Below are 57,145 nucleotides of genomic sequence, written 5' to 3' on the forward strand. Positions count from 1 at the left end.
TCCGTTTCGCACTTGTTTCCACCGGAACGCTGAAGCGGGAGGCGAAGGCGCAGGCGGCTCAGTGGCTGGAACGGATTCAGCTTGGGCATGTGGCGAAGGAGTATCCGCATGTGCTGTCCGGTGGGATGCAGCAACGGGTCAGCTTCCTGCGCGCGCTGCTGATGCAGCGCGACGTCATGTGTCTGGACGAGCCGTTCGCTGCGCTGGACGCTTTGACGAGAGCTGATATGCAGCGCTGGTTGCTGGAGTTATGGGAGGCGGATCGGCGCTCCGTGCTGTTCGTCACGCACAGTATCGAGGAGGCGTTGGTGCTGTCGGACCGCATTTATGTTTTGTCGCCGGCTCCGGCGACCGTCTTGCGCGAGCTTGTCGTGCCTTTCGACCGGCCGCGCCGCGCGGACGTATGGACCTCGCCCGAGTTTGTCGAGCTGAAGCGGGAAGTGCTTCGGCTGCTGGAGGAAGGCCACTCGGGAACGGTCTGAGTCTGCATGACGATGCATAATTACAAACAACCCGTATGCCGTCAAGGTATGCGGGTTGTTTGTAATTGGACGAGGCGAAGCAAATCTTCTAACTCATCGACAAAAGGAGGCGGCATTTGTATAATAGGGATTAAAATGAGAATGATTATCAATTGCGGGGCGTTATGGAGCAGACAACAAGGAGAGAAGGTAGCATGAAGCTGGACGAACACACGACGATATGGAATCATACGGCTGTCAAAATTTCCGATATTCGTCATATCGCAATGAGCCCTGGGGAAACGATGGAGGGCTATCGACTGCCGGCAAGCTGCTTCATGTACAGTACGCGCGGCCGCGCGAGCGTAGCGCTTGACGGCGTGACGCACCAGGCGGAATCGTTCTATTTATTGCATGGTGCAAAGGGGATGCAACTTGAAGTCGCGGCTAAGGAGTCGTTCGACTTTTATTTGCTGTTTTATAGAACGACGCTCGTATTCTCGCGCTGGAAGGAAATTGGGCGATTGCTGACACGCAGCGATCCTTTCAGCATTCAATACGGCTTCCGGCCTAGCGAACCTCTTGGCTTATATAGTTGCCTGCGTTCGATGGAGCGGACATGGACGGAGGGAGGCAAGCTTGGCAGACTGCAGGCGACGGGGCTATTCTATCAATTCGTTCATGAGCTTCTGTGGCAGCTAAAGACGGACGAAGAGAAACTCGTCAAAACGGATTTCGTCACCAGCGCGACTCGTTATCTGCATAGTCATTATCAAGACAGCATTACGCTTCAATCTCTTGCGGAGCAGTTGAATTACAGCGTTCGACATTTTGCGGTCAGCTTCAAACAGCAGACCGGCGTCAGCCCAATCGAATATTTAATACGTATTCGAATCAGTCATGCCTGCAGGCTGATGGCGGAGACGGGCGCATCGCTGCGGGATATTGCGTCGCAGGTCGGATACCCGGACGTGTATTATTTTAATCGCATATTCAAAAAACAGACCGGATTGTCGCCCTCGCGTTATCAGGCGCAAGCGCGTCAGCTGCAACAAGCAAAGGATAGTCCATTTATTTTATCCGGATTGCACATTGGCACGAAGAAAGCTCAGCGTTATATTAGACATGGTAATGATAATCATTATCAATATAATGCTGGAGGCTCATCCTACATGAAAAGAAATTCCAAGTCGGCCATACTGTTCAGTATGCTGATCAGCCTGACGATGGTGCTTAGCGCCTGTACGACCGGAGGAGGGTCCGGGATCAATAACGCTGCGGGCTCGGCCGTAATCGCTCCGTCCGCTTCTTCCGCCGCAGCCGTAGAGACAGAGACGACAAACAAGGCCGCGACGAGAGTGATCTCTACCGAAAAAGGCGACGTTGAAGTCCCTCTTAATCCACAACGAGTCGTCGTGATGTATCTGATTGGCGATATTGCGGCTCTGGGGGTGAAGCCCGTCGGCATTTCGGAAATTTACGCCGGCGCCGCTTTTACCGACCGGCTAACCGATGCGGACTCGCTCGGCCCCGAATATGATGTCAATCCCGAATCGGTTATGGCGCTGAAGCCGGATCTGATTATCGTTGCAACCGAATTCACCTACGACAAGCTGAAGTCGATCGCTCCGACCGTATATGTCCCCTACGAAAAACTGACTACCGAGCAGCGAATCGAGATGTTGGGCAAAGTATTCGGCAAGGAACAAGAAGCGAAGGCGCTGCTCGAGGATTTCCGGAAGAATGTGGAGACAAGCAAGCAGAAGCTGCAAGCCGCTGGCGTGCTGGACAAAACCGTTACGATTATGGAGGGTGGAGCCAAAGAGATGTTTGTCGTCCAATCGACACATTTCGGGAGGGGCTCCCAGTTAATCTACGATTATCTCGGCATGGAAGCTCCGGATGTGATTCAGAACAATATGAACGCTTCGGAGTCGGAGGCGGGTAAATCCGTATCGATGGAGGTGCTTCCCGAATACGCCGGAGATTACATCGTCCGTTCTTCATGGGAAGGCATGGACGATCTGTCGAAAAATAAGATTTGGAATAGTATAGAGGCGGTCAAAGCGGGACGCATTATTGAGGCGGAATTTGGCTTATTCTTCTATACCGATCCGCTGTCCCTAAACAAGCAGCTTGATCTGCTCACCGGGAAGCTGCTGGAAACAGCAGGAAAGTAAAGATGGACACAGTGACGAAGATCAAATCTGCCTCGGTCAACCGAGGCAATTTTATTTATTGGCTGTTACTTATAGTCGGGGTTGTACTGCTGCTCGTGTTCGCTGCGGCATCGATCTCGTTTGGCGCCGCCCGAATTCCTATTGCGATAGCGTGGGAGGCCGTCTTCAATTTTGATTCGGCCTTGACTGAGCATCAGATTGTTCAGTTCGCGCGTATTCCTCGTACGATAGCCGATATTATGGTGGGGACCAGCCTTGCCGTAGCGGGAGCGATTATGCAAGGGGCAACCCGTAATGCTTTGGCGGATTCGGGCTTGATGGGAGTCAATTCCGGCGCTGCGTTCGCTGTTGCGCTAGCCTTTGCCTTCTTGCCGGGAAGCAGCCATACGCAGTTGCTGCTCATCTGTTTTACAGGAGCAGGACTTGGCGCCGGCATGACCTATTTGGCGGCGGCGCTGAATCGCCGGGGGATGACGCCGGAGAGGCTTGTACTAGCGGGAATATCGATTACGATGCTGTTCTCCGCTCTCGGTACGTTCGTCTCGATGAAATACAGCATCGGCAAAGCGCTCGTCTATTGGACTTCGGGAAGCGTAGCTGGGGCGTCTTGGGAGGATATTGCCTTCGTCGCGCCCTGGTTTGCTGCGGGTGTCGTACTGGCGATTGGTCTGTCCCCTTCGATAGCTATTCTAAGTCTCGGAGACGAGACGGCGGTCAGTGTCGGTCAACGTACTGCGCTGGTCAAGCTGCTTTCCCTGCTTGCCGTACTGGTATTGGCCGGCCTATCCACCTCGTTAGTCGGACCTGTTAGTTTCGTAGGACTCATTGTCCCGCATACGATGCGATTTGTTGTCGGCATCGACTACAGACGGATTATTCCGGCGTCGGCCGTTTACGGAGGAGTATTCATGCTCTTGGCGGATGTCGCGGGAAGGCTCCTTGCCAGGCCGAACGAACTGGCGCTCGGCATCGTATTTGCCATTATCGGAGTGCCGTTCTTTCTGTTCATTTCCCGTAGAGAGAAGAGGGCATTCTAATGAGGAAGTCATCTATAGTCATTGTAGCCGGGCTGCTTGTCTTTTTGTTGGTTGGCGCAGTGCTTAGTATGAATCTGGGCAAAATGGCGCTTAGTCCGTTCGAAGTATTCACAACGTTGTTCGGCAAGGGGACGGCGAATGACGAGCTGGTGCTATTCGAATTCCGATTGCCTCGCATTGTTTTGGCCGTACTGGTCGGAGTAGGAATGGCGGCCTCGGGAGCGGTTCTGCAAGGACTTCTCCGCAACGATCTTGCCGATCCGGGCATTCTGGGCATTAGCGCGGGTTCCGGTCTTGTCGTACTTGTTTTTATATCAATACTGGGGGCTGACGGTCTATCCTCGGCGATAATGCTCCCGTTGCTCGCGTTTATCGGAGGCCTGTTCGCTGCGCTGCTTATTTATTTGTTCTCCTATCGCAAAGGGGCGTTTCCCTCGCCTACCCGGCTTATTTTGACAGGCGTAGCTATTAATGTAGGTTTGGGCGCGGTTTCTCTATTTTTGACGCTTAAGCTGGATGAGAATCAATATGCGTTCGCTCAAAAGTGGCAGGCAGGCTATTTATGGGGGGATAAATGGGTTTACATAGCGATTCTCGCGCCATGGGTGCTGTTGCTGTTCGGCTATGTTTGGTACAAATCGCGCACGCTGAACACAATCGGCATGGGCTATGAGGTCGCGACCGGAGTCGGGGTATCGGTTAATAAAGCTTTTGTAAGTCTGACGCTTACCGCTGTGGCGATTGCTTCGGGAAGTGTAGCGCTTGGAGGCTCGATTTTTTTCATCGGTCTGATCAGCCCGCATATCGCCCGTAAGCTGGTTGGTTCCGATCATAAAGTGCTGCTGCCTGCAGCCGGGATCATCGGGGGAATGATCCTCCTTGCTTCGGATACGATTGTTCGCACAGCCAGCTTTGCGATGGGGATACCGGCTGGCGTAATCGTGACTATCGTAAGCGTTCCTTATTTTTTATATTTGTTGATAAAAGCTTCTTAGCGACGCATATTGGGACGAAGATGCGCGCGAAGGGATGGAAGGCCGTCCATATGGTGGTATAATTGAGGAAAAACGAAGGAGTCCGGCAAATGAACGAATGGTACTTCGATCGGTATGGACAAGCGTCCTTCATCGTAGTGGAGAACGAACGATTTGTCAGCAAATACGGCCGCAATCTGGGGTGGATTCACCAGAGCAAGCAAGTATTCAGTCTGACAGGACAGCCTCTCGGCTGGCTGGAAAAAGGCGTGCTGCGAGACAGGAAAGGCGGAATTATTGCGTTTGCCCGGGCAGCCAGCAGCTGGCTGCCTTCGATTCCCGGTATGAGCGGAGAGCCGGCCGCTCCGTCGATTCCGGGCCCTCCGGCAAGACCGGGCTTCGCGGGAACGATCGTGGATCCCGGCAGCGGGAGCTGGGCGAGTGTGTCGATCCGTGATTTTTTCGGAGCGGATTTGTAATCGGATTCCGAACCGGCCTGCAACATATTTTTTTCCGCTGCTGCGTATATTTTCATTTGGAAAGGCCACACTGGTATTACCGGCGCTGAGAGGCGTCGGGGACAACCGCGGAGAAGACTTACGTTTCCCCATAAGCTCTTCGTCCGGTTTCTCCTCTCCCATGAGACCCTCGTCGCGAGACGGGGGTCGATTTTTTGTGAGGTAAACCCATCTCAACTTAGCGGTACGACCGACAGCAATGCTTTTAAACGGACACCGCGCGTTACCGACTGGTCGATCTTGCGGCGATACTGGCCGGAGGCGTGATTGGGTTTACGGTCGAGGCCATTATGCAGGGTATCTTTATCGGAGCTGTGGCCGTAACTGGGCAATGAAAAGGACATTCCGACAAACATCATTCTCGGATTATGGTTTCGGCAACAACGTAAGAAGATAGCGGGACATTAGAAATAAAGCAGCGAACAAGTCAGTGGGCAATGAAAGCAAAGTCGGGGAGATTGTGCAGCAGATGGTCGATGCACCAGACAATGGCATTCATACAAAAGTTTATGTGCATAGAGACGAAGAAGGTTATTGGTATATCACATTAGACCTCAAGTGATGAACCAAACGAAGATTTATCGCCATAAAGCGAAGAAGAGATAGGACATGATCAATAAAGAAGCATACAAACAATTCGAAGATACGGAGGTCTACGTTACCGACACCGAAATCATCATTACCGGAACACTTTTCAGTATACGACGATTTGCACAACTGCGATTATATGGGCTGCTATTCTAACGATTACGTCTTTATGCAGAATCCCTCTATTTATGGGAGAGCAACCAGATGCAATCGCCAAGTAGGACTAGGACGCTAATCTATACCTCAAGGGAGAAGGGGGAGGGGCAATGAAACGGCCCCCACTTCGTTAAGCGGATTCGGTCGGAACGATGAGAAAGACGAAGGGGGTACAACAAGCATGAACGCACTAAGCCTATTCGCGGAATCGGCGGTGGTGACCTGGCGCCAAATGGGTGGTCACACACGGCTATAGACCCAAAGTGACACGGTATGGGGGTATCTCAAGGCAGCTGCCGAAGTGGAATCCAGTCTAAATTGCAAACAGACCAGCAGCCTTGGCGAAGTAAAGTGGGCGCTCTCATCGGGGGCGCTCGTTATTGCGTCTTTGGAGCCGGAGCATTTGACCGGAGGCGGATATTACGTTCTTTTGGTGAACATCAGCGGTAAATGAATTGAGGTCTACGACCCAACCCACGAGATCACCAAGTACGGATCCGAGGGTCTGATCAAACAGGGGAATTAAAGCGACGGGAAAATCGAAGCGGATGAATAAACGAGAGGCGCGGCAGTATTGGATATTTACCAATCCGGTTACGAATGAGAAGGAGGGAACCAAAGTGCCAGATCAACCAAAACAGGATCGGCCGAAGGGAACGATCTTCCCCGATATGCTCGATAACCATTGGGTAGCTAAAGACGTTAAACTCTGCAAGGCTGCCGGCATTTTCAAGGGCGGCACAAAGGGGATTTAACGGAGATAAGCCTCTGATGCGGTATGAAGCAGCTGTCATTATGGCTGTTCTGCTTAGAAAATAAAAACAAAGATAATAAATAAGAGAAAAGAGGGGTCCGTGTTTAGGACTCCTCTTTGAACTATTAATATACGTTTCCTAACAACAAGAAGTAATTCGCATCTTGGGTTGTGGGTCCGCCTATTTGACTTACCAAGAAGTAGTAAGTGGTATTGGCTTCAATTGGGACTCTATAGCTCGAGAACCCCGTTACTCCGCCACCATCTAGTTGATATTTAGTAACAGATGTTCCACCGTTTTTCGTGATAATAAGGGAATAAGGAAAACCGCTAGGGGAAACTAGGTGAACGTCGAAAAATTTACCAGGACCAACAGAACCGACTTGAAATTTGTAGTAATCCCGATCATTATCGTTTGACAGTATTGTAGCGATGGACGTGTTGGGAGCTAATGCGTATGCCGTGTCAAAAGTATTGTTAGGTTCATAGTAGTCAGGAAGGGCAGCAGACGCGGGAAGAACTGATAACGACAACAACAGAGCGGCAACTAGAGCCATAAGTGAGAACTTTTTCTTCAAACGACTTCATCCCTTCAATTCATATGATAAGCTGGCCAGCTTTCATATAATAAGACACCAATAAATCCCAAAAGGTTACAATAAAAGTTTAAAAATATCAAATTTACTACTTTAGTCCTCGATTTCCTTCTAACCTTCCAGTATATTGTAGATTCCTGTCGATTATCAGACTGCAAATTCCTGAATTTTCCTTGTATGATGGTGGCAATACATAAGAGGAGGAATATTCTTGAAGAAGTTTAGCTTGGTTTTTCTATCAATGATTGTACTCGTATTAACATTCTTTGCTTCTATTTCGTCTGCTGCAACGGTAGGTCAGCAACTAACTCAGCCTGAGTCAGGATGGCTGAGATACGATGATGGAAATAGCGCCATCGTTTACACTGGTACTTGGGTTAATAATACTATTAACGGAGCATACAACGGTAAATCGCACCACACTAAGTATAATGTTGAAGAAGCTATCGGATCGAAAATGAACTTTGACTTCTACGGCACAAAGGTTAGACTTATTGGACAATACTGGACAACCGACTCCAATAGTATAGATGTGTATATTGATGGAGTATTTGATAAGAACATATCGCAGATATCAGGTTCAACGCAAACAAGGCAGATTTTGAACTTCGAAAAGATCGGCCTAACTGAAGGCAGACACACAGTGGAAATGGTTAACAGGACCAAACTCTATTTTGTTGTGGATGCGATAGATATTGATAGCACAGGTTACTTAATCAATCCCAGCGTCAGCGCTCCAATTCTCACGGCAGAAGCTGGAGACGAACAAATTAGCCTAAATTGGTCAATAGTCTCAGGTGCGACAAAATATAATGTCAAGAGATCAACAACTGCAAGTGGATCGTATATGACAATTGCAACCGGTGTTACAGGTACTACGTATTCGGACACCGCTGTTATGGCCGGAACTACGTATTATTACACCGTTACAGCAGTCAATGCTAACGGTGAAAGTGGGCCGTCTAACGAGGTTTCGGTAACATTAATTGCTCCAACAAATCCAATCCTTGATATTATTATCGATAAAGAAGAAATTAAAGTTGGGGAGCAGTTCACGTCTAACGTTGAACTGAAAAATGTAAGCAATATTTATGCTGAGGACTTCAAAATCAATTATGACAGCAGCTTGTTGAATTACGTTGGATTCGAGGAAATTCCAGGCTACAAAATCTATAACCAACCAACTGATGAGAACGGAAAACTGCGCTTCATCATCGCCAGCCAAGGGGAGCAATACGGAATTACTGGCGATAAAGTGTTTTTGAAGTTGAAGTTCTCGGGCAAAGCAAAAGGGACGGCGAAGGTAGACGCACTGGAATGTAGAATCGCAGATACCGAATCTGAGTACGATTTAAATGAAGATTCCTGCTTAGAAGACAGTATTGAAGTAGTGGGACCTAAAGATGTCAACAGATCCGGAGAATACACACTTGTGGACTTGGCAATCGACGGATTCTATTTTGGAAAAACGATAGCTCAGACGGATTTATCCAAGCATGACGCCGATCAAGTGGAAGATGGAATCGTTGATGATAACGATCTCGTATTTATTGTTAATGAAATCTTGAACAACCCGAATTATACTTTAAATGCGTAAATAAAAGATCAACCCGGGTGCTTAGGCTCTCCGGGCTTTTTTTGTTTGTCGTACGATTGCCACTAATAGATGAAAGGACAATTAATGCAGACAAGGAGTTGAAGAGAATGCCTGAAATGACGCCGCATATCGGCCTGAAGAAACCCATAGCGACCGAAACTGCGGACATATCCGTTATTAACGACAATATGGATATGATCGATTCGGCTTTGGGCGATCTATCGACGGTTCCAACGACGGCAAAGGACGCAGCGGGAGCGATTGCAGAACTACACAGCGAGATTGAAGCGATTGACGTAAATATCCCCGATGCCACGTTGACAACGAAGGGAAAGGTTCAACTCAGCAGTGCGACCAACAGTACAGCAGAGGATCGGGCAGCGACGCCGAAGGCGGTCAAAACGACTATGGATGCGGCTGTCGCAGCCCAAACCACGGCGAACGCTGCTCAAGCCAAATCAAACGCAGCGCTTCCGGCATCGAGTTATACGGCGGCTGACATACTTGCCAAGCTTAAAACCGTTGACGGCGTTGGTAGTGGTTTAGATGCCGATTTGTTAGCGGGTCGAAATAGCTTGCAGTATGCACATGCAGGCACAGTGAATGCCGCTCAACTAAACAATTCGGTATTTCCTGCGGGACTTTACGTGACAAATGAAGCTCTTAGTTTAGGTCTGCCATGGCTCTGGGCTCACATTATTAACCTTAAACATGCGAGCCAAGACGGCTATAATGCTCAAATTGCAACTCCATTAGATGTAACATCAGGAGACATGTATGTGCGTTATTCTGTTGGTACTGCCTGGACAACGTGGAAACGCATATGGACGGATAACGCTTTGAGAGTTAATGCCGGACAGCTCGAATTTTACGATGGGGGGACGTGGAAACCGGTGGCAAATAACGGAATTTCGGTAGCTAGTAATACGGTGCAATTTGAAGATGCTACTGAGCGCACAACGACAAACAGCACCGGAATACTGGTTTGTAAGTATGCGCCGAAAGCGAGTGGGGAAATTGTAGTATCCGCTGAAGTAAGAACGTTGGATGGAGTTTCCAACCAAACAACGTTCTTACATGCTATGTCTGCATACAGGAGACAAGGTGCGAGTTCTGTTTCGGGTGAAATCGGTAATTTATCGTCACTCGGGGCGGCATCTCCGGATTGGCGCACACCACTAGGGACAAACATGTCCAGTAGGACTATTTTAGACGAAACCATTGGATCATGGACAACTTCCACGTACGCGGCGATTAGCCGGTCCATAGTTGTATTCGAGGGAGTGCCAGTTTACCTCGCGCTAAGCCGATCCAATACAGGTGGGGGCCAGGCGTTCATGCGCAACTTAAAAATTAGCTACGACATTGTGAGGTGACGAACATGATAGCGATAATTTACAACGGCAACGCAGTTTTGGGCTACCACTTAACTCCTGACCTCGAAGAAATGGCGGAGTTGGGGACGACGTACGACCTGTTGGACGAAGTACCAACCATCGTACTTGATACTCCACCCGACCACTACGTAGAGCGGACTGGCGAAGGTGAGTATAGGTTGATGGCGCTTCCGCGAGTCCCCCCAGACCGCATTGAGCAGCTCGAAACCGAAAACCTTGAATTGAAACTCGCACTTGCGGAACTGGCCGAAGCGCAACAGACAGACAGACAGGTCGACGTTAAGTTCGCACTTGCGGAGTTGGCTAAAATCTTAAACGGAGGTGCGTAACTGTGGTTAAAATCTACTATGACCTGATCAAAGCCAGATTGCGTACGATTGATGACGTTCCGATCCGCTAGCGAGACGATGTGCAGAAAATGATCGAGGCAGATATGTAAGGCTCCGCATCTTAAACAATCAGCCCGGGGCTCAGGTTCTCGGGCTACTTTTTTTTGATAAACCCAGACTTAGTAATTCATCAAAAGCCGACCTGTTGGCCGGCTCGATCGCTGAGGCGTTCACGCCTCAGCGGTATGCTCTGTGCGATTTCCTGATGAAATAATATACGATGTGATAAGTCCAATAACACACAAGACGTAAAAAAACAGAATTATTTCTTAATCGGGTTTGAAATAGTCGTAGTCGGAGTGCGTAATTTTATTGGTTCTTTTTGTTTAAAATTAGTTGAGATTAAGCCGCCTGTTATTTCACCTGAAAAGAAATCAGCATTTCCATTTACGAGATTGCTAATGTGGTTATAATTGTCCTGTATTTTCAATTTACCCTCAACACCGTCTAATCTATTATTCATCTGTTCAATACTATTTAGTATAAGTCTTGTTTCGTTTGATATCGTCGATTGAGCAGTCAATTGCGCCGGAGAAATGTTAAGCATTGAAACCAGAGAGTTAATCTGTCCATCGTCTTTTCCATGCGATTCATATGTATTAATCAATGATTTGGATATTCTCTCAACAGCAGACGTCACGTTATCTATTCTAAGTTTATGATCATATTCTTCGTCACGCACTGGAGAAATATCAAATACCCTTCCGGTTATATCATCCTTGATTAGTACTGCAGGCAAGTTAAAAGCTTGTCTGATACCTAACTCATAAAACACATTTGCATTCTTTGAACTCAAATCGCATATTACCATTTCGGATTCAATAATCTTTTTTAATATATCTATTACAATTACATTTGCTTGTTTAACCTCGTCTGCCCGTATTGGGATAAACCCAGCAGCAAGGCAAGCAGGTTTTATGATGTAATCATAAACTCGACTAAAATGACCATTTCCATATGCTTCAATTTCTGCGATAGGCATAATCACAAAACAAGTTTTACTGTTAAGCGATGTGTCCGAGGTCACAACATCCTCATCCCCGTTATTATTGTTCGACAACAAATTATACCCCCCCTTTGGAAATTGTACCAATTATCAACAAAATGAGCGTACTCCATAAGGAAAAACTCGTCAACTAGTCTCATTATTTATATTAAATCACAAACTCTGGTGACCTCAACATTCCCTTCCGCGTCCAATTACGGAACCGCACCCGCGCATTAATGCTCGGCTCCAAATACACGTAATTCCGATCCTCTCCCGTCTTGAGCCTATCCGCCAGCCCGTAAAATGCCCGCTTATGCTCGTTTGGCACCGCAAGCTCTATGACCCCAACCGGACGGCCATTGTGCTGCGCAATCCAACCAAATTGATTTTTGCGATATCCAGAAATCTGGATAGTGGCGTACGTATAGTTAATGATCTTGAGCCAATCGGCGCTCCGCTGGCCGACGTACTTACTTGCCATCTTCTTGGCAACGATACCCTCCATGCCGCGCTGCTTAATCACGTCAAATAGAGCATTGCCCGTACTAGGGACACTCATGACGACGCTGCAGTAGGGAGAGGGCCGCACAACCTCTGAAAGTATCATCTTGCGCTCTGTGAGCGGCAGCGCCCGCAGATCCCGTCCTCGATAATGTAAGATGTCAAATATATAGTAATGTACCGGATTGCTGATCATCGCTTGCTGGATTTCCAGTGGCTTTCGCTTTGAAAAACGGCTCTGTATTAACTCAAAGTCAATCGCTCCGGTCTCCGGATCCTGGCAAGCGACCTCTCCGTCCAAGACGACATCCGAGTGGTCTGCAATCAGCACGTCATGCAACTCGGGGTACCTGGCCGTCACATCGTTATTATTGCGTGTAAAAAGACGGACCTGCCCGGCCTCCACGGATAGGAGGTTGCGGTGTCCGTCGATCTTGGGCTCAAATAGGTATCTCTCGTCGTTAAAAGGGTCCTCGCGCTTTTCGAGGAGCATTGGGGGTATAAACATTGCGCACACCGTCCGTATATCTAAGCTGATATATCGATTGTATCATTCTGGCGCGAAGGTCGAAGCCGGTAAGTTATTGAATACATGGAAGTCGAGGGAAGCATAATATCATCAAATTCAGGAGGTGTAGTTACATATGGCAAGAAATAATCAATTAGTCGTGCAGCGGGCTCAGGCTGCTCTTGAACAAATGAAATACGAAGTTGCCCAAGAATTGGGTATCAGCTTTCAAGCGGATGGGTATAACGGTAATTTGCTATCCAGAGACGCTGGCCGTATCGGGGGCAACATTACCCGCAGATTGGTACAAATGGCTGAACAACAATTAAGCCAAGGTTTTAACGACTCATACAGTTTGGAGTATATGACCACTAAAGAGAGTGAAGGAGGCGGCGGAACTGGTGGTCGTGGAAGCGACATCGCTGAAGCTTACGGCCGCTTCACAAATGGGGGAAACAAGTACGGGGGACGTTAAAATAAGAAAGAGCAGAGGTTACCCCCCCTCTGCTCTTTTTAACAAATTACTAATTCACACCAGTCTTTTGAATAAAAATCTCCATCATCAAGCATAATAAAATCCTTCGTATGCTCCACGATCCGACCGGAACCGATCAGTTCACCTGCACGCCAAACCTCAACGGTCAGCCCGTTCAGGAAGGCGTTGTTTATCATTTTGACATCCATTATTCGTGCTGACTCCTACTGATCAAATCTGATCCAGGTATTTGGGGGCGGACTGCCGTTCTTTAACATACTTCATATCTTCACTTCTTTTTCTTTCGGCCAGCTCCGATTTAATTAATTGTGAAACCGCAGATTCTACCAATGTTTGGCTTTCGAAAATCCCAAACGTTTGCGATTTTAATGATCCCCGACAAATGCAGTGTGCTGGAGAAATTCCAAACGCCGCAATTTATCTTGGTAGCCATTTGGTGTCTAAATTATTCGACCAGCATCATTTTTAATCCTTTTTAATCGGACGAGAATAAGGAGGATTGTTGATTTATCAAGCATAAACAGTAATAATCAACAACTATCGCAATGCCAGTCTTTCCTCTCCCATGAGACCCTCGTCGCGAGACGGGGGTCGATTTTTTTGTGCTCACCAAAGCCGCAAAAGGCACGGCAAGAAAAAAAGCCGCCCTATGCGGCGGCATGCTTGGACTATTTAATCCTCTTTAGCTCGCGCAGATCGCTGTCATGTTCAAAGAAACGCATGGAGAGCGATTCAAGGATTTTGGCATGCTGTATTTGGTTGCGCTCAATTCGCTCCTGTGCGTCTTCTATGCGGGCGAGAGCTTGGCCTGCTTCCGATACGGCTTGTTGTATAGAAGGTAAGAGAGCAACGTCTTCTTTTGTGGCCATGTTTTGTTTGATATCCGCGATATCGTTCTTCATACTCTTTTGCTCGATTTCAAGTCTTTGCTGTCCGGCTTCGAGTTTCTGTTGCTCAGTTTCAAGTCTTAGCTGTCCGGCGTCAAGGTTCTGTTGACTGGCTTCAAGTCTTAGCTGCCCGGCTTCGAGTTTCTGTTGCTCGGTTTCAAGTCTTAGCTGCCCGGCCTCGAGTTTTTGTTGACTGGCTTCAAGTTTTTGCTGCCCGGCTTCAAGGTTCTGTTGGCTGGCTTCAAGTCTTAGCTGCCCAGCTTCGAGTTTCTGTTGACTGGTTTCGAGCTTTTGCTGACCGACTTCGAGGTTCTGCTGTCCGGTTTTTAAATCCTTTAGTTCGATCAAAATTTGTTGTAAAAGTTCCTCGCTCATTGTTACTGGCCCCCCCTTCAAGTTATAAGACTACTTAAAACGGGTACTACTTCAAAGAAGTACATTTCAGTGGTGCGCCGCAATCGACTTTTTTCGTCATCTGGTAGAGTTCGTATTTTCCTATTTTACACCTTGCGCTTCTGCCATCACAAGTCGTTCCTGACTTGATCGAGCCATAACCGCATTCCGAGTATAGAGAGCTTTTGCAACGAGGAAGTTTGTGGTAACATTACACCGTTAACTATCCTATAATCGCAAGACAGCAGGGGTTGAAGATATTGCGCGTCATTTCTGGACAAGCCAAAGGGCATCCGCTGAGAGCGGTGCCGGGTAACGGAACTCGTCCGACGACGGATAAAGTGAAAGAGGCGCTGTTCAGCATGATCGGGCCGTATTTTGACGAGGAGGAGCGTGTGCTCGACTTGTTCGCAGGCTCGGGAGGGCTTGGAATAGAGGCGCTGAGCCGAGGTGCGGGAAGCGCCGTATTTGTCGATTCCAGTCCGCAGAGCGTAGACGTCGTTCGCCGCAATTTGGAGTCGACCAAGCTGGCGGGCAAGGCGTCCGTATATCGAAACGATGCGAGAAGAGCGCTGAAGGTGTTGGAAAAGTCGGGGCTCCCGTTTGATTTGATTTTTTTGGACCCTCCTTATGCGATGAAGGATTGCAACGCTATTTTAACCGAAATCGCACAGAGAGGACTGGCGGCCGATTCGGCCATCGCGGTCGTCGAGCATCATCCGGATGTCAGCTATCCCGAAGCGTTCGAAGGTTTCATTCGTACGAGGTGCGCCAAATATGGGGAAATCGCCGTATCTATCTACCGTTATGAGCCTAACCAAGAGGCGCCAGCCGGAACAACTATGGAAACGACGGAGGAGGCGAACAAACGATGAACCGACAGCCATCCGGAACGGAAAATGAGTATCGCATCGCCGTGTATCCCGGGAGCTTCGATCCGGTGACGCTTGGTCACCTGGACATCATTCATCGGGCTGCGAAGCAGTTTGACAGGCTGATCGTAGCTGTGCTGAACAACACGACGAAGACGCCCCTATTCAGCGTGCAGGAGAGGAAGTCGCTGCTCGCGGAAGTGACGAAGGATTTGCCCAACGTGGAAATCGACAGTTTCCGCGATTTGCTCGTTCGTTATATGAGATCTCGCCACGCGAAAGTGATTATTCGGGGCATCCGTTCCGTAACGGATTTCGAGTACGAGCTGCAGATGGCTTCGACGAACCGTCAGCTCGACGAGAGCATCGAGACGGTATTTATGATGACCAATCCGAAATATTCCTACCTCAGCTCGAGCATCGTCAAGGAAATCGCCAAATTCCACGGCCCCGTTCACGATTTGGTCTCGCCGGTCGTGGAGGCGGAATTGAAAATCAAATACGATACGCCGGACGGCGCGATAGGCGAGTGAACCGGAGCGAAACGACCGAAGGAGCTATCCCGCGGCAGCAGGAAGGCTCCTTTTTAGCGTTGGCGTTTGTCCGGAGCGTCTTTGCCGGACGGCGTTTTGGGGCGGATGAGCGCGGCGAGCAGGGCGAGCAGGAGAAATACACCGAAGCTGGCGAGCGCAACCGTCATGCTCTCGGACATACGGCTCCAGCCGTTCGGCAGCACTCCCGCGAACGTCGACCAAGTCTCGGCATCGGCAGAAGGACCGGGCTGGCGTTCGGCGAACCACTTTTTAAAGGGCTCGGACAGAACAAGCTTCGCCAGCGGATAGACGACCAGCAGAGTCGCGGCCGAGTGAAGCAGGCGCGAGGAGATGATTTTCAGCCAAGGGAAGGGCTTGTTCAGTCCGAACGCCGCTCTGGCCTGAAGCAGGCCGCTCCACCCGGTCCAGGCGAGCGCAGCGGCAAGCAGCGCGCAGGCCTGTGCGGGGTCGGAGGTGAAAAGGGCGGATTTGCTGGTCTCGTAGGCGCCTAGATGAAGCTCGTATAGACCGGGGAACGGGAGCCACAGATCGTTGCCGGGAAGGAAGAGCTCAAGCAGGCGGATCACGACGGCGCACATCATCATCAGGCCGCCGATCGTCATCAGCATGCCGACGGCCCCGGTCACGGAGTCGGCGAGCAGCTTGCCCAGCGGGCGTCCATCCTCTTTGCGGCCGTCGGCTGCAGCGCGCGCGGCCCGCAACAGCAGCGCTTTGGGTTGGGTCACCGGAAGGGCCGGCACTCGCGGACCGCGCGGCTTGGCAATGCGCGACCAAACAGTGCCTGCCAGGATCGCCGCGAGCCACAGCCCAAGCGCAATCGCCCAGCCGAGTGCGGGAGCGTTGAGGAAGCCGAAGCCGATAACAAGCACGATGAGGAACGGATTGGGCACATGAGAGACGAGCAGGACAGTGTCAACGTCCTCGTCGCTGATCGTTCCATTGTCGCGGAGACGAGCGGTTTCCTTCGCTCCTGCGGGAATGCCGGCGGACCAGCCGAAGGCGATTGCCCAGCCCGCCGCTCCCGGCAGTCGGAACAGGCGGCGCGTGAGCGGCTCGGCCAGCGCGGCCATACCGTGAAGCAAGCCCGAGGCGGCGAGCAATTCAGCCAGCATAAGCGGGGGCAGCAGGCCGGGGAAGACGTTCTGCCACCAAATTTGCAGCCCGGATAAGGAAGCGCGAAAAGCTTCCCCGGGCGAATGGACGATTCCGGCCACGACGAGCATGGAGGCGGCGCCCAGCAGCAGAGAAAGGAAAATCGCGCGTTTGCCGTTAGATGGATTGGCCTTGGCCATTGCTTATCGCCTCCCGAATGCGTTGCAGGCACGTGCAGGTTGTTCAACTGGATGAACTACCTCTACAATGTACGCCCCGGGAGGGAGGGTTAGACCATCTTGTCCGACAGTCGGACGGGAGAGAGCGTGAAGTCGCGCAAAGCGTCGCTCGGCTGGGCGTTGCGATAGGCGAGGGAGTAAGCGCCGGTCGCCAGCGCTTCCATGGCCAGATAAGGGGAGTCGTGCTTGGCGGCGGAGGCGACGACGGGGACTTTTGCTTTCCGTCGCATGTCGCGGAGCAGAAGCCGGCCGCGTTCGGTAAAGCCAAGCACCCGGATATAGTCGACGCCGGCGGCAAGCCGCTCCGGGCTTAGCAGCTCCTTGCGATGGCCGAGCAGGATACGCAGCAGCGTCCGTTGCAGCTTCGTGCGGGTGTAGCGTTTCGTTTTGAGCGCCTCCAGCAGAGCCGCGACGGAATACTCGGGCAGCTCGGACAAAATGCCGCGAAGCCGATGCTCGAGTCCTTCGCTGACTTCGGCGAACTCGGCCAGCTCTGCTGCGGTATGGCGATACAGTTCGTGAAACAGCGGTCTAGCGAAGCTATCCCAATGAATGGGCGCCCGGCCGGCTTCCGTTTCGCGGCGCAGGATGGCCAAAGTAGAAGCGGGCACGTAGGCCGCAAGCTGGTCCAAGGAGCCGGATTCGCCGAGCAGCAGCTTGCGCAGGGCGGTGGCGCTGGCGATCTTCGCATCGGTAATGTCGGTTTGCCCGTAGCCGGACTTCTCGCGGCGAAGCGTATAGGGTACGATGGAACTATTCAGCTTGCGAAGCGCGATCAAATAATGGAGTCCGAGCGTATGGTTCGGCTGGGTAAGAGAATAAGCGTGCTCGCCCATGCCGCGTTCCTGCAAATAAGTCTCGGCCGCCGAGGAGAACGCCGAAGGATAAGGGAGTCCCGCCTTCAGAAGCTCCGACAGCAGCGTAGCGAACCTTTCGGGCTCCTCCGTCAGTAGAGAGGCCAGCTGTTGTAGAGAGGCCAGTTCTCCGCTCTCGCTGCCGAAGCAGAGCGAGTCAACGACGCCCGAAGCATCCAGCACGGATACGGCTCCGTAGGCGAACCATTGAGCCGGCTGCGAGCTGTAAGCGACAGGCAGCTCCAGCACGAGATCGCACCCGGCTCGAAGCGCCATTTCCGTCCGCGCCCACTTGTCCGCCAACGCCGGCTCTCCCCGCTGCAGGAAATTGCCGCTCATGACGGCGACGATATTTTCCGCTTGCGTTATTTTCTTCGATTGCTGTAAATGATAGAGATGACCGTTATGCAACGGATTATATTCTACGACAACGCCGACCGTGGACATATTCGTCTCCTTGCTGGGAATGAAATTTTATTTTCCACAATATAGCACGAGCAAGGGACGAAAGAGAAGCGGAGCTGTAAAGTCGCAGAAATTGTTGACAAACGAACCGAAATCTCGATATAATAAACTTTGTTTGTTTGGAGTGATCTAATTGTTGCTTAAAGTGCAAGAGCTGGCGTCCCGGAAGCTGCCGGTGAGCCTGCAAGGAACTCTGGACTTGACGGAGCTGTTCCGGAATCATCCGGAATTCCGTCCGCTCTCCCCGCTTGAATACGAGCTGACGGCTGTAGCCGTGGACGACTTGATCGTAGTGACGGGCCAAATGAGCTGCGACATGCACATGCAATGTTCGCGCTGCTTGGAGCCGATCGAAGAGACGGTCGGAGTTCCTTTCGAGGAACAGTTTCGGATTGTGGCGGAAGAGGATGAAGAAGCAAACGAAGATGTTGAAGAAGCCGTACCGGTAACGGAAGAGCGGATCGATCTGGCTCCTTACGTCATGGAGGAGTTTGTCGTCCAATTGCCCTACGCGCCCCTGTGCAGTGAGAGCTGCAAAGGGCTGTGCCCCGAGTGCGGGACAAACCTGAACGAACAATCGTGCGGCTGCAATACGGAGAAGATCGATCCTCGTATGGCTGCGCTTCAGGATTGGTTTAAATCTCAGAAAGAGTAGGCCCGGCGCAAGCCGTCGAAGCTTATTCGGACTGATAAGGAGGTGGCAGCATGGCAGTCCCTTTTGCGAAAACATCGAAAGCCCGCAAACACAAACGCCGGACCCACTTTAAACTGGTCGTTCCCGGTATGGTGAAATGCGATCAATGTGGAGAATTGAAAGTGTCGCACCGCGTATGTAAAGTGTGCGGTACGTACAAGTCCCGTGAAATTATCAAGCAATAAGCTTGAAACGCGTCTGGAATCACGACGGGCAAGCGCTTCGGCCGGCAACGACCGGCTCTGGCGTTACTTGCGGTCGTTGCATGCCGGCGCGTTTTTCTTTATACTCATATTGGCACCAGGTATTAAAATGTGAGTTTATGAATAATCGCTAAAGTTATTGACAATGGGCGTGGATCGAGCGAACAGGATCGAGCGCTGAAGGGAGTGGAGAGGCTTGGAGCGGCTTCCCAAAAGGCAGCGCCATCAACAGCTCAGCAAGCTGTTGGAAGAGAATCCGTTTCTAACGGATCGCGAGTTGACGCGCCTGCTTAAAGTGAGCATTCAAACGATCCGTCTGGATCGTCTGGAATTGGCCATTCCCGAGCTGAGGGAGCGCTTGAAGCTGATGGCGGAACGTTCTTACGATTCCGTTCGTTCTTTGCCTTTACACGAGGTGATCGGCGATATTCTCGATCTGCAGCTCGACAAGAGCGGCATCTCGCTGTTTGAGATCGCGGCGGAGCACGTTTTTTCCCGTTCGGGCATCGCTCGGGGACATCATGTCTTCGCGCAAGCCAATTCGCTCGCGGTGGCGGTCATCAACGACGAGATTGCACTGACGGCATCGGCGGACATTCGTTTCATCCGGCCCGCGCGGCTCGGAGAAAAATGCATCGCCAAAGCTTACGTCAGGTCGCACGGCGGGCAAAAAGGGAAGGCGAAAGTAGAAGTGTTTACATATGTCGGCGAGGAAATGGTGTTCCAGGGGAACTTTATAATTTACAGATCTGCCGGCGAATAGATAGCGACATCCTAAAGGAGTTGTACATGATGCGGATTGCCATAGATGCGATGGGAGGCGACCACGCGCCGCAGGCTCAGGTCGAAAGCGTTCTGGCTGCCGCGGCCGAGTGGCCGGACGTCCATCTGGTGCTGGTCGGGGATCCGGATGCAATTCGGCCATATCTCGGCAGCGGCATTCCGGACAATGTATCTATAGAACCTGCTTCCGAAGTGATTGGAAGCGATGACGAGCCGGTGCGAGCCGTGCGTCGCAAAGCGGATTCCTCTATGGTTGTGGCGGGCCGGATGGTCAAGGAAGGCCGCGCGGACGCCATGATTTCGTGCGGCAATACCGGCGCTCTGATGGCTACGGGGCTGCTCGTCGTTGGGCGGATGCAGGGCATTGAACGACCGGGGCTGGCCGCGATTTTTCCGACGCTCGACAATAAGGGGCTGCTAGCGCTTGATATGGGCGCGAACATGGACGCCAAGCCGGAGCATTTGCTTCAATACGCGCTCATGGGCAGCATGTATCGGAGCAAGGTGCACGGCATCGCCAAACCGCGCGTCGGATTGCTAAACGTTGGGACGGAAGCGGCCAAAGGCAACGAGGTGACGAAAGCGGCGTACGCCCTGCTGGAAAACGCTCCGGTTCATTTCGTCGGAAATGTGGAAGCGCGCGATGTGCTGGAGGGCGTATGCGACGTCATTATATGCGACGGCTTCTCGGGCAACATTTTGCTAAAGGCGATCGAAGGGGCGGCTCAGTCGATTTTTAAGCTGCTTCGCGAGGAATTGACCTCGTCCTTCGTATCGAAGCTGGCGGCCGGAGCGCTTAAGCCGAGCTTCCGTCGCGTTCGCACCCGGATGGATTACAATGAATACAATGGCGCCCCTCTGCTCGGTATCAACGGTCTGGTTGTCAAAGGGCACGGGTCGTCCAACGCAAGCGCCATGAAAACGGCGATCCGCCAGACGCGCACGGCGATAAGCAACAAGTTGATCGCGTCTTTGGCCGACGAATTCAGCGGAAAGTGAGAGAGTGCAATGAATGGAGTTTCCGTAGGCATTCTCGGAACGGGCAAATACGTTCCCGAGCGCCGGTTAACGAATGTTGAGCTGGAGCGGATGGTGGAGACTAACGACGAGTGGATCGTGACGCGCACCGGCATCCGCGAGCGCCGGATCGCAGCTCCTGAGCAAGCGACTTCGGATCTCGCTTACGAGGCGTCCGTCAAGGCGCTTGAAGCGGCGGACATTACGGCGGAGGAGCTCGATCTGATCATCGTGGCGACAATTACGCCGGATATGTTTTTTCCTTCGACGGCTTGCCTGCTTCAAGAAAAGCTTGGCGCCAAGAAGGCGGCGGCGTTCGATCTGTCGGCGGCTTGCTCGGGCTTTATTTACGGCCTGGCGAACGCGACCGGTTTTATCTCGATGGGGATGTACAAGCACGTGCTCGTTGTCGGCGCGGAATGCTTGTCCCGCATTACCGATTACGAGGATCGCAATACCTGTATATTGTTCGGAGACGGAGCGGGAGCTGTTGTGCTTGGTCCGGTAACGGGGGACCGAGGCTTCAAATCGTTTAAGCTCGGAGCGGACGGCGCCGGCGGAGAGTTGCTCCGCATTCGCGGCGGCGGGTCGCGCTGCCCGTCCAGCGGAGAAACGCTTGCGGACCGCAGCCATTTTATCGAGATGAACGGACGCGACGTATTCAAGTTCGCCGTGCGGGTCATGGGCAGCGCCGCCGAAGAGGCGCTTGCTGCTGCGGGGTACGAGAAAGCGGATATCGATTTGCTCGTTCCGCATCAAGCCAACATTCGCATTATTCAATCGGCATTGGAAAGATTGAACTTATCCGAAGATAAAGCCATGATCAATCTGGATCGGTACGGCAACGTATCGGCGGCCTCAATTCCTCTGGCGCTGGCGGAAGCGGTCGAGGAAGGTCGCGTCAAAGAAGGCGACACGATCGTGCTCGTCGGCTTTGGCGGCGGCTTGACTTGGGGCGCGGCAGTGCTGAACTGGTAAGAGGAGGAACCGAACTTGGGTAAAATCGCATTCGTATTCCCCGGCCAAGGCGCGCAAGCGGTCGGCATGGGGAAGGACGCATATGAGAGCAGCCCGGTCGCCAAGGCGACCTACGATCGGGCGGACGAGGCGCTCGGCTATTCGATCTCAAAGCTGAGCTTCGAAGGGCCGGAGGAGGAGCTGCGTCAGACGGCGAATACGCAGCCTGCGCTGCTCGCTACAAGCGTTGCGTTGTTGGAAATGTACAAGGAACGGGGACTGAAGCCCGATTATGTCGCAGGCCACTCGCTTGGCGAGTATAGCGCCCTCGTGGCGGCAGGCGTACTTGAATTCTCGGATGCGGTCAAGCTTGTTCGGGCGCGCGGGCTGTATATGGAGCAGGCGGTTCCGGGCGGTCAGGGCGCGATGGCGGCCGTGCTCGGAGCGGAACGCGCGGCTCTGCAGGCGCTCTGCACGGATATTACCGCGGCGGGAACGATTGTAGAGCTGGCCAACGTCAACTGTCCGGGTCAGATCGTCGTCTCCGGGTCGGCGGACGGCGTCGCCGCCGTCGTCGAACGGGGCAAAGAGGCCGGAGCGAAGCGGGTCATTCCGCTTGATGTGAGCGGTCCGTTCCATTCCTCCTTGATGCAGCCGGCAGCCGATAAGCTGGCGGAGGCGCTGGCACAAGCGGAATTCCGCGATGCGGCCGTGCCGGTCGTCGCGAACGTTCACGCCAAGCCGGTCATTTCCGGAGCGGAGCTTCGCGAGCTGCTTGTCAAGCAAGTCGTGTCGCCAGTACAATGGGAAGACACGATTGCGTATTTGATCGAGCAAGGCGTCGACACGTTCGTGGAAATCGGCTCCGGCACGGTGCTGGCGGGCTTGATCAAGAAGATCGACAAGTCCGTTCGGATCGTCTCGGTTAACAGCGCAGAGGCCGCTAGCGCAGCTGCGGAGTAAACGCCGAAACAGGCGACAAACGGCAGAGAGGCGGAAAGGCAATGGCAATGTGGGATCTGCAAGGCAAGAGCGCGCTGGTAACGGGCGCGTCGCGCGGAATCGGCCGGGCAATCGCCATCGCTCTGGCGGAGGCCGGAGCCGATGTGGCGGTCAACTATGCGGGCAGCGAAGCGGCGGCGGCCGAAACGGTCAAAGCGATCGAAGCGCTCGGGCGCAAGGCGATTATGGTCAAAGCGAACGTAGGCAAGTCGGCGGAGTTCGACGAGATGGTGTCGACCGCGCTCGAAGCTTTCGGCAAGTTGGACATTCTCGTGAATAACGCAGGCATCACCCGTGATAATCTAATTATGCGGATGAAGGAAGCCGAATTCGACGAAGTGATCGAAACGAACCTGAAGGGCGTGTTCAACGGCATCAAAGCGGTGACTCGTCCGATGATGAAGCAGCGCAGCGGCCGCATCATCAACATCTCGTCCGTAGTCGGCGTGCTCGGCAACCCTGGACAAGCCAACTATGTCGCAGCCAAAGCCGGCGTCATCGGCTTGACGAAATCCGCGGCTAAGGAGCTTGCGTCCAGAGGCATTACCGTTAACGCGGTTGCTCCCGGATTCATTGAATCGGATATGACGGACAAGCTTCCCGCGGAGTATCGCGACAAGCTGCTGGGAGAAATTCCGATGGGCCGCATGGGCCGTCCGGAAGACATTGCTTCCATCGTCGTTTATTTAGCTTCGGAAGCAGCCTCTTACATGACGGGGCAGACGGTGCACGTCGACGGCGGCATGTACATGTAATTTTCGGCCGAAGTGGCGACGCCTGCCTAACGGCACGAAAAGCGGCTCTTCGGCCGGTTAGACCCATGCAAGCCTTCTATGGCTTTTTGTCCATGATTCACGTATAATACGTTAAGGGAGGTGAACCGGATGTCCGATGTACTGGATCGCGTAAAACGCATCGTTATCGAACGCCTGGGTGTAGAAGAGGCAGAGGTAACACCCGAAGCATCTTTCAAAGACGACTTGGGCGCTGACTCTCTGGATGTTGTAGAACTCGTTATGGAGCTCGAGGACGAATTCGATTTGGAGATTTCCGACGAGGATGCAGAGAAGATCACAACGGTGGGAGAAGTCGTTAAATACATACAATCTCATGCGTAATGATCGACGGGTCCCGTACTTGCGACGGGACTTCTGCATATTCTAAACCCCGATTCGCGCCGCGCGCGCGACGGATGATATAGCCTGAAGAGGTGAATAGATTTGACACAGCGCGTCGTTGTTACAGGAATGGGGGTCGTCACGTCCCTCGGTACCGACTTGCCTACGTTCTGGAGCAACTTGCTCGATGGCAAATCCGGAGTCAGTCTGATCGAAGCATTCGATACGACCGATTATACGACTAAGATTGCGGCAGAAATCAAGGATTTCGATCCTGGCTTATATAATATCGATAAGAAAGAAGCCCGGAAAATGGACCGGTTCGTACAGTTCGGCGTGGCCGCGAGCAAGCTCGCGATCGAGGACGCGGGACTGGCGATCGGGGAAAATGCCGACCCGGAGCGCGTAGGCGTTATCGTAGGCTCTGGTATCGGCGGTCTGGGCACCTGGGAAGAGCAGCATACGCTGTTGATGGAGAAAGGTCCAAGGCGGGTAAGCCCGTTCTTCATCCCGATGATGATCGCGAACATGGCCAGCGGCCAAATTTCGATGGTCACGGGAGCGAAGGGACCCAACACCGCAGCTGTATCCGCTTGCGCCACCGGAACGCACTCGATTGGCGACAGCTTTAAGATGATTCAGCGCGGCGACGCGGATGTGATGATCTGCGGCGGCGCGGAAGCGACGATTCGTCCGATCGGCATGGCAGGCTTCTGCTCGATGAGAGCGATGAGCACCCGCAACGACGAGCCGGAGAAAGCAAGCCGGCCGTTCGACGTCGATCGCGACGGATTCGTTATGGGCGAAGGCTCGGGCGTACTAATCCTGGAATCGCTTGAGCATGCGAAAGCAAGAGGCGCCCGCATTTATGCGGAGGTTATCGGCTACGGCATGAGCGGCGACGCCTACCATATGACCGATCCCGATCCGAACGGAGCGGCTCGTTGCATGAAGAAGGCGCTTAACGACGCGGGCATCGCGCCCGAGTCCATCCAATACATTAATGCGCACGGAACGTCGACGGGAGCCGGAGACAAGTCCGAGACGACGGCGATCAAGATGACGTTCGGCGACCATGCTCACAAACTGGCGGTCAGCTCGACCAAGTCGATGACCGGGCATCTGCTCGGCGCGGCGGGCGGCGTGGAAGCGGTTATTCTCGGCTTGACGTTGAAGAACGGCGTCATTCCTCCGACGATCAATCTGGATCATCAAGATCCGGAGCTGGATTTGGACTATGTCCCGAACAAGCCGCGCAATGCGGACGTACAGGTTGCGTTGTCCAACTCCTTCGGCTTCGGAGGACACAATGCCACGATTATTATGCGTCAATTCGCAGATTAATCGGATGGGCAATAAGCAAGTTCAAAAAGTGCGCGTGAACGTCGACGCAGGCGGCATTAGCCGCCTGCGTCGGTTGTGTATGAGGCGCGATTGAGGTGACGGTTCATGAAGGAAGGATTTCAACGATTGCAGCAGCGCATTAACGTGACTTTCCGCGATCCGGGGCTGTTGAAGCAGGCGTTTACGCATACTTCTTACGTGAACGAGCAGCGAGGCGCGCGTATTCCGGACAACGAACGGTTGGAATTTCTCGGAGATGCCGTACTGCAGCTTACCGTATCCGAATATTTGTACAGGCTCTATCCGGATTCGCCGGAGGGCGAGTTGACTCGTTTGCGGGCGAGCATCGTCTGCGAGCCTTCGCTCGTCCGTTTTGCCGAGGCGCTCGAATTCGGGCAGATCGTGCTGCTCGGCAAAGGGGAGGAGCAGACGGGCGGACGTACCCGACCGTCGCTGCTTGCAGACGCTTTCGAAGCGTTCCTGGGCGCGTTGTATTTGGATCAAGGCTTGGAGGCCGTTCGGGCGTTTCTCGAACGGCATATGTTCGTGAAGCTGTCGCGGAACGGCCAAGCGCCGATGAAGGACTACAAAACGGAGCTTCAGGAGAAGGTGCAGCAGCTGGCAATGGGCGCGCTTGATTATCGCATTGTCGAGGAGAAAGGGCCGGCCCACGACAAGGAGTTTATCGCCGTCGTCGGGGTGGGCGACCGGCAGTTAGGCAAAGGAATCGGCCGTTCGAAGAAGGAAGCGGAACAGCAAGCCGCATCGCAGGCGCTGGCGTCGTTTGCGAAACAGAATACAAGATGACCTACCGACTCGAGAGGAGAAACCGTCCTTATGTTTTTGAAAAGAATCGAGCTGACTGGGTTTAAGTCGTTCGCAGACCGTACCGAACTTGAATTCGTTCGCGGAATTACCGCCGTCGTCGGGCCGAACGGCAGCGGCAAGAGCAACATCTCCGACGGCATTCGCTGGGTACTCGGCGAGCAAAGCGCCAAGTCGCTGCGGGGCGGCAATATGCAGGATATTATTTTCGCGGGCAGCGACTCCCGTAAGGCCGTTAATTTCGGGGAAGTGTCGCTCACGCTGGACAACGCGGACAAAGCGCTTCCGCTTGATTTCAGCGAGGTAACGGTTACGCGCCGGGTGCACCGCAACGGGGAAAGCGAATACTTGATCAACAAGCAGCCGTGCCGACTAAAGGACATTACCGAGCTGTTCATGGATACGGGGATCGGACGGGAAGCGTATTCGATCATCGGACAAGGCCGGATCGAGGAGATATTAAGTACGCGCTCGGAGGATCGTCGCGGCATTTTCGAGGAAGCCTCGGGAATTGTGAAATATAAGAGCCGTAAGAAGGAAGCGCAGAAGAAGCTTGAGGATACCGAAAACAATCTGCTGCGGATTCACGATCTCGTCAGCGAGCTGAACGGGCAGATCGAGCCGCTGAGGGACCAGGCCGCGAAGGCCGAAACTTATAAGACGCTGAAGGAAGAACTGAAAAATAAGGAAATCGCCTTATACGTTCATCAGATCGAAGGCGTGCACTCCTCCTGGACGCAGACGAGCGAGCGGTTGAATACGCTGCGCGAAGAGCAGACAGGCCTGTCGACTTTCGTAAGCAAGCATGATGCGATTTTGGAGGAGGAGCGTCAGACGCTCGTTCAGCTCGAGGAGCTGTTGGAGAAGCTGCAGGACGAGCTGCTCCGCTGCAGCGAAGACACGGAGAAGACGGAAGGTCACGTCGAATTGCTGAACGAACGGCGCGGCCATCTCGAACGCACCGGCAACGGACTAAGACAGTCGATTGCCACAGCGGAAGAACGGTTTGCTCTGTCTACGGAAGAGGAGCGCGTGCTCAAGGAGAAGCGCGCCGCATTGGAGGGCGAGCTGGAGGCTGCGCTCGTCAAGCTGGCGGAGGAAGAGGACCGATTGGCCCTGGCCGACGGCAGCACGGAAGTCGAGGAACGGCTGAAAGCGGAGCTGTTCGACACGTTAAATGCGATGGCGCAGGCGCGCAACGACATTCGCTACGGCGAAGGCCAGCGCGAGGTGTTGGAGCGGCGGATGACGCGCATTGCGGAAGAGGAAGCGAAATGGCGCGAGCAAGTTGAGGCGCTGGACGCCAAGCGCGAGCGATTGGAAGAGAAGCTGGCGGAAGTCGCCCGTTCGCTGCATGAAGCGCGCGACCGTTATGTCGCAGAGGGAGCCCGCTCCTCCGAGCTTCAGCGGAAGCTGGAGGAGGATCAGATTTCGGTGCGGCGTCATGAGCAGCGCAGAGAAGCGCTCGTCTCTCGGCGCGATACGATCAAGGAGCTTCAGAACGATTATGACGGCTTCCAGCACGGCGTTCGCGAAGTGCTGAAGGCGTCGAAGCGCGGCACTCTGCATGGCGTGCATGGCGCAGTTGCCGAGCTCGTCAGCGTGCCGGGAGATTTGGAGACGGCGATTGAAACCGCGCTTGGCGCGGCGCTGCAGCATATCGTCATGGAGAATGAGAAAAGCTCGCGTGCGGCGATCGCCCACTTGAAGCAGCGCCAATCCGGCCGGGCGACTTTCCTGCCGCTTGACGTTATTCGGGCAAGATCGATTTCCGACGGCGATCGCCGGATGCTGGAGCAGGCCGAGGGCTTTATCGGGGTTGCCGCCGAGTTGGTCGGCTTTGATCCGAAGTACGGCGCGATTGTCGGCAGCCTGCTCGGCAGCGTGTTGATCTCGGAGACGCTGGAGCAGGCGAACCGCATCGCCTCTAGGCTCCAATACCGCTATCGCGTCGTTACGCGCGACGGCGACGTCGTTAACGCCGGCGGATCGATGACCGGGGGCAGCCTGCAGAAGAAGTCGGCCAACCTGCTTGGACGCCAGCGTCAGCTCGAAGAGTTGGAACGCGATATCGGGGAAGCCGAGAAGGCGCGCGAAAAAGCGCGCGCAGCGGTAGACGACCTGAAGAAAGAATTGGCGCAGGTTGCGCAAAATATCGAGCAGCTGCGCGGTCAGGGAGAGCAGGAGAGGCTTAGAGAGCAGCAGGTTTCAGCCGAAATCGCGCAGCTTGAGCAGGAAGAGCGGCTGCTGGAGGAACAGCGCCTGGCGATGGATGGCGAGAAGGCGGCCTTTGCTGCCGAGGCCGGGGCGTTGGGCGCGAGCAAGGAAGACGCCGAGAAGCGGTTGGCCGCGCTGACGAGTGAGGAGCAGCGCATTCAGGAGCGCATTCGCGAAGCGGAGGAGCTTCGCCGCAAGAGCGCGTCCGCGAAGGAAGAGCTGCAAGCGGCGCTGACCGAGCTGAAGGTCGCGATTGCGCGGATGGAGCAGGATCGCGCGTCTCTGGGCGAGCAGCTTGCCCGCCATAGGTCCGATCTCGGTCGCTTGACCGGCGAACTCAAGCAGCTTAAAGAGTCGCTTGAACACAATGAGGCTGAGGCCGAGCGGACGCAGCAGGAATCGGTCGAGCAGCGCGAGAAGCTCAACGATCTTCGGATCCGCAAGAAGCAACTGACCGAGAATCTCGAGTTCAAGCGGGCCGACCGGGCCGAAAAGCAACGGGAGCTGGAGCGCAAGGAAGGCGAGACGAAGGACCAGCGGGCCAAGCTGCGAAACGTCGACGAGAGCTTGCGTCAGGCGGAGATTGCGGTCAACCGGATGGACGTCGAGCTGGACAACCTGCTGCGCAAGCTGACCGAAGAGTACGAAATCGGCTTCGAGCTGGCGAAGGAGCGTTACCCGGTTCCGGAGGACGTCGCGGGCGCCCAGAACGAGGTGCGCGACATGAAGCGCAAAATTTCGTCTCTAGGCGATGTGAATCTCGGCGCGATCGAGGAGTTCAAACGCGTATCCGAGCGTTACGACTTCCTATCGGCGCAAGAGAACGATCTGATTGAAGCGAAGACGAAGCTGCACGGCATTATCCGCGAGATGGACGAAGAGATGTCCAAGCGGTTCCGCACGACGTTCGAGGAGATTCGCAAGCATTTTGTCGTCGTATTCTCGCGCATGTTCGGCGGCGGCCGGGCGGATTTGGTGATGGCCGAGCCGGATAAGCCGCTTGACACGGGCATTGACATCGTCGCTCAGCCTCCGGGCAAAAAGCTGACGAACCTGCAGCTTCTGTCGGGCGGCGAGCGGGCGCTGACCGCGATCGCCTTGCTGTTCGCGATTTTGCACGTCAAGCCGGTGCCGTTCTGTGTGCTGGACGAGGTCGAAGCGGCGCTGGACGAGGCCAATGTGGCTCGCTATGCGCAGTACATGCGGGAGTTTTCCGATTCGACGCAGTTTATCGTCGTTACCCACCGCAAAGGCACGATGGAAGAAGCCGACGTGCTGTACGGGGTCACGATGGAAGAGGGCGGCGTATCCAAGCTGGTATCGGTTCGCTTGGAAGAAACGGACGATATGGTTGCGACGGCGTAACGTTCTGGTGGACCGTTAGAAGGCGCGGAAATTGCCGTGTGAGAGCTGTAACGGTCTGATTGGCCGTTAACGGACCTAGAAAAGTGGCGCAAGAGAGCTGTAACGGTCTGCTAGACCGTTCGAGATTATAAGTTCGTCGAAATGATGGCGATTGTACGGTCGGCAACTCCCAAGCGGCGTAAAGGGAGTGCTCGCGTGCAATTGCAACAGGGTTGGAGGAGCGAGAATGGGTTTTTTTAAGAGGTTGAAGGAGAGCATTGCGTCCAAGACGGAGGCGGTGACAAGCAAATTCCGCGACGGTCTGGCCAAGACGCGCGACGCGCTCGTTGGTAAGGTAGGCGAGCTGTTTAGCCGCCGTAAAAAAATCGACGAGGAGTTTTTCGAGGAGCTTGAAGAAATTTTGATCGGCGCGGACGTCGGCGTGAATACGGTAATGGCGCTGATCGACGAGCTGCGCGATGAGGTGAAGAAGCGCAAAATTGAGGAGCCGGCTCAACTGCAGCCGATTTTGTCCGAGAAGCTTGTGGAGATGCTGCGGGGCTCGGGAGACGAAGTCGGTCTGAATGAAAATCCGAACGGCATTACGGTTATCCTGTTCGTCGGCGTCAATGGCGTAGGAAAAACCACGACAATCGGCAAACTTGCCTGGCGCTACAAGCAACAAGGCAAGAACGTGCTGCTAGCCGCAGGCGACACGTTCCGCGCGGGAGCGATCGAACAGCTCGAAGTGTGGGGCGGGCGCGTTGGCGTAGACGTCATCAAGCAAGTCTCGGGCGCTGATCCGGCGGCTGTCATGTTCGACGCGGTTCAGGAAGCGAAAAGGCGCAATGTCGACGTGCTGATCTGCGACACGGCCGGTCGTTTGCAGAACAAGCATAACCTGATGGAAGAGTTGGCGAAAATTCACCGCGTCATTCAGCGGGAAATTCCGAGCGCTCCGCATGAGACGCTGCTCGTGTTGGATGGAACGACGGGGCAGAACGCGCTGCAGCAAGCAAAGCTGTTCGGAGAGAAAAGCGGCGTAACCGGATTGGTGCTGACGAAGCTTGATGGAACGGCCAAGGGCGGCATCGTCATTGCGATCCGCAACGAGTTGAAGCTGCCGGTCAAGTTCGTCGGACTGGGAGAGAAGATGGACGATCTGCAGGAATTCGACGCCGATCAGTTCGTGCACGCCTTGTTCTCGGGCATGGCCGGAACCGAGGAGAAGGAAGACGACAATCCACAAGAATAGTCGTAAAACATTCAAATAAGTCTGTGAGAGGGATGTTAAGGTGTTTTCCTTGACATCCTGTTTTCTTTTCGGTATGATAGGCGAAGCGTTAGAGATGTAAAGTCTTTTTCCTTGACACCGAAAGCACGGAGATGCGGATTAACGAACGACGAAATCGCATCGCGCGGCCAGGGAATGAGAGGAGCAGCCATTGTGAGCGGGGAGAACGCGCTTGAGAAGACGAACCGAATCAATGAGTTGTATGATTTTTACGGGCCCTTGTTAACCGACAAGCAGCAGACGTTCCTGAAATGTTATTTCCACGATGATTATACACTGGGCGAGATCGCCGAGGATTTCCGGATCAGCCGACAGGCGGTTTACGAGCACTTGAAGCGCGCCGGGCAGGTGCTGGAAGAGTACGAGGCGAAGCTTGGACTTGCGGCAAAACATAGCCGGCTGAACGCGGGAATCGACTTGCTGGAAGAGCAGATTGCCGGATTGCCGACAGAGTGGCGACAGTCTCTCGCAAGCACCGCGGCTTTGCTGAGAAGCGCGGAATGATCGGCGCGTCGCAAGCGGATTTACTGAATTACCTTTCAAAATAACCGTTCCGAAGGAGGGATGGGAAGATGGCATTCGAAGGATTGACAACCCGACTGCAGAACGTATTCGGGAAGCTGAAGGGCCGCGGCAAAGTTTCGGAGGACGACGTTAACGAAGCGATGCGCGAGGTGCGTCTCGCTCTGTTGGAAGCGGACGTAAACTTCAAGGTCGTCAAAGACTTCATCGCCAAGGTGAAGGAGCGCGCGACCGGCCAGGAAGTGCAGAAGAGCTTTACGCCGGCGATGGTTATTATCGATATCGTCAACAAGGAATTGACCGAGTTGATGGGCGGCACGCAGGAGAAGCTGGCGAAGGCGAACAAGCCTCCGACGGTCATTCTGATGGCCGGTCTGCAGGGTGCGGGTAAAACGACGCTGACAGGCAAACTGGCGAAACTGCTGCAATCGCAGAACCATAAGCCGCTGCTCGTCGCGGGAGATATTTATCGTCCCGCCGCGATCAAGCAGCTTGAGGTGCTTGGCGAACAGATTGGCGCTCAGGTGTTCACGCTGGGCGACAAAGTCAGTCCCGTCGAGATTGCGAAACAGGGCGTTCAACTGGCCAAGGATCAAGGCAACGATTATGTTCTGATCGATACGGCGGGCCGTCTGCAGATCGACGAAGAGCTGATGCAGGAAATCAAGGACATTCATGCGGCGGTTAAGCCGGACGAAGTGCTGCTTGTCGTCGATGCGATGACCGGTCAGGAAGCCGTCAACGTTGCCAAGAGCTTCCACGAGCAGCTTGCGTTGACTGGCGTCGTACTGACGAAGCTCGACGGCGATACGCGCGGCGGCGCGGCGCTGTCGGTCAAAGCGGTAACCGGCTGCCCGATCAAGTTTGCTTCGACGGGAGAGCGGATCGACCAGCTCGAAGCGTTCCACCCGGATCGGATGGCTTCGCGGATTCTCGGCATGGGCGACATGCTGTCGCTGATCGAGAAGGCGCAGGAGACGATGGACAAGGATAAGGCGGCCGAGATGGAGCGCAAGATGCGCACCGCCGAGTTCACCTTCGACGATTTCCTCGAACAGATGGAGCAGGTGCGCAAGCTCGGACCGCTCGATCAACTGCTCGACATGCTTCCGGGCATGAGCAAGGTGAAGAACAACCCGAACTTCAAGATCGACGAGAAGCAGATCGCCCGCACGGAAGCGATCGCGAAGTCGATGACGAAGGCGGAGAAGCATAAGCCCGATATCATCAACTACAGCCGCCGCAAGCGGATTGCCGCAGGAAGCGGCACGACGCTGGCCGACGTCAATCGGCTGCTCCGGCAGTTCGAGGATATGAAGAAGATGATGAAGCAGTTTTCCGGCATGATGGGCCCGAAAGGACCGAAGGGCGGCATGAAGGCGCTCAAAGGCATGTTCGGAGGAAAAGGCAAAAACATGAAGTTCCCGTTCTAAAGAGAACAGGATTCTCCATTCCTACTCTTGTCAAGGAGGTGAAAGTCACATGGCAGTTCGCATTCGTTTGAAACGGATCGGCGCTCACAAAGCTCCGTTCTATCGCGTAGTCGTATCGGATTCCCGTTCCCCGCGCGATGGTCGTTTTATTGAAGAAATCGGCGTGTACAATCCGGTTGCTCAACCGGCTCAAGTACAAATCGACGAAGAAAAAGCGTTGAAATGGTTGCAAAACGGCGCACAAGCGTCCGATACCGTTCGCAACCTGCTCAGCAAAGCCGGCGTTTTGAAGAAGTTCCACGAATCCAAGCTCCAGAAGTAATCCTGTCACTAAGGAGCTGCGGCGAAATTAACGATACTTGATTTCGATGCAGTCTCCAAGGAGCTGCGGCGAAATGAGCGATACTTGATTTCGATGCAGTCTCTAACCGGAGGGCTGAGCCATGGAACAATTGATTCGGGTAATTGCCCGAGCGCTTGTGGATCACCCGGAAGACGTGCAGATACAGGTCAGGGAAGACGCGAGAGGCCTGGTGTACGAGCTTTCCGTGCATCCCGACGATGTCGGCAAAGTTATCGGCAAGCAGGGGCGCATCGCCAAGGCGCTGCGCACAGTCGTCTCATCCGCCGCCGTGAAGGAGCGGAGGCGCGTCATCGTGGATATTGTCTCGGAATAATAGGCTAAGAGGGCCGTATCGTGCGTCAGCATGGTGCGGTCTTTTGTCATGAACAGGACGAAAATGCGAGAGCCGTGCGGCTGCGGATGTTTGCGATTTCGGAGGCCAATGCGATATGATAGAGAGAGCTTTGGCGCATAATGGAAGGAGCTAGTTGCATGTCGGAGGGGCGTTTGCTTAACGTAGGAAAAGTTGTCAACACTCATGGAATCAAAGGGGAGCTGAAGATATGGCCCCAGACCGATTTTCCGGAGGTGCGGTTTAAGCAAGGCGGCAAGCTGCTGATGATTCCGCCCGAGGCGGGCGACCCGGTCATGATCGAGATCGTCTCGGCGCGCGAGCAGAAGAAGATGTACGTCTTAAAGATCAAAGGCTTCGACAATATTAATCAGGTCGAAAAATATAAGGGCTGGGAGCTTAAAGTAACCGAGGACGAGCGCGTACCGCTGGAAGAGGGCGAATATTACGTTCAGGATATCGTCGGCTGCGAGGTGGTCACGGAAGAAGGCGAGACGCTGGGCAAGGTGACCGATATTTTGTCTCCCGGAGCGAACGATATTTGGGTTGTCAAAATGCCCAAGGGCAAGGAGCTGCTGCTGCCGGTTATTGACGACGTTGTGCTCGACGTCGACGTTGCCGCGCGTAAAATCAAAGTGCATCTGATGGAAGGGCTGCTCTGATGCGGATAGACGTATTGACGCTTTTTCCGGAAATGTTCGCGGGCGTGTTCGGATCAAGCATTTTGGGCAAGGCGCACGACAAAGGCATTGTGTCGCTCAATACGCTTAATTTTCGCGACTTCGCCAATAATAAACACAACACGGTAGACGATATGCCTTACGGCGGCGGCGGCGGCATGGTGCTCAAGGCCGAGCCGATCTTCGGCGCGGTGGAGCATGTGCTGGAGCGGCAAAGGCGGGCGGAAGACGGAGAAGAAGCGCGTAAGCCGCGCGTTATTCTCATGTGTCCGCAGGGCAGACCGTTCACGCAGGAGATCGCCCGCGAGCTATCCGAGGAATCGCACTTGATTTTTATTTGCGGTCATTACGAAGGCTACGACGAGCGAATCCGCGAGCACTTGGTGACGGACGAGCTGTCGGTTGGGGATTACGTATTGACCGGAGGAGAGCTGCCTGCAATGGTCGTCACGGACGCGGTCGTTCGGCTGCTGCCCGGTGTGCTCGGCAACGAACAGTCGGCCGTTACAGACTCGTTTAGCGATGGCCTGCTTGAGTATCCGCACTATACTCGGCCTGCGGAGTTCAGAGGCTGGAAGGTTCCCGACGCTTTGTTGTCCGGACACCATGCGGAGATCGAGAAGTGGCGTAGGCGGCAATCGCTGGAGCGAACGCTCGCTCGCCGACCGGAGCTGCTGGACCGGGCCGAGTTGACCAAAGAAGAGCGGATATGGTTGGACAGCCTTCATGCGCAGCGGGAAAATTCGGCAGAAAATTGAACGTAACAGTTGTATTTTTGGGCGGGAATATGATATAATTTCAAATGTTGTTTTGTCTTTGTTCGGCTTCGGACAGACAAAATGGAACGAGTAGGACGGTCCTCTGCACGCCAAGATCCGAATGCAGGGTATTCGGGGAGCGGGGTACGAACGTCTGTTAGGGAAGGAGTGAACACAAATGAGCAATCTGATTCAAGCGATCACGCAAGAGCAGCTGCGTAAGGACATTCCAAGCTTCCGTCCTGGCGATACGCTGAAAGTGTACGTAAAAGTCGTCGAGGGTTCCCGCGAGCGTGTTCAGCTGTTCGAAGGCGTCGTAATCAAGCGCCGCGGCGGCGGAATCAGCGAAACCTTCACGGTTCGCAAAATCTCGTACGGCGTAGGCGTAGAGCGTGCCTTCCCGGTACATTCTCCGCGCCTGGAGAAAATCGAAGTGGCTCGCCGCGGTAAAGTTCGCCGCGCGAAACTGTACTACCTGCGCAACCTGCGCGGTAAGGCAGCACGTATTAAAGAAATTCGATAATGGACGACAGAGGAGGGCTTGGCGACGTTCAAGTCCTCCTTTTTGCATATTTACCAGAAAGCTAGAGGCGATTACGAATGGATCACAATGACAATTCCAAACCAAACGAATCGGCCGAGCTGGGAACGAACTCGGCCGCGGATGACCGCGCTGTTCATTCCGGCAGCGAGACGGAGACGTTTTCCGAGGCGACCCGGGGCAGCCGAAGCGCGAAGCCGCCGAAGCGCCAGGGGAATGAGCTGGTGGAATGGATCAAGGCGCTTGCGATCGCCGGCGTTCTGGTGCTCGTGATCCGCTGGTTTCTGCTTAGTCCTTTTATCGTCGACGGGCCGTCCATGGAGCCTAACTTTTGGAACCGCGAACGGATTATCGTCAACAAAATCATTTACGACATACGCGAACCGAAGCGCGGAGAAGTGATCGTGTTTCACGTGCCGGAGGAAGGCCGCGATTTTATTAAGCGGGTGATCGCGCTGCCTGGCGAGACGGTCAAGGTCGACGGCGATCAGGTATACATAAACGGAGAACCGCTTGACGAAACTTATTTGCAGGAAGCTTACGAAGAAGCTCATGCTCAGGGCGAGCTTTACAATCGCTATCGCGAAGAGCGCTCCAATTTTCCGAACGGTTCTTTCCCGGACGGAGTCGTGCCGGAGGGAACGGTGTTCGTGATGGGGGATAATCGCTCGAATAGCGAAGACAGCCGAATGATCGGATATATTCCGACGGATCGGATTGTCGGCCGCGCCGACTTGATTTTCTGGCCGATCAAAGATTTCAAGTTGGTCAAGCATTAAACCGATTATAGCAAACACAAGGGGCCATTCCCCGATCATCGCGCGATGACCGACGGGAAGGCCCCGTTGTTATAGGTAAGGAAGGTGAATCACCATGACGATTCAATGGTTTCCCGGGCATATGACCCGAGCGAGGCGGCAGATTGAAGAGAAGCTGAAGCTGATCGACGTCGTGTTCGAGCTGCTGGACGCCCGAATTCCAAGCTCCAGTCGCAATCCGATGGTAGACGAGATTATAGGCGAGAAGCCAAGACTCGTGCTGCTTAATAAAGCGGACTTGGCGGATCCTGAGAAAACGACGGAATGGAGCCGTTTTTTTCGCGAGCAAGGCTTGGCCGTGCATGCGATCGACGCGAATGCGGGGGCGGGAGTCAAGGAGCTGGCTAGTAAGGCGAAAGAGCTGCTGAAGGAGAAGATCGATCGTCAGATCGCCAAGGGGATGAAGCCGCGCCCGATACGCGCCCTGATCGTCGGCATTCCGAATGTCGGCAAATCAACGCTGATCAACCGGCTGGCCGGACGCAACATTGCCGTAACCGGAGACCGGCCCGGGGTGACAAAGGGGCAGCAGTGGATTCGTTTCGGGGGCGAACTGGAGCTGCTCGATACGCCGGGGATTTTGTGGCCGAGGTTCGAGGATCCTGTCGTCGGCAACCGATTGGCCGCGACGGGAGCGATCAAGGAAGATATTCTTCATCTGGACGAGGTCGCTTGTTTTGTGCTAAAAGTGCTGGTCGAGCAATATGGACAGGTACTCGGAGAGCGCTACGGTTTGACGGATCTGCCTTCCGAGCTGCCGGATATGCAGGCGGCCGTTGAGGTGCTGGAAAGCATCGGCAGGCGCAGAGGCTGCATTGTCAGCGGCGGCCATGTCGATTACGAGAAGGCGGCAACGGTGCTGCTTCGTGACTTGCGCTCAGGCAAGCTCGGTCGGATTACATTCGAAAAGCCGGAAGAGATGCAGATGTAATCCTAAAGCAACGCGAACGATCGAAGAATACGATCATCCAATCTCCGCGGGGTACCCCGTCGGGGATTTTTTTATGAGTGATGCCAAGGCATAGAGCGAAAAAAACTATGACGGACCAATTCATGTGCAGGCCCCGCTTGTGAAGAAGCATTCTCAAGGCGAATTTTCCGAAAAAACGTGACGCCATTTGAACTAACTGCTTCTAACGGCCTGCCTGGTAGACCGTTGCGCGATCGAAATCGTGCGGATGGCCGCCTCTAACGGTCTCACCTTCAATAATCCAATTTATTTAGTCAGCTATGTGTAAATCAGTTGGTCAGCCGTAGAAAAAAATGTGTTGCATTCCATACAATGCTTCCAATATAATGAAGAAAGTTAAAGTGCTTTAACTTTTGAAGAGTAATCGTCGATTTATTTCTGTTGTATACAAGAATCTTCATATTTTTTTAGGCATAAAGTTAAAGCGATTAAACTATGTGATGATTTTAAGAGACTCGTCTGTCCAACCTTTTATCCACAGCGTGCAACGGATTGAGGGCGGCGATCAGCGGAGTTGCCCTGCAGAAGAAATTTGGTCGTCCCAGGATGGCACAGGCAGAGGCAGCTCATTTTTTATAGGTTAAAGCGCTTTAATTATAGATGGAGCGGTTTAACGATTATTCCGAAAGGAGGCCGCGATTACGTTTCGTTATGTTCAAATCTAATTAATCGGGAGGAGATTTGGATGAATTCTAAAAGGAAGTACTCGTCTATCGTATCGTCATTGCTGGTATTCGCCATGTTCGTGTCCGTATTGGGCTTGACTCCGCTCGCACCTGCCAATACGGCCTATGCGGCGGCCCCGTCGCGGCCCTTCCCGCAGGCGGTGAACTATCCGGGCATTACAAAACCGAACAATGTGACGCAGGCGGCGATGAATGCCTCGGTCGCATCGTATTATAACAGTTGGAAATCCAGTTACTTGAAGAACAATCTGAGCTCTCTGCCGGGCGGCTATTATGTCAAAGGCGGGGTAACGGGACCTACGGAAGGCTACAATGCGCTGGGATCGTCGGAGGGGCAAGGTTACGGCATGATTATTACCGTGCTTATGGCCGGACACGATCCGAATGCTCAGACGATTTATGACGGTTTGTTCAAGACGGCCAGAGCGTACCACAGCAAGAGAAATGCCAATCTGATGGGCTGGATCGTCGCGGATGCCGCCGGCGCTCAGGGTCACTATTCTTCGGCAACGGACGGAGATATGGACATTGCTTACTCGCTGATTTTGGCCGATCGGCAGTGGGGTTCAAGCGGCACGATCAATTATTTGGCCGAAGCGCAAAATATGATTACGAACGGAATCAAAGCCAGCAATGTCACGACAGGCAACCGATTGAATCTGGGCGATTGGGATTCGAAAACCGCGCTCAATACTCGGCCTTCGGACTGGATGCTGGGTCATATGCGAGCGTTCTACGCCGTGACGGGCGATCAGACTTGGCTGAACGTCATCAACAACTTGTACACGGTCTATAGCGACTTCAGCAGCAGCTATTCTTCTACTACCGGCCTAATATCGGATTTCGTCGTCGGGAACCCGCCGCAGCCGGCTCCGTCCGACTACTTGGGCGAATTTCTGGAAACGAACGAATACAACTACAACGCCTGTCGGATGCCTTTGCGCATCGTGATGGATTATGCCGTGTCCGGAGACGCGCGCGGGAAGGCGATTGTCGACAAAATTGCTACGTGGATCAAAGGAAAAACAAGCAGCAACCCGAACAATGTGAAGGACGGCTACAAGCTTAACGGCACGGTGACCGGCTCGGCCAGTTATCCGGCAGCCGTATTCGCAGCTCCGTTCATTGCTGCGGGAACTGCCAGCAGCAGCAACCAGGCGTGGGTGAATACCGGTTGGAGTTGGATGATCAATCAGACGGACGGCTACTACAGCGATTCCTACAATCTGATGACGATGCTGTTCATGTCCGGCAACTGGTGGAATCCGATTGCGGCAAGCGCGCCGGATACCCAGGCGCCGACGCAGCCGACCGGGCTGACGGCGATAGCCGTATCCGGTACGCAGATTAATCTGAGCTGGACGGCGTCGACAGACAATGTCGGAGTGACCGGCTACAAAATTTTACGTAATGGGACGCAGGTGGGAACGGCAACAGGCACGACTTTCAGCGATACCGGGCTTGTTCCGCAGACTAGCTACAGCTACGCGGTATCCGCTTATGATGCCGCCAACAATCAATCGACGGCCAGCGCTGCCGCCAGTGCGACCACGCTGCAAGGCTCATCTTATGTGAACCTTGCGCTCGGAAAAACGGCTACCGCCAGCTCGATCGAAGGCTCGGGGTTTGAAGCGGCCAAAGCGGTGGACGGCAACGGTACGACTCGTTGGGCGAGCGTGGAAGGGTCAGATACGCAATGGTTCGCGGTCGACCTAGGCGCTGTGCACAGCATCGGCAAGGTAAAGCTCTTATGGGAAGCTGCGTACGGCAAGAGCTATAAGATTCAAACTTCGACGAACGGAAGCTCTTGGTCGGATGCTTATAGCACGACATCCGGCGATGGCGGAACGGACGAAATTACGTTTGCGGCAAGAGACGCGCGTCACGTCAGAATTTCCGCCACGAAGAGAGGCACGTCCTACGGCTATTCCCTGTTCGAATTCGAGGTATGGCCTTCAGGAAACGCGCCGGCCGATACGACCGCTCCGACAGTGCCCGGCAATCTCGCCGTAACAGGTACTTCATCTTCTACCGTATCGCTGTCCTGGAGCGCTTCGAGCGACAACGTCGGTGTAACGGGATACGAGGTATACCGCGGCTCTACGCTGGCCGCAAGCGTGGTCGGAACGAGCGCGACGGTTAGCGGATTAACTGCCGGCATGTCGTATTCGTTCACTGTGAAAGCCAAGGATGCGGCAGGCAACGTCTCGGCGGCCAGCAGCTCGATAAGCGCAACAACGCTTCCGAACAGCCCGGTCGGCACCGCTCCGAAGCTGATCAATATGACGTTTAACGGCGATCCCCGGACGAGTGTTGCCTTCGCCTGGTATACGAATCTGATGACGGGGTCGGTCGTTCGGGTGGCGGAAGCTGCGGCAGTGGTCGGCAACGTTTTTCCGGCGCAGGGAACGTTGACCTATCAGGGCACGGCGGAAACGATTCAAACCTATGTCACAAAATCCGATCGCAGCTCCAACAACAAAAAGAGCTTTGTCAGTCATAAGGTCATTGCGGATCAATTGGCGCCTGGAACCGCCTATAAGTTCCAAGTAGGCAACGGCGCCGCGGACGGATGGGGGCCGATCGGTTCCTTCACGACGGATCACGCCGTGAATCAACCGTTTCATTTTATCGCCGGTTCCGACTCCCAGGCTTCCAGCGAGTCCAGCTTTATGCCCTGGGCGGACACTTTCACTAAAGCGATCAATACGATCGGGTCTCCCAAGTTTCTGATTAATGCCGGAGATTTGGTCGACAACGGCGATCTGGAGGAGCAGTGGCAGTGGATGCTGGGCGTGGCGCAAAACTCGTTGCTGCAAGTACCGATCGTACCTGTGCTCGGCGGGCATGAAGTTCCGGATTATCAGGGAGATACGACAACGGCGAACAATAATTTTTACAACCATTTCAATTTGCCGCGGCAGACGATCGCGAATACGCATGACGGTTCCGTCTATTCGTTCGAATACGGCGATGCGCTGTTCCTCGTTTTTAACTCGCAATTCGAAGGGAAATTGAGCAGCAACGGCAGCGCCACTAATGTCGATCCGCAATTTTGGGATCAGGTGCAGTGGATGAAAAACACCGTGGCCAGAAGCGACAAGAAGTGGAAGCTCGTGACGTTCCACAAAGGTCCTTATTCGGCAGGGGACAATTCAGGGCAATATGAAGACAGTCGGGTAAAATTTTACAAGAAATATTTAGTTACCGCCTTCGACGAGATGGGCATCGATATGGTGTTCGAAGCGCATGACCATATGTATATGAGGTCGTACCAGATGTATAACGATCAGGTCGTCCCGACATCTTCAATCACGTACGATGCTAGCGGCAATGCGGTCAATCCGAAAGGGACCATCTATCTGATGTCCAACTCTCTCGGCAACAAGTTTTATGAGAAATATCCGGGTTATAACGATTATTTCGCCGCGATCAACACGCAGCCGCGGAAAAAGATGTTTACCGATGTATCGGTAGCTCAGGATACGCTCTCCTTCGTCGCTTATACAGCGGCAGAGGGAGCCTCGGTTGCCGCCTACGATCAATACGGCATCAAGCGGACGGACGGCAAGCCGCAGCCGGTAGCGGGCGCAACAGCTGCAGTAAGCGGCAATCAGTTGACGCTTACCTGGAGCTTGCCGTCAACCGGGGAGCCGGTTCGGGGATTTCGGATTTACGAGCAGACCAACAAGTTGGACGGCGCGACAGGAAAGGCTTATTGGAGCGCGTATATTCCGGTTGAACAAAATCGGGTTTCCTACTCTTATACGATCAGCAACGTCAACTCCGCCGAAGATTACAATCTGGTCATCAAAGCGGTTGGCGTACGCAACAACTCCGATCCGGTCGTTTTATCGTCGCAGAACGGAAATGCCGATACGCAGGCCCCAACGCAGCCGGCCGGGCTGACGGCGACGGCGGTATCCGGCTCGCAGATCGATCTGAGCTGGACGGCGTCGACGGACGATGTCGGGGTGACCGGCTACATGGTTTATCGCAACGGAGTTCAGGTAGGTATGGCAGCGGGTACGACGTTCAGCGATACGGGGCTGACTCCGCTGACCGGGTACAGCTATACGGTGTCGGCCTATGATGCCGCGGGCAACGAATCGGCGGTCAGCGACATAGTCGGCGCGACCACGCTGCAAGGCTCGCCGAACACGGACCTGGCGCTAGGAAAGTCGATTACGTCCAGCTCGATCGAGGGTTCGGGGTTTGAGGCGGCCAAAGCGGTGGACGGTGACGGAACGACCCGCTGGGCGAGCTTGGAAGGCTCCGATCCGGAATGGATCGCGGTCGATCTGGGAGCCGTACACAGCATCGGCAAGGTGAAGCTTGTATGGGAAGCAGCTTATGCGAAGAGCTACAAGGTGCAACTGTCGACGGACGGAAGCACCTGGACGGACGCCTATAGCACTTCATCCGGAGACGGGGGAGTAGATGAATTTACGTTTGCCGCGATGGATGCGCAATACGTAAGAATCTATGGTATCCAGAGAGGCACGCCTTACGGTTATTCGCTGTATGATTTTGAAGTTCGCGCGGCCTAACTCGACTAGGTCGGTCTAGATCGTCAAACGGCGGTTTGCCAAAAACCAAAAGGATCGTCAGGGAATAGGTTCCCCGGCGATCCTTTTGGTTTGGGCGAAATCATCTATGGTTGGCTGAACTGTCTGCGGATGTTGCGCTGCTGCTTCCAAGGAAGGCGAAGAAGTCGCTTAGTTTAAGCTTGTTCGCTCACCAAGGAGAACTGCCAAGAGATGCCGTACTTATCGGTCAAGCTGCCGTACACCTTGCTCCAAGGCACTTCTTGAAGCTCCATCATGACGGATCCGCCTACTTTCAGCTTGTGGAAGGCGTCTCTGATCGCATTTTCGTCGTCGAGGACGAGAGCCAGCGAGAAGTGGTTGGTTCCCTGTTGATAAGGCATTCCAGGAAAAGTGTCGGAGAACATCAACATGCTGCCGCCGATGTTCAAAAACGTGTGCATGACCCGATCTTGCGCTTCCGGAGGAAGCGGATAGTTGGGATCGGCAGGCATCGAGCCGAACGTCTGAATGACGGGCTCCTCAAGGCCGAACACCTCGGCATAGAAAAGCGCGACCTCCCGAGTATTTCCGTCGAAATTCAAGTAGGCATTTAACGGCACACAGCTCACTCCTTATCGAAATGGGGTTCGAAAGGAATCATATCATAATTGTTGTCCTATAGCAAACGTACGTTCTTGTTTGGGGCGATTAAGCGCTTGGGGGCGTCGTTGCGACAGCTTCCCCGAGAGCGGAGTCGGTCAGCAATTGCAGCACAACGTTGTCCATCGGCGGATTGTGCAGGCCGGCGCGTACGTCGCGATAATAGCGCTCTAGCGGCGAACGGCGGGACAGACTGCCGCCTCCGACGATTCGCATCGCCAAGTCCACAATTCGGATAGCGCTGTTGACGGAGGCATACTTGGCCAAGCCAAGCTCCGGTCTTAACGAGGGCCGCCGACTCCGCTCGCGATCCCAACGCTCCGCCGCTTCGTACAGCAGCGCGCGGGCCGTTCTTAGCTCGACTTCCATCTCGCCGATTGTGTGCCGGACGGTAGGAAGGGAGGAGATGGGCTCGCTTAACGTATTCGGTCGGTACGTGCGGGCAAATTCCAGGGCATAGTCTCTAGCCGCGCGAGCGATGCCGATATAGCAGGCGGGAATATGCAGCAGCCAGCCCCCTCCGTCGTCTTCGGCTTTGCCGGCAATTCTGCGATCCTCTCCGACGAATACTTCATCCAGCACGACATCGTGGCTCCCGGTCGCCCGCATTCCGAGCGTATCCCAGGTTTCGACGATGCTTACCCGCTCCGTCCGTTCTACGAGAAATTCGCCCGGACAATTTTCATCAGGCACGTAGGCGGTCACGACAAAACGATCGAGAATCGGAGACAGCGTGCTGAACGTTTTGCGTCCCGTAATGCGCCAGCCGCCATCGGTCCTAACGGCGATTGTCTCGGGACGGCCGCCTCTGCTCGGACTGCCCGATGCCGCTTCGCTCGCAAAAGTGTTGATCATCTTTCCGTCCGAGACGATGGAACGGCACAACTCGGCGAAGAGAGGTTCTTGCCACTTGCCGCTTGAACGAAAGTGAAGCACTTGGCCGATATGCCAGCCAACGGCGAGAGCGGTTGAGCCGTCGCCGTATGCCAGCCGTTCCTGCAGCTGAACAAGGTTGTACAGCGACAATTCGTCGCCTCCGTAACGCTTCGGAACCGTGATTTTCAAATAGCCTGCTTCTCGCAGCTCCGCGAAGTTTTCGAAGGGAAACGAGCCCTCCCGATCATGTCGCTCCGCTCGTGTCGCGAACCGGGACGCCAATTGTTCCGCCCAAGCTGCGAGGGCCTGCTCCTCGTCGTTTCGAATATAGGGATCTTGCCATGATGATGTCATCGCCTGGTCGCTCTCCTTTATGCCGCAGTATCGCTTTTCTTAATTATACCTGTCGGGGAGCCGAACGGTCATCCCGGAGGAGCCATTCAGGCAAATATTCTCCTTCCGATTCGTATTGAAAAGTACGCTTGCGCTGTGACGGGCAGCCGGCAGGTTTACATATTCTATTTTGTCAGGAGTAAGCGAAAAAAGGAGGGGAGGCAAGTGAAGTACGCCAGCAAGTCGATCGCAAGCAAGTGGAGAAAAACCGGATGGATGCTCGGCGATTCGAGTTTGCGGCCTTTCGTTCCGGAGACCCGGTTATTCGGAAGAGCAAGTTTGGAGGCGATGTTAAGCCGTTACGCAGTCGTATATTTCAAACCCTCAAGAGGAACCGGGGGGAAAAAGATCTCGCGCATTGAACGGATCAAGGCGGGAAGCTATCGCTTAAAGGGGACGGGCGGGAATCGAAGCGGGTTGTCGGCGGACGAGCTGTACGCACGGTTGAAGTCGCTCGCGGGCGGCAAGCAGTACTTGCTGCAGCGAGGCATTGATCTGGCGCATACCGGCGGGAAGCCGTTCGATCTTCGCGTCATGGTTCAGAAGGACGGAAGCCAATGGGTTACGACGGCGCTGTTCGCCAAAATCGGGAAAAAAGGGAGGGTCGTTACGAATTATCATAGCGGAGGGAAAGTGGCCGGCTTTAAGAAAACGATGAAGGGGGCCGGTTACTCGGAATCTTCGGCCGGCGAAGCACAGCGAAAGCTGGGGCAGATCGGCGAAGCGACGGGCCAATGCTTCGATCGCCATCGGGACGGTTTTCGCGAGATCGGCCTCGACGTGGCGGTCGACAAGGCGGGTCGTTACTGGGTCCTCGAAGCGAATACGCGGCCGCAGTATTATCCTTTAAAAAGCGTGGACAGATCGGCATACCGACGCATAACCGACTATGCCAAAAAGTACGGACGGGTTAAAGGTAGAAGGAAATAGAAAATAGAAAATAGGAAATGGGAATAGGAAGCTTCGGGATAGAAGGAAACTGAGGGCGATTTTCGGGAGAGCAGAGAAGCTTGGGGTGGCTTTCGGGAGAGCGGAGACGCTTGGGTGGAGGAAATTGTGTTGGGATCACGGAGAGCATGAGAAGCTTGTGATGCACAGACGCCGTACGCCGCGGCTAGATTGATCTACGGCCTGCTTGGCCTGCCTTGGTCTGTGCGGGAGCGGAAAATAGAGGTACAATGAAAGCAAGAAAGGGGACGGTGGTCATGAAGCGCACAAGCAATCAATCCAAGCCGATCGTATTGCTAATAGACGGACACTGCAACATGTGCCACGGTCTTGCCAAATTTGTCGTGGGCCGGGACAAGCGTGCGGTTTTTCGCTTTGCTTCGCTGCAGTCGGAATTGGGACGACGCTTGCTGAAGGAGGGCGGCATGCCGGAGGACGCGCTGGAAACGTTTGTCATGGTCGATAACGGAAAGTATTATACGAAATCAACGGCGGCGCTGCGAATCGGCAGGAAGCTGGGCTGGCCGTGGTCTGTCGCTTATCCGGCGATCGTCGTGCCGCGTTTCGTGCGCGACCGGGTATATCGCTTTGTCGCGCGCCGGCGCTATCGCTGGTTTGGCCGCAGCGAGAGCTGCCTTCTGCCGACCCCGGATATGCGTTCGCGGTTTCTGGAGTAGCTGCGTCTCGAAAAAAGGGGATATGTGCCGGGCTTGTCCGGTACATATCCCCTTTGATTATATTTTTCTCAGCTCGGCAATATCCGCCTCATGGGAGATGGAACGAACGGATAGGCGCTCCAAAATTTTCTGTTGCTCCTTCTGAATGCCAAGCAGGGTTTCTTGACCCGATTTGAGCTGGCCGGAGTCCTTCTTGAGGACGAAGACGTCGTTTTTGACGAAGGAAACGTCGTCTTTGAGAACAGACACGTCAGCTTTGAGAACGGCTACGTCTTCCTTAACTTGATGAACTTCCTCTGTCAGCTCCTCCAGCTTCGGATTGGTTGCTCCGACAATGTGGATCAACTGTCGAATGTGCTCTCCCTGGCTGTTAAGCTGAAGTTGAAAGTCATTCATTTGAAGATGAACGACGTTCATTTTAACTTGAAATTCGTCCATCTTGCTTAACAGAAGATCCAGCTTCGCCTCGCTCACGAGCCCTGCCCCCTTTTCGGCAAATAAAAGAGATTCAATATGAAATGAGTTGTGAATACGAACGTATGTGCTGTGTTTAAAGTATACCGGAAATGAAGGGAATCTGCAAGGCGGATTGGGTTGGGAGAGAGACGAACGACAGGGAAGCGGGGGCAAAAAAAGGCTTGGCATATAGGCGGCGATAACGGACAATGGGAAGGAAGAGGTTTGGGGAGGAACATGCAATGGAACAATTCAACCGATTGTCCTACGAGAGCGAGCTGTGGTCGCGGGGATTGACGGCGGTAGCCGGCGTGGACGAGGTCGGACGGGGCTGTCTGTTCGGAGATGTGGTGGCGGCCGCGGTCGTGCTGCCTGTCGGGCTCGTACTGGAGGAAGTCAACGATTCGAAGCAAATTAGCGAGAAAAAACGGGACAGGCTTTACGAGTTGATTATAGAGGAAGCATTGGCGTGGTCGGTGGCGAGAGTCGAGCCGTCCGTCATCGATAAAATCAATATACGACAGGCGTCGAGGCTCGCGATGAAGCAGGCGGTATTGGGGCTCGGCATTGCGCCCGAGCATCTGCTCGTCGATGCGGAGAGCATCGATCTCGACATTGCCCAGACGGCCATTATTAAAGGAGACAGCTTAAGCCAGTCGATCGCGGCGGCATCCATCGTTGCTAAGGTCACGAGGGATCGGCTGTGCGCGGAAGTGTGGGATGCGCTGTATCCCGGCTACGGTATCGCGGTACATAAAGGCTACGGGACGAAAACGCATCGTCAGGCATTGCTGGATTTAGGGCCGACGCCGCTGCATCGACGGAGCTTTCTGAAGGGACTAAGCGTCGAGCAGCAAGTGCTGTTCTAAGCAAGGAACGCGATTCACGAAAGGCTTTCCGGGTGCCGATACATAAAGTACGAGTATAGAGGATTATCAAAAGCGGACTTTTTGAACCCCTTTTTTTAAGGGGGAGGGTGTTTGCGGGGAGGGAAAGACATGAGCATGAACATCGGTCCGATGCTGCGGGCGTTAATGGGCGATGCCGTGCCGACGGACAGCCGTTCGCTGGAGCTGAGAATCGGTCAAATCGTCAGAGGCGTGCTTCTGGAAATGTTGGACAACGAGGAGGCTCTCCTAAATATTAACGGCGTGCAGGTGAGAGCGAAGCTGGACGCCGAAATGCCGCTCGGCAGGGGCACGCTGCTGCAGGTTCAGCCCGGCGGGGCCGGCGGCCTTGTAACGTTGAAGCCGCTGAACGACGCCACGGACGCGCTGCCGGAAGAAGGTTTGAAGGACGTGCTGAAATCGTTCGGCTTGTCGGATCAGAAGTGGGCGATGGAGCTGGTGCGCGGGCTGAAGCGGGACGGGTATCCGATCGGGAAGGATACGGCGGCGAACTTTAATTCGGCGATGGCCATGAAGCCGTCCGGGGTCGACGCGGAATCGTGGGCGAGCGCGGCGGACGTTGCGTTCCGCCGGGGATTGAAACCGACAGAGACGACGCTGGCGTCGCTTAGGCAAGCGCTGTCCGGACCGCCGATTCACGAGGAGCTGGCGAGCTTTCGCGCGGCGCTGGACGGCTGGATAAACAGCGGAGGGGGCAAGGCGGCCTCCCCGGAAGCGGCGGCGTTAGGACAGCGGCTAGCCGCTTTACTGACGCAGGGAGCATCTATTCTGGCGGAGGGAGAGGCGCTGCTGACGGGCGAGCCGCAAGCGGGCAAAGGCGAAGCGGCCGCCAAGGCGGAAGCAGGCGCAGCGCCGCGCGACGCCGCCGCGGCAGCGCGTGCTGGAGGCGAGCCGGGCAGAGCCGCGGCCGACGCAACCCCTGCCCGCAGCGACGGAGCCGCAGCCGCGGGAAGAGCAGCCGCCCCGCCGCTAGCCGGCGGGGGCGGCGCGCAGGCTGCGCCTGCGCAGATGCAGCCGGAAGCTTCGCGCCCGGCTGCAGATCCTGCGGCCGCCGCCCGGCTCCCGGCGGCCGAAGAGCGGGCAGCGGCGGCGGGAAGCCGCCCCGCTGCCCAAGACGGCGCGGACGGCCGCCGCGCCGATGGCCGTGCCGATGCCGCTGCTGCGGGACAGCAGCAGGCGTCGGGGGCGGCAAAGCCGGAAGCGGCGTGGATCGGCCGCTTCCTGCAATGGCTCGGCGTCGGGCATGAGCGTCAGCTCCTGCACGCCGCCGATGCGAGATTGCCCGGCGGCCTTCCGGACGCCGGGCCTAACCCGGCCGCGACAGGGACGCCTGCGGGGGCTGACGCCCCCGGGCAGGAGGCGCGGCCGGCCGCAGAGACGCTCAAGGGCGCGCTGCTTGCCCTTGCGGCGCGAGACGACGTGCCGCCGGCGCTGCGCGAGGCGGCGCAGACGCTGGCAAGCCAGGTGACCGGCCAGCAGCTGCTGCTCTCCTCCGATCGGGGCATGGCGGCGCCCTTCAGCCATATGACGCTGTTCGTTCCCATGCGCGGATCGGACGGCGACACGACTGCAACCGTCCATGTGCAGACGAGGCGGGGACGCCGCGGTGAGTGGGATACCGACAACTGCCATCTGCTGTTCGACCTGCGCATGCGTTACCTTGGGGATACTGTCGTTGACGTACAGGTCGTCGATCGGATCGTGTCCTTGAAGCTGCTGAGCGATTTTCCCGGCATGGCGGATCTGATCGAGGGCGCGAGAGAGGAGCTGGCGGAGGGAATGTCAACTGCCGGCTTCCAGTTGCTGTCGCTGACTTCGTCTCCGCTGCCGCAGTGGAAGCTCGGCTCGATCGCCGCTTCCCAAACGGTCGATTCCGCGCATAAAGCGGTAGCCGCCGGAGCTTACGCCGCCAAACCGTATAAGGGAGTCGACTATAGAGCATGAACGAGGCGGGTCCGGACAACAAAAAGTACATTCCGAAAAAAGCCGTCGCGCTGAAATACGAGCCCGAGAAAAGCTCGGCCCCGGTCGTGATCGCCAAAGGCCAAGGCGTAATCGCGGAAGAGATCATGCGGCGGGCGCAGGAGCACGGCGTTCCGCTGCAGGAGGACTCTTCTCTGGTGGAGGTGCTTTCCAAGCTCGATTTGAATCAGGAAATTCCGCCGGAGCTGTACAGGCTGGTCGCCGAGGTGCTTAGCTTCGTGTACCGCTCCGATCGTCGCGCCGGCCTGAAAGCCAAGGGCGGCGGGGAGGGCGGATCATGAAGAAGAACGGCGGCGAGGCGAAGGACGGCAGGGCGGCCGTCGGCCGCGCCGGCGAGGAGGCGGCTGCGGCCTATCTCGCCGAGGCCGGGCTGATCGTGGAGCGGCGCAATTGGCGCTGTCGTTCCGGCGAGCTGGATTTGATCGCCCGGGACGGAGATCTTGTCGTCTTCGTGGAGGTTCGTTCGCGGACAGGCGCTTCCCGTTTCGGTACGGCGATTGAGGCGGTAACGCCGCGCAAATGCCACCAGGTGCGCGGCTTGGCGGAGATTTATTTGAGAACGCAAGCGGACGCCGCGGATACCGTGCGCTTCGACGTCGTGGCCGTGACTTTCCGCAGCGACGGCTCCGTGTCGGAAATCCGCCACATTCCGAACGCCTTTTGACGTCTCCGCCGCAGCAAAAACAGCCGCCCTTCGGGGCGTTTTTTTGTTCGTGGCTTACCCCCGAACCCCGATTGGAAAATGAGTTGAAACGTAACAGCCGCCTAACACGTAACAAATAAAGACACTTTGAAAACCGACGAGGAGGAACAAAGCCGCATGGAACTGGTAAAAATACCGAAACGGCAAGAAAATCCGCTCAACCTGCCGCCGGGAATGCTGAAGAAGATCATTATCGGGGTCGTTGCGTTAGTCGCAGTGGTGATCGGATCTTCCTGCTTCTACACGGTACAGGAGCAGGAGCGAGCCGCCATACTGACTTTTGGCAAATATACGGGGGAATCGACGGCGGGGCTCCATTTCAAATGGCCTTATCCGATCCAGCAGGTCATCGTTGTGCCCGCCGAGCTGACGCAGCGCATTCATATCGGCTATCGCGTAAACGGCGACGTTTCGACGCCGGTAGAAGAAGAGGCGATGATGATTACCGGGGACGAGAACATCGTATCCGCGGACGCCGTCGTCCAGTGGAAAATCAGCAACATCCGCGATTATTTGTACAATATCAGCGATCCGGAGCAATTTTTGCGCAATGCGGCAAGCTCCTCCATTCGTTCCGTCATCGGCTCGGAGAAGCTCGATTACGCGATTACGGACGGAAAAACGGAAATTCAGGACAAGGTTCGGGAGAAGCTTCTGGAGCTGCAGAACAAATATCACACCGGCATCCAGATCATCGACATCAAGTTCCAGGATATCGAGCCTCCGAGCGGCCAAGTAGAGGAAGCGTTCCGTGCGGTTACGAACGCCCGCGAGGAGAAGAATACGAAGATCAACAACGCGGCGAAATACGAGAACGACAAAATTCCGAAAGCGCGCGGCGAAGCCCAGGCGCAGTTGGAGAACGCGGAAGCGGTGAAGAAGTCGCGGATTTTGAACGCTCAAGGGGACGTCGCCCAATTCAACGCGATTTACGCGGAGTACGCGAAAAACAAAGGCATTACCGAAAGCCGTCTGCTCATGGAGACGCTGGAGAAAATTTTGCCGAAAGCGAAGATCATCATTTCGGACTCTTCGTCCGGCGATACGGTCAAATATTTACCGCTTAACGAGCTGATTCGAAACCCCGGTTCCGCTTCGGGCGCTTCCGGCTCGGCGGGCGCACAGCAGCAAGGGGGAACGTCGCCATGAACAAAAAGCTCATGATTTGGGCGGGGTCGATCATTCTTGCCCTCATTCTCTTGGGAGGCTCTCTCTTCGTCGTCAAAGAAGGGGAGTACAAAGTCGTGCTGAAGTTCGGCGAGGCTGTTCGGGTGGAAAGCAGTCCGGGCCTCTATTTCAAAATTCCTTTTATCGAGAGCGTCTCTCCGCTTCCGAAATATCAGATGACTTACGAGAGCAACCCGACCTCGATTTTGACGAAGGACAAGAAGCCGATTATCGTCGACAACTACACCGTATGGAGAATCAGCAATCCGCAAAATTTCCTGAAAACGGTCCAGACGGTCGGCGGGGGCATTCAGCGAATTGACGAAGCGGTGTACAATTCCGTCCGGCGCAAGCTTTCCGAGGTCAACTATGATAATATAATTAGCGAGAATACGGCGCGAGGCAACATTAACGACGATATTACGAAAGACGTAGCCGACGCGATCATCCGCGACAATTACGGCATCGAGATCGTCGACGTGCGCATCAAGCGGACGGATTTGCCGGAGAGCAACAAGGAGAGCGTCTACAACCGGATGATTTCCGACCGTCAGGCGATCGCCGCGCGCTACTTGTCCGAAGGCGACGAGGAATCGCGGAAAATCACGTCGAAGGCCGACCGTACCGCTACCGAGCTGTTGGCCCAAGCGGAGGCGGACGCCAAGAAGATCGTCGCGCAGGGCGAGCAGGAAGCGGCGCAAATCTACAACCAGGCCTACGGCAAAGATCCCGAGTTTTACAGCTTTTATCGGACTTTGCAGAGCTACGTGACGACGCTGAACAACGAGCCGGTCATTTTGCTGCCGATCGATTCGCCGTACACTCGCATATTATTGGGCAAGTAAGGAACTGCAGCGAAGTTAGCGACCTTAATTTTGAGGCAGTCTCCAAAATCATTGCTTGACCTGGAGCAGAAGGTGAGCCATTCTGAATAATTTACCGCTACCGATGGAGCAATTCAAACGTTTCAAGGACGAAATCACTCGCTTTATGATGATGTACAAGTTTGCGCTCGACTCCCTTGAGACGAAGATCGAGATTTTGAAGGAAGAGTTTCATTTTCTGCACGACTACAATCCGATCGAGCATACGAAATCGCGGTTGAAATCTCCGGAGAGCATTCTGAACAAAATGTATCGCAAAGGTTGCGACATCTCCTTTCCGGGCATTCGCAACAGCATCAAGGACATCGCCGGATTGAGAATTACGTGTTCGTTCGTCTCCGACATCTATCGGATCGCCGAGATGCTGCAAATTCAAAGCGATCTGACAATCGTCGAAACGAAGGACTACATTCGCAATCCGAAGCCTAACGGCTACCAGAGCCTGCACCTGATCGTGGAGGTGCCGGTATATATGTCCGACCGCCAGGAGCAGGTATGCGTCGAAGTGCAGATTCGCACGATCGCGATGGATTTCTGGGCGAGCTTGGAGCATAAAATTTTTTACAAGTACAACGAGTCCGTTCCTCCAAGCTTGCTCAGCGAGCTGAAGGAGGCTGCCGATTCGGCCGCTGCGCTCGACAAGCAAATGGAACGGCTGCACAACGAAGTGCTCGAGATTAAGGAGAACCGGATGGAAAACGCCGCGCCGCCGGAAGGCACCAAGCGAATCATTATCCGCGACCAGGAGTATCCGATTCCTGCGGCGTTTCTTCAACTGATCGACGGCGTGCAAGGAAAAGAATAGCATAGCATAGGCGTCGCAAAAGAACGGGAGCAGCTGCTCTTGCTTGAGGAGAACGGGGACATTTTGTACGTTTTTTCATACAAGGCAGGTTCTCGCAGCGCCGAACTTTTGAATTTTGTACGATGTGTCATACAAATCGGCCGAGGGTGACCGACAAAGGTTGATTTTTATACGATTTATCGCACAACTTGCCCTAAACGGCGGCTTGAAACCGGATTTTATAACCGGAGCGAGATTCTCCCCCCGTTTTTTAACTCGAGTGGCGAAGCGCGCCCCGACGATCCCGCACTGCGCGGGATCGTCGGGTTTTTTTGCGTTCCGACGACCGTAAGGAGCTTTGCGGCATGTTTGCAGACGAGCAGGAATAAATTGAGTATTGATCGGGAACAATTGTTCGTATTATGATAAGAACAAACGTTCTGTGGAGGCGAGAGAGATGTCCATAGCCAAGTATATTGGTCGGACGATTGTGATCGTGTATATGGACAAAAAGGAGCGGATCAGCAAGCGGACGATCCGGGTAATCCGCATCGATGCGGGGACGGTGTTTGCGTTCGATACGTCCTGCAACGGGCCGAGAAGATTCGCGGTCGAGCGGATTTTGGCGGCGCAGCCGGTGATTGTGCATGCCTCCTGAACGCACGATCTTCCTGGTGGACGGCCAATCGTTCTACGCTTCGATCGAGAAGGCCGCTCACCCCGAATACCGCAATAAACCGGTAGTGGTCGGAGACCCGGAGCGCCGGGCGGGCATTATTTTAGCCGCATGTCCGTTGGCCAAGGAGCGAGGGGTCATCGCTGCCGAGAGAATTTTTCAGGCGCGGGCGAAATGTCCCGACCTGGTCGTCATTCGGCCGCGTATGCAGCGATATATTACGATTTCTTTGCTGATGACGGAAATTTTCGAGTCTTTCTCCGATCAAGTCGAGCCTTACAGCATCGACGAACAGTTCGTCGATGTGACGGGATCGATCGGCAGCTACGGCTCGGCGGAGGAAATCGCCCAATTCATTCAGCATCACGTTCGCCTCTCGACGGGCGTCTGGTCAAGGATCGGAATCGGTCCGAGCAAAATCCTCGCCAAGATGGCGACCGATAATTTTGCAAAGCGCCTTCCGGAGGGCATATTCCGGCTGGATTATTCCAATATCGAGGAGAAGCTATGGCCGTTGCCCGTGCATCAAATGTTTATGGTGGCGTCGCGTATGGCCGTCCATTTCCAACGCATGGGTCTGCCGACAATCGGGGACGTCGCTCGGCTCGAACTGGCGGAGCTCAAGCGCCGGATGCGTTGGGAGATGGGCAAGCAGAGCGACATTCAGGCGGAATACTACTGGCAGACGGCGCGCGGCATCGATCCGAGTCCGGTCGAACGGACGATCCGCGGGGCGCTTAAGTCGGTCAGCCACGGCAAAGCGCTGAAGGCCGGTCAGTATCGCAAGCTGGAAGATCTGGAGGTTGTGCTGCTGGAGCTGATCATCGAAATATGCCGCAGAGCCCGTCGTCTCGGCTACCAAGGCCGCGTCGTGGCGGTCGGCGCTTCGGAGTCCGACGGGGAGCGCAAGTCGGGCTTCCATCGGCAGATGACATTGTCGGAGCCGACGTCCTTGACCCGGGAGGTTGCGGCCGCGGCGTACAAATTGTTCGCGAGCTACTGGCAGGGGATGTCGGTCACCCGCCTGCACGTCGTCTTGACGGAGCTGACCGACGACAGCGCATGCCAGTTGACGCTATTCGAGAACAGAGCAGTTGAGTACGATATCGAACGGGCCACGGACGGGATCAAGGATCGATACGGAAGCGACGCGATCATGAGGGCTTCCTCGCTGCTGGAAGTCGGCGTAGCGCGCGAGAGAGCCGCCCAGATCGGAGGGCATTACAAATGAGCAAGCTTCAAGGAAACGAAAGGTGGAAATCGAAAATGCTGCTAACCGAGCACCAGGAGCAGTACGAAAATCGCGGGCGCCAGCCGTTGAAGGGCCGCATCACCCCCGAAGAGCTGACGATGGTTCGCGACTCGATCATGTATCCGCATATGCTTACGATGTGCGATAAAAGCCTACAAGAGGTGCGGCGGACGCCGAATCTGCTCAAGCAGCCGCTGGGAGAATTCATCCAGATCGTCATGGACAAAATCAGCCGGGAAATGTTCTCTCTCCGCAGAGAACTGCGAGGGCGGAACATTAAAGTGTTCGACGATGAGACGCTCGACGGGATCATCTATCACCGCTACTCCTGCCGCGGGTATGAAGACAGGTTCTCCATCGTGCGCGAAGCGCTGCGCTCGGAGATTGGCATCCGGCTGGCGAAATACTGCGCGGACATTTTGCATCCGTCGTTTAAGGAAGCGCGGCGGCCCGATCCAGGCAGCGATAGCTGATCGCCTCGGCTACGTCCTCAGTGCGAATGTTCTCCCTGTCGGCCAGATCTGCGATCGTGCGGGAAATTCGCAGAATGCGGTCGTGCGCCCGGAAGCTTAAGCCCAGCCGGTCGTAAACCTGCTGAAGGAGCGTCTCGGCATCGGAAGAGAGCTTGGCGTACTTTCGCAGATGGCTTCCTTGAAGCTGGCTGTTCCATTGAAAGCCGTGCTTGGCATACCGGGCAAGCTGCCTTGCAGCGGCGTCGGCGACGATCTCCCGCGCTTGAGCGGAGGAGAGCCCGCCGCCGGAGGACAGTCCTTGCAGCGGCTGACGCGCGAGCTCGACCTGAAGATCCAAGCGATCGGCGAGCGGCCCCGATATGCGGGCGCGGTATCTGGAGACGGCGGCCGGAGAGCACGCGCAAGGCAGGCCGCTTGGTTCGCCGCCGCAGGGGCACGGATTCATCGAGGCCGCGAGCATAAAGCTTGCCGGAAAACGGCATACGGCTCTGGCCCGTCCGATCGTCACCTGACGGTCCTCAAGCGGCTGACGCAGCGTCTCCAGGCAGGAGCGGGAAAACTCCGGCAATTCGTCAAGAAACAGAACGCCGTGGTGAGCAAGCGTCACCTCTCCCGGCTTGGGGATCGTGCCGCCTCCCACGAGGCCCGCTCCCGAAATCGTATGATGCGGGGCGCGAAAAGGGCGGCTGCGAATTAATCCGGCTCGGGTTTCTCCGAGCTTGCCGCAGACGCTGAAAATTTTCGTTACGGCCAGCGCCTCCTCGTCGTTCAGAGGGGGAAGAATCGTTGGCAAGCGGCGGCACAGCATTGTTTTCCCGGTGCCTGGAGGGCCGATAAAGACAAGGTTATGCATACCGCTCGCCGCGACAAGCAGTGCGCGCTTGCCCTGCTCCTGGCCCACGACGTCGGCCAGGTCGAGCTCGCCGTTGTCGGAGCTGTCTTGAAACCGGATCAAGTCTCGCAGCCGCTTGCTTCCGAAGCCGCGGGGAGCCCCGGGCGGATCGTCCGGCTCGGCGCCGTCCTCGCCGTTGAGCCATTCCGACAGCGAAGAAATTCCTTGCACTTCGATGCCGGGCAGGAGGGAGGCCTCGGCCGCGGCGGAGCGGGGAACGACGATGCGGCGCAGGCCGCAGCGCCGAGCCAGTTCGGTCATCGGCAGCACGCCGGGCACGCTGCGGATCGTGCCGCTCAGCGACAATTCCCCGATTAACAGCGTATCGGCGAGCATCCCCGGTTCCAGCTGTCCGCTTGCGCACAGAATGCCCGCCGCGATAGCCAAGTCGAACGCGCTGCCCTCCTTGCGAAGATCCGCCGGAGCAAGGTTGATCGTCACCCGGTCGAGCGGGAATTTCATCCCTGCGTTCTGAATCGCGGCTCTC

The 57,145-nt window shown here is 54.9% G+C and carries 57 protein-coding genes and 2 pseudogenes (2 of these 59 running past the window's edge); 48 read left to right on the top strand and 11 right to left on the bottom strand.

The genetic code is table 11. The annotated features are described in order from the left end of the window. From DFP98_RS04980 to DFP98_RS39985, 6 genes are all read left to right on the top strand, one after another. On the top strand, positions 1–482 hold the 3' portion of the coding sequence (locus tag DFP98_RS04980; RefSeq protein WP_116059456.1) for an ABC transporter ATP-binding protein. 301 nt of this gene lie to the left of the window's left edge; 482 of the gene's 783 nt are visible here — the last part of the coding sequence; its start codon lies beyond the left edge, outside the window; it ends in the stop codon at positions 480–482. Positions 483–676: 194 nt separating this feature from the next. After that, entirely contained in the window at positions 677–2,641 is a 1,965-nt protein-coding gene (locus DFP98_RS04985; RefSeq protein ID WP_116059457.1) for an AraC family transcriptional regulator, read from the top strand. Positions 2,642–2,643: 2 nt separating this feature from the next. After that, complete coding sequence (locus DFP98_RS04990) at positions 2,644–3,678, top strand: FecCD family ABC transporter permease (protein ID WP_116059458.1); 1,035 nt, start codon at positions 2,644–2,646, stop codon at positions 3,676–3,678. Next, a complete protein-coding gene (locus tag DFP98_RS04995; protein ID WP_116059459.1) occupies positions 3,678–4,673 on the top strand; it encodes a FecCD family ABC transporter permease in 996 nt (331 codons plus the stop codon). Before DFP98_RS04990 ends, DFP98_RS04995 begins: the two co-directional genes overlap by 1 nt. 89 nt (positions 4,674–4,762) lie before the next feature. Next, entirely contained in the window at positions 4,763–5,131 is a 369-nt protein-coding gene (locus DFP98_RS38910) for a 4-fold beta flower protein (protein WP_181917496.1), read from the top strand. Between the two features lie 1,403 nt (positions 5,132–6,534). Next, positions 6,535–6,669, top strand: coding sequence for a hypothetical protein (locus DFP98_RS39985; protein WP_281275126.1), 135 nt, complete (start codon positions 6,535–6,537; stop codon positions 6,667–6,669). Between the two features lie 124 nt (positions 6,670–6,793). Here the strand turns inward: DFP98_RS39985 and DFP98_RS05010 are convergent, their stop codons facing one another. Further along, positions 6,794–7,246, bottom strand: a complete 453-nt coding sequence (locus DFP98_RS05010; protein ID WP_116059462.1) for a hypothetical protein — start codon at positions 7,244–7,246, stop codon at positions 6,794–6,796. Between the two features lie 229 nt (positions 7,247–7,475). Here DFP98_RS05010 and DFP98_RS05015 point away from each other — a divergent pair, with 229 nt between their 5' ends. The 4 genes from DFP98_RS05015 (at position 7,476) to DFP98_RS40195 (ending at position 10,658) form a co-directional block, all read left to right on the top strand. After that, complete coding sequence (locus DFP98_RS05015; protein WP_116059463.1) at positions 7,476–8,861, top strand: cohesin domain-containing protein; 1,386 nt, start codon at positions 7,476–7,478, stop codon at positions 8,859–8,861. Between the two features lie 107 nt (positions 8,862–8,968). After that, positions 8,969–10,237, top strand: coding sequence for a pyocin knob domain-containing protein (locus DFP98_RS39435; RefSeq protein ID WP_220377052.1), 1,269 nt, complete (start codon positions 8,969–8,971; stop codon positions 10,235–10,237). Between the two features lie 5 nt (positions 10,238–10,242). After that, positions 10,243–10,587 carry a hypothetical protein gene (locus DFP98_RS05025; protein WP_116059464.1) on the top strand — a complete coding sequence of 115 codons (345 nt, stop codon included), beginning with the start codon at positions 10,243–10,245 and terminating at the stop codon, positions 10,585–10,587. Positions 10,588–10,589: 2 nt separating this feature from the next. Beyond that, positions 10,590–10,658: a CD1375 family protein gene (locus DFP98_RS40195; RefSeq protein ID WP_425455513.1), complete on the top strand. Its 69-nt coding sequence runs from the start codon at positions 10,590–10,592 to the stop codon at positions 10,656–10,658. 251 nt (positions 10,659–10,909) lie between these two features. Here DFP98_RS40195 and DFP98_RS05030 read toward each other — a convergent pair whose 3' ends face one another. Both DFP98_RS05030 and DFP98_RS05035 read right to left on the bottom strand, forming a co-directional pair. Next, positions 10,910–11,710 (bottom strand): hypothetical protein, encoded by an 801-nt coding sequence (locus tag DFP98_RS05030; RefSeq protein WP_116059465.1) that lies wholly within the window; start codon positions 11,708–11,710, stop codon positions 10,910–10,912. Between the two features lie 91 nt (positions 11,711–11,801). Next, complete coding sequence (locus DFP98_RS05035; RefSeq protein WP_116059466.1) at positions 11,802–12,644, bottom strand: ATP-dependent DNA ligase; 843 nt, start codon at positions 12,642–12,644, stop codon at positions 11,802–11,804. Between the two features lie 136 nt (positions 12,645–12,780). Between DFP98_RS05035 and DFP98_RS39680 the strand changes: the two are divergent. Next, positions 12,781–12,975, top strand: a pseudogene (locus DFP98_RS39680) (alpha/beta-type small acid-soluble spore protein); the annotation flags it as partial. A gap of 182 nt (positions 12,976–13,157) precedes the next feature. Here DFP98_RS39680 and DFP98_RS38915 read toward each other — a convergent pair. Then, complete coding sequence (locus tag DFP98_RS38915) at positions 13,158–13,328, bottom strand: hypothetical protein (RefSeq protein WP_181917497.1); 171 nt, start codon at positions 13,326–13,328, stop codon at positions 13,158–13,160. Positions 13,329–13,808: 480 nt separating this feature from the next. Further along, positions 13,809–14,402 (bottom strand): hypothetical protein, encoded by a 594-nt coding sequence (locus tag DFP98_RS05045; RefSeq protein WP_116059468.1) that lies wholly within the window; start codon positions 14,400–14,402, stop codon positions 13,809–13,811. A gap of 251 nt (positions 14,403–14,653) precedes the next feature. Between DFP98_RS05045 and rsmD the strand changes: the two genes are divergently transcribed. Next, positions 14,654–15,295, top strand: a complete 642-nt coding sequence (gene rsmD, locus DFP98_RS05050) for a 16S rRNA (guanine(966)-N(2))-methyltransferase RsmD (protein ID WP_342772468.1) — start codon at positions 14,654–14,656, stop codon at positions 15,293–15,295. Next, positions 15,292–15,825 (top strand): pantetheine-phosphate adenylyltransferase, encoded by a 534-nt coding sequence (coaD, locus tag DFP98_RS05055; protein WP_116059470.1) that lies wholly within the window; start codon positions 15,292–15,294, stop codon positions 15,823–15,825. The genes rsmD and coaD overlap by 4 nt, the downstream gene beginning before the upstream one ends. A gap of 53 nt (positions 15,826–15,878) precedes the next feature. On the opposite strand, the gene DFP98_RS05060 is transcribed toward coaD, so the two are convergent. Together DFP98_RS05060 and DFP98_RS05065 are read right to left on the bottom strand one after the other, a co-directional pair. Continuing rightward, positions 15,879–17,138 (bottom strand): hypothetical protein, encoded by a 1,260-nt coding sequence (locus DFP98_RS05060; RefSeq protein WP_116059471.1) that lies wholly within the window; start codon positions 17,136–17,138, stop codon positions 15,879–15,881. Positions 17,139–17,227: 89 nt separating this feature from the next. Further along, on the bottom strand, positions 17,228–18,478 hold the full coding sequence (locus DFP98_RS05065; protein ID WP_116059472.1) for a nucleotidyltransferase: 1,251 nt from the start codon (positions 18,476–18,478) through the stop codon (positions 17,228–17,230). A gap of 163 nt (positions 18,479–18,641) precedes the next feature. On the opposite strand from DFP98_RS05065, the gene DFP98_RS05070 reads away from it, so the two are divergent. The 23 genes and pseudogenes from DFP98_RS05070 to DFP98_RS38920 all read left to right on the top strand — a co-directional run bounded on the left by DFP98_RS05070 (position 18,642) and on the right by DFP98_RS38920 (position 42,947). Further along, on the top strand, positions 18,642–19,151 hold the full coding sequence (locus DFP98_RS05070) for a YceD family protein (protein ID WP_246016435.1): 510 nt from the start codon (positions 18,642–18,644) through the stop codon (positions 19,149–19,151). Positions 19,152–19,201: 50 nt separating this feature from the next. Then, entirely contained in the window at positions 19,202–19,375 is a 174-nt protein-coding gene (gene rpmF / locus DFP98_RS05075) for a 50S ribosomal protein L32 (RefSeq protein ID WP_094050747.1), read from the top strand. A 214-nt stretch (positions 19,376–19,589) separates the two neighbouring features. Beyond that, positions 19,590–20,156 carry a transcription factor FapR gene (fapR, locus tag DFP98_RS05080; protein WP_116059474.1) on the top strand — a complete coding sequence of 189 codons (567 nt, stop codon included), beginning with the start codon at positions 19,590–19,592 and terminating at the stop codon, positions 20,154–20,156. A gap of 29 nt (positions 20,157–20,185) precedes the next feature. Continuing rightward, a complete protein-coding gene (gene plsX / locus DFP98_RS05085; protein ID WP_116059475.1) occupies positions 20,186–21,175 on the top strand; it encodes a phosphate acyltransferase PlsX in 990 nt (329 codons plus the stop codon). Between the two features lie 9 nt (positions 21,176–21,184). Continuing rightward, on the top strand, positions 21,185–22,171 hold the full coding sequence (locus DFP98_RS05090) for a beta-ketoacyl-ACP synthase III (RefSeq protein WP_116059476.1): 987 nt from the start codon (positions 21,185–21,187) through the stop codon (positions 22,169–22,171). Positions 22,172–22,186: 15 nt separating this feature from the next. Next, positions 22,187–23,113: an ACP S-malonyltransferase gene (gene fabD, locus DFP98_RS05095; protein ID WP_116059477.1), complete on the top strand. Its 927-nt coding sequence runs from the start codon at positions 22,187–22,189 to the stop codon at positions 23,111–23,113. Positions 23,114–23,160: 47 nt separating this feature from the next. Further along, on the top strand, positions 23,161–23,907 hold the full coding sequence (gene fabG, locus DFP98_RS05100) for a 3-oxoacyl-[acyl-carrier-protein] reductase (protein WP_116059714.1): 747 nt from the start codon (positions 23,161–23,163) through the stop codon (positions 23,905–23,907). Between the two features lie 129 nt (positions 23,908–24,036). Next, positions 24,037–24,270: an acyl carrier protein gene (locus DFP98_RS05105; RefSeq protein WP_094050752.1), complete on the top strand. Its 234-nt coding sequence runs from the start codon at positions 24,037–24,039 to the stop codon at positions 24,268–24,270. A 102-nt stretch (positions 24,271–24,372) separates the two neighbouring features. Then, positions 24,373–25,614 carry a beta-ketoacyl-ACP synthase II gene (fabF, locus tag DFP98_RS05110; RefSeq protein WP_116059478.1) on the top strand — a complete coding sequence of 414 codons (1,242 nt, stop codon included), beginning with the start codon at positions 24,373–24,375 and terminating at the stop codon, positions 25,612–25,614. A gap of 105 nt (positions 25,615–25,719) precedes the next feature. Then, the gene (gene rnc / locus DFP98_RS05115) at positions 25,720–26,421 is read left to right on the top strand and encodes a ribonuclease III (RefSeq protein ID WP_116059479.1); all 702 of its coding nucleotides are present in this window, start codon (positions 25,720–25,722) and stop codon (positions 26,419–26,421) included. 30 nt (positions 26,422–26,451) lie between these two features. After that, positions 26,452–30,021, top strand: coding sequence for a chromosome segregation protein SMC (smc, locus tag DFP98_RS05120; protein WP_116059480.1), 3,570 nt, complete (start codon positions 26,452–26,454; stop codon positions 30,019–30,021). Positions 30,022–30,247: 226 nt separating this feature from the next. Then, on the top strand, positions 30,248–31,255 hold the full coding sequence (gene ftsY, locus DFP98_RS05125; protein WP_116059481.1) for a signal recognition particle-docking protein FtsY: 1,008 nt from the start codon (positions 30,248–30,250) through the stop codon (positions 31,253–31,255). A gap of 192 nt (positions 31,256–31,447) precedes the next feature. Continuing rightward, a complete protein-coding gene (ylxM, locus tag DFP98_RS05130) occupies positions 31,448–31,798 on the top strand; it encodes a YlxM family DNA-binding protein (protein WP_116059482.1) in 351 nt (116 codons plus the stop codon). Between the two features lie 68 nt (positions 31,799–31,866). Next, a complete protein-coding gene (gene ffh / locus DFP98_RS05135; protein WP_116059483.1) occupies positions 31,867–33,249 on the top strand; it encodes a signal recognition particle protein in 1,383 nt (460 codons plus the stop codon). A gap of 49 nt (positions 33,250–33,298) precedes the next feature. Further along, a complete protein-coding gene (gene rpsP / locus DFP98_RS05140; RefSeq protein ID WP_094050759.1) occupies positions 33,299–33,571 on the top strand; it encodes a 30S ribosomal protein S16 in 273 nt (90 codons plus the stop codon). Between the two features lie 121 nt (positions 33,572–33,692). Beyond that, on the top strand, positions 33,693–33,926 hold the full coding sequence (locus DFP98_RS05145; RefSeq protein WP_116059484.1) for a KH domain-containing protein: 234 nt from the start codon (positions 33,693–33,695) through the stop codon (positions 33,924–33,926). Between the two features lie 158 nt (positions 33,927–34,084). Beyond that, positions 34,085–34,606, top strand: a complete 522-nt coding sequence (gene rimM, locus DFP98_RS05150) for a ribosome maturation factor RimM (protein WP_116059485.1) — start codon at positions 34,085–34,087, stop codon at positions 34,604–34,606. Beyond that, complete coding sequence (gene trmD, locus DFP98_RS05155) at positions 34,606–35,382, top strand: tRNA (guanosine(37)-N1)-methyltransferase TrmD (protein WP_116059486.1); 777 nt, start codon at positions 34,606–34,608, stop codon at positions 35,380–35,382. Before rimM ends, trmD begins: the two co-directional genes overlap by 1 nt. A gap of 178 nt (positions 35,383–35,560) precedes the next feature. Continuing rightward, the gene (gene rplS / locus DFP98_RS05160; protein WP_116059487.1) at positions 35,561–35,905 is read left to right on the top strand and encodes a 50S ribosomal protein L19; all 345 of its coding nucleotides are present in this window, start codon (positions 35,561–35,563) and stop codon (positions 35,903–35,905) included. Between the two features lie 77 nt (positions 35,906–35,982). Beyond that, a complete protein-coding gene (gene lepB, locus DFP98_RS05165) occupies positions 35,983–36,702 on the top strand; it encodes a signal peptidase I (protein WP_116059488.1) in 720 nt (239 codons plus the stop codon). 94 nt (positions 36,703–36,796) lie between these two features. Continuing rightward, a complete protein-coding gene (gene ylqF / locus DFP98_RS05170; RefSeq protein WP_116059489.1) occupies positions 36,797–37,672 on the top strand; it encodes a ribosome biogenesis GTPase YlqF in 876 nt (291 codons plus the stop codon). A gap of 724 nt (positions 37,673–38,396) precedes the next feature. Next, positions 38,397–39,668: pseudogene (locus tag DFP98_RS40100) on the top strand (family 8 glycosyl hydrolase); the annotation flags it as partial. Next, the gene (locus DFP98_RS38920) at positions 39,642–42,947 is read left to right on the top strand and encodes a discoidin domain-containing protein (protein WP_342772469.1); all 3,306 of its coding nucleotides are present in this window, start codon (positions 39,642–39,644) and stop codon (positions 42,945–42,947) included. The pseudogene DFP98_RS40100 and the gene DFP98_RS38920, both read left to right, overlap by 27 nt. A gap of 173 nt (positions 42,948–43,120) precedes the next feature. On the opposite strand, the gene DFP98_RS05180 is transcribed toward DFP98_RS38920, so the two are convergent. Beyond that, a complete protein-coding gene (locus DFP98_RS05180; protein ID WP_116059490.1) occupies positions 43,121–43,546 on the bottom strand; it encodes a VOC family protein in 426 nt (141 codons plus the stop codon). An 88-nt stretch (positions 43,547–43,634) separates the two neighbouring features. After that, positions 43,635–44,816: an acyl-CoA dehydrogenase family protein gene (locus DFP98_RS05185; protein WP_116059491.1), complete on the bottom strand. Its 1,182-nt coding sequence runs from the start codon at positions 44,814–44,816 to the stop codon at positions 43,635–43,637. Positions 44,817–45,020: 204 nt separating this feature from the next. Between DFP98_RS05185 and DFP98_RS05190 the strand changes: the two genes are divergently transcribed. Both DFP98_RS05190 and DFP98_RS05195 read left to right on the top strand, forming a co-directional pair. Next, positions 45,021–45,785, top strand: a complete 765-nt coding sequence (locus DFP98_RS05190; protein ID WP_116059492.1) for a YheC/YheD family protein — start codon at positions 45,021–45,023, stop codon at positions 45,783–45,785. Positions 45,786–46,060: 275 nt separating this feature from the next. After that, complete coding sequence (locus DFP98_RS05195) at positions 46,061–46,480, top strand: thiol-disulfide oxidoreductase DCC family protein (RefSeq protein WP_116059493.1); 420 nt, start codon at positions 46,061–46,063, stop codon at positions 46,478–46,480. Positions 46,481–46,537: 57 nt separating this feature from the next. Here the strand turns inward: DFP98_RS05195 and DFP98_RS05200 are convergent, their stop codons facing one another. Continuing rightward, positions 46,538–46,954 (bottom strand): hypothetical protein, encoded by a 417-nt coding sequence (locus DFP98_RS05200; protein WP_116059494.1) that lies wholly within the window; start codon positions 46,952–46,954, stop codon positions 46,538–46,540. Positions 46,955–47,178: 224 nt separating this feature from the next. Here DFP98_RS05200 and DFP98_RS05205 point away from each other — a divergent pair, with 224 nt between their 5' ends. The 10 genes from DFP98_RS05205 (at position 47,179) to DFP98_RS05250 (ending at position 55,766) form a co-directional block, all read left to right on the top strand. Then, positions 47,179–47,805: a ribonuclease HII gene (locus DFP98_RS05205; protein ID WP_246016422.1), complete on the top strand. Its 627-nt coding sequence runs from the start codon at positions 47,179–47,181 to the stop codon at positions 47,803–47,805. A 129-nt stretch (positions 47,806–47,934) separates the two neighbouring features. Beyond that, positions 47,935–49,788, top strand: coding sequence for a hypothetical protein (locus DFP98_RS05210; protein WP_116059496.1), 1,854 nt, complete (start codon positions 47,935–47,937; stop codon positions 49,786–49,788). Then, positions 49,785–50,108 (top strand): EscU/YscU/HrcU family type III secretion system export apparatus switch protein, encoded by a 324-nt coding sequence (locus tag DFP98_RS05215; RefSeq protein ID WP_116059497.1) that lies wholly within the window; start codon positions 49,785–49,787, stop codon positions 50,106–50,108. The genes DFP98_RS05210 and DFP98_RS05215 overlap by 4 nt, the downstream gene beginning before the upstream one ends. Next, on the top strand, positions 50,105–50,491 hold the full coding sequence (locus tag DFP98_RS05220) for a YraN family protein (RefSeq protein WP_116059498.1): 387 nt from the start codon (positions 50,105–50,107) through the stop codon (positions 50,489–50,491). Before DFP98_RS05215 ends, DFP98_RS05220 begins: the two co-directional genes overlap by 4 nt. 156 nt (positions 50,492–50,647) lie before the next feature. After that, entirely contained in the window at positions 50,648–51,679 is a 1,032-nt protein-coding gene (hflK, locus tag DFP98_RS05225) for an FtsH protease activity modulator HflK (RefSeq protein WP_116059499.1), read from the top strand. Further along, entirely contained in the window at positions 51,676–52,542 is an 867-nt protein-coding gene (gene hflC / locus DFP98_RS05230; RefSeq protein WP_116059500.1) for a protease modulator HflC, read from the top strand. The genes hflK and hflC overlap by 4 nt, the downstream gene beginning before the upstream one ends. A 103-nt stretch (positions 52,543–52,645) precedes the next feature. Beyond that, complete coding sequence (locus DFP98_RS05235; protein WP_116059501.1) at positions 52,646–53,386, top strand: GTP pyrophosphokinase; 741 nt, start codon at positions 52,646–52,648, stop codon at positions 53,384–53,386. Positions 53,387–53,822: 436 nt separating this feature from the next. Next, complete coding sequence (locus tag DFP98_RS05240; protein ID WP_116059502.1) at positions 53,823–54,023, top strand: hypothetical protein; 201 nt, start codon at positions 53,823–53,825, stop codon at positions 54,021–54,023. Further along, complete coding sequence (locus DFP98_RS05245; protein ID WP_116059503.1) at positions 54,013–55,272, top strand: DNA polymerase IV; 1,260 nt, start codon at positions 54,013–54,015, stop codon at positions 55,270–55,272. The genes DFP98_RS05240 and DFP98_RS05245 overlap by 11 nt, the downstream gene beginning before the upstream one ends. Beyond that, on the top strand, positions 55,269–55,766 hold the full coding sequence (locus tag DFP98_RS05250) for a YhjD family protein (protein ID WP_116059504.1): 498 nt from the start codon (positions 55,269–55,271) through the stop codon (positions 55,764–55,766). Before DFP98_RS05245 ends, DFP98_RS05250 begins: the two co-directional genes overlap by 4 nt. Here DFP98_RS05250 and DFP98_RS05255 read toward each other — a convergent pair. Next, positions 55,726–57,145, bottom strand: the 3' portion of a protein-coding gene (locus DFP98_RS05255) for a YifB family Mg chelatase-like AAA ATPase (RefSeq protein WP_116059505.1). It continues 143 nt past the right edge of the window; only the last 1,420 of its 1,563 coding nucleotides appear in the window; its start codon lies off the right edge, out of view; it ends in the stop codon at positions 55,726–55,728. The two genes, DFP98_RS05250 and DFP98_RS05255, sit on opposite strands and share 41 nt — an antisense overlap.

Source organism: Cohnella phaseoli (assembly GCF_003386235.1).
Taxonomy (GTDB): Bacteria; Bacillota; Bacilli; order Paenibacillales; family Paenibacillaceae; genus Cohnella; species Cohnella phaseoli.

Bases quoted from the DNA above. Each gene is read 5' to 3' on its own strand.
- lepB (WP_116059488.1), top strand. From the start codon at position 35,983: ATGGATCACAATGACAATTCCAAACCAAACGAATCGGCCGAGCTGGGA.
- coaD (WP_116059470.1), top strand. From the start codon at position 15,292: ATGAACCGACAGCCATCCGGAACGGAAAATGAGTATCGCATCGCCGTG.
- DFP98_RS05245 (WP_116059503.1), top strand. From the start codon at position 54,013: ATGCCTCCTGAACGCACGATCTTCCTGGTGGACGGCCAATCGTTCTAC.
- DFP98_RS38915 (WP_181917497.1), bottom strand. From the start codon at position 13,328: ATGGATGTCAAAATGATAAACAACGCCTTCCTGAACGGGCTGACCGTT.
- rplS (WP_116059487.1), top strand. From the start codon at position 35,561: ATGAGCAATCTGATTCAAGCGATCACGCAAGAGCAGCTGCGTAAGGAC.
- DFP98_RS05205 (WP_246016422.1), top strand. From the start codon at position 47,179: ATGGAACAATTCAACCGATTGTCCTACGAGAGCGAGCTGTGGTCGCGG.
- DFP98_RS05215 (WP_116059497.1), top strand. From the start codon at position 49,785: ATGAACGAGGCGGGTCCGGACAACAAAAAGTACATTCCGAAAAAAGCC.
- rnc (WP_116059479.1), top strand. From the start codon at position 25,720: ATGAAGGAAGGATTTCAACGATTGCAGCAGCGCATTAACGTGACTTTC.
- DFP98_RS05060 (WP_116059471.1), bottom strand. From the start codon at position 17,138: ATGGCCAAGGCCAATCCATCTAACGGCAAACGCGCGATTTTCCTTTCT.
- DFP98_RS38910 (WP_181917496.1), top strand. From the start codon at position 4,763: ATGAACGAATGGTACTTCGATCGGTATGGACAAGCGTCCTTCATCGTA.
- ylqF (WP_116059489.1), top strand. From the start codon at position 36,797: ATGACGATTCAATGGTTTCCCGGGCATATGACCCGAGCGAGGCGGCAG.
- fabG (WP_116059714.1), top strand. From the start codon at position 23,161: ATGTGGGATCTGCAAGGCAAGAGCGCGCTGGTAACGGGCGCGTCGCGC.
- DFP98_RS05240 (WP_116059502.1), top strand. From the start codon at position 53,823: ATGTCCATAGCCAAGTATATTGGTCGGACGATTGTGATCGTGTATATG.
- smc (WP_116059480.1), top strand. From the start codon at position 26,452: ATGTTTTTGAAAAGAATCGAGCTGACTGGGTTTAAGTCGTTCGCAGAC.
- DFP98_RS05195 (WP_116059493.1), top strand. From the start codon at position 46,061: ATGAAGCGCACAAGCAATCAATCCAAGCCGATCGTATTGCTAATAGAC.
- DFP98_RS05090 (WP_116059476.1), top strand. From the start codon at position 21,185: ATGAATGGAGTTTCCGTAGGCATTCTCGGAACGGGCAAATACGTTCCC.
- ffh (WP_116059483.1), top strand. From the start codon at position 31,867: ATGGCATTCGAAGGATTGACAACCCGACTGCAGAACGTATTCGGGAAG.
- plsX (WP_116059475.1), top strand. From the start codon at position 20,186: ATGCGGATTGCCATAGATGCGATGGGAGGCGACCACGCGCCGCAGGCT.
- DFP98_RS05145 (WP_116059484.1), top strand. From the start codon at position 33,693: ATGGAACAATTGATTCGGGTAATTGCCCGAGCGCTTGTGGATCACCCG.
- DFP98_RS04995 (WP_116059459.1), top strand. From the start codon at position 3,678: ATGAGGAAGTCATCTATAGTCATTGTAGCCGGGCTGCTTGTCTTTTTG.
- DFP98_RS04985 (WP_116059457.1), top strand. From the start codon at position 677: ATGAAGCTGGACGAACACACGACGATATGGAATCATACGGCTGTCAAA.
- rpmF (WP_094050747.1), top strand. From the start codon at position 19,202: ATGGCAGTCCCTTTTGCGAAAACATCGAAAGCCCGCAAACACAAACGC.
- DFP98_RS05220 (WP_116059498.1), top strand. From the start codon at position 50,105: ATGAAGAAGAACGGCGGCGAGGCGAAGGACGGCAGGGCGGCCGTCGGC.
- DFP98_RS05065 (WP_116059472.1), bottom strand. From the start codon at position 18,478: ATGTCCACGGTCGGCGTTGTCGTAGAATATAATCCGTTGCATAACGGT.
- DFP98_RS05185 (WP_116059491.1), bottom strand. From the start codon at position 44,816: ATGACATCATCATGGCAAGATCCCTATATTCGAAACGACGAGGAGCAG.
- hflC (WP_116059500.1), top strand. From the start codon at position 51,676: ATGAACAAAAAGCTCATGATTTGGGCGGGGTCGATCATTCTTGCCCTC.
- DFP98_RS05235 (WP_116059501.1), top strand. From the start codon at position 52,646: ATGGAGCAATTCAAACGTTTCAAGGACGAAATCACTCGCTTTATGATG.
- DFP98_RS05105 (WP_094050752.1), top strand. From the start codon at position 24,037: ATGTCCGATGTACTGGATCGCGTAAAACGCATCGTTATCGAACGCCTG.
- DFP98_RS04990 (WP_116059458.1), top strand. From the start codon at position 2,644: ATGGACACAGTGACGAAGATCAAATCTGCCTCGGTCAACCGAGGCAAT.
- DFP98_RS39435 (WP_220377052.1), top strand. From the start codon at position 8,969: ATGCCTGAAATGACGCCGCATATCGGCCTGAAGAAACCCATAGCGACC.
- ftsY (WP_116059481.1), top strand. From the start codon at position 30,248: ATGGGTTTTTTTAAGAGGTTGAAGGAGAGCATTGCGTCCAAGACGGAG.
- DFP98_RS05210 (WP_116059496.1), top strand. From the start codon at position 47,935: ATGAGCATGAACATCGGTCCGATGCTGCGGGCGTTAATGGGCGATGCC.
- DFP98_RS38920 (WP_342772469.1), top strand. From the start codon at position 39,642: ATGTCCGGCAACTGGTGGAATCCGATTGCGGCAAGCGCGCCGGATACC.
- DFP98_RS05035 (WP_116059466.1), bottom strand. From the start codon at position 12,644: ATGTTTATACCCCCAATGCTCCTCGAAAAGCGCGAGGACCCTTTTAAC.
- rpsP (WP_094050759.1), top strand. From the start codon at position 33,299: ATGGCAGTTCGCATTCGTTTGAAACGGATCGGCGCTCACAAAGCTCCG.
- hflK (WP_116059499.1), top strand. From the start codon at position 50,648: ATGGAACTGGTAAAAATACCGAAACGGCAAGAAAATCCGCTCAACCTG.
- DFP98_RS05045 (WP_116059468.1), bottom strand. From the start codon at position 14,402: ATGAGCGAGGAACTTTTACAACAAATTTTGATCGAACTAAAGGATTTA.
- DFP98_RS05025 (WP_116059464.1), top strand. From the start codon at position 10,243: ATGATAGCGATAATTTACAACGGCAACGCAGTTTTGGGCTACCACTTA.
- rimM (WP_116059485.1), top strand. From the start codon at position 34,085: ATGTCGGAGGGGCGTTTGCTTAACGTAGGAAAAGTTGTCAACACTCAT.
- DFP98_RS05250 (WP_116059504.1), top strand. From the start codon at position 55,269: ATGAGCAAGCTTCAAGGAAACGAAAGGTGGAAATCGAAAATGCTGCTA.
- trmD (WP_116059486.1), top strand. From the start codon at position 34,606: ATGCGGATAGACGTATTGACGCTTTTTCCGGAAATGTTCGCGGGCGTG.